This is a genomic window from Finegoldia sp. P2-F-LR, from assembly GCF_052932265.1.
The window spans coordinates 115,344-168,179 of the sequence record NZ_JBRFJF010000004.1; the positions used below are offsets into that span (position 1 = coordinate 115,344).

The 52,836-nt window shown below is 32.3% G+C and carries 51 protein-coding genes and 1 tRNA gene (1 of these 52 cut by a window edge); 47 read left to right on the forward strand and 5 right to left on the reverse strand.

Annotated features, from left to right (window positions below):
• The 8 genes from ACU68W_RS03715 to rimI all read left to right on the forward strand — a co-directional run.
• Nucleotides 1-690 carry the 3' portion of a hypothetical protein gene (locus ACU68W_RS03715; protein ID WP_446756138.1) on the forward strand. Its footprint begins 273 nt before the window's first position, so the window shows 690 of its 963 coding nt (coding positions 274-963); the start codon falls outside the window, past its left edge; the stop codon is at nucleotides 688-690.
• A gap of 2 nt (nucleotides 691-692) precedes the next feature.
• Nucleotides 693-1,274 carry a sulfurtransferase-like selenium metabolism protein YedF gene (yedF, locus tag ACU68W_RS03720; protein WP_094205400.1) on the forward strand — a complete coding sequence of 194 codons (582 nt, stop codon included), beginning with the start codon at nucleotides 693-695 and terminating at the stop codon, nucleotides 1,272-1,274.
• Nucleotides 1,274-1,528, forward strand: a complete 255-nt coding sequence (locus ACU68W_RS03725; RefSeq protein WP_002835422.1) for a DUF3343 domain-containing protein — start codon at nucleotides 1,274-1,276, stop codon at nucleotides 1,526-1,528. The genes yedF and ACU68W_RS03725 overlap by 1 nt, the downstream gene beginning before the upstream one ends.
• A gap of 3 nt (nucleotides 1,529-1,531) precedes the next feature.
• The gene (locus ACU68W_RS03730) at nucleotides 1,532-2,371 is read left to right on the forward strand and encodes a mechanosensitive ion channel family protein (RefSeq protein ID WP_446756139.1); all 840 of its coding nucleotides are present in this window, start codon (nucleotides 1,532-1,534) and stop codon (nucleotides 2,369-2,371) included.
• The gene (locus ACU68W_RS03735; RefSeq protein WP_373276985.1) at nucleotides 2,361-2,588 is read left to right on the forward strand and encodes a DUF951 domain-containing protein; all 228 of its coding nucleotides are present in this window, start codon (nucleotides 2,361-2,363) and stop codon (nucleotides 2,586-2,588) included. Before ACU68W_RS03730 ends, ACU68W_RS03735 begins: the two co-directional genes overlap by 11 nt.
• A 17-nt stretch (nucleotides 2,589-2,605) precedes the next feature.
• The gene (locus tag ACU68W_RS03740) at nucleotides 2,606-3,595 is read left to right on the forward strand and encodes a GtrA family protein (protein ID WP_446756140.1); all 990 of its coding nucleotides are present in this window, start codon (nucleotides 2,606-2,608) and stop codon (nucleotides 3,593-3,595) included.
• A 122-nt stretch (nucleotides 3,596-3,717) separates the two neighbouring features.
• Entirely contained in the window at nucleotides 3,718-4,191 is a 474-nt protein-coding gene (locus ACU68W_RS03745) for a hypothetical protein (protein ID WP_278735621.1), read from the forward strand.
• Between the two features lie 61 nt (nucleotides 4,192-4,252).
• Nucleotides 4,253-4,696, forward strand: a complete 444-nt coding sequence (gene rimI, locus ACU68W_RS03750; protein WP_306479305.1) for a ribosomal protein S18-alanine N-acetyltransferase — start codon at nucleotides 4,253-4,255, stop codon at nucleotides 4,694-4,696.
• Nucleotides 4,697-4,786: 90 nt separating this feature from the next.
• Here rimI and ACU68W_RS03755 read toward each other — a convergent pair whose 3' ends face one another.
• On the reverse strand, nucleotides 4,787-5,290 hold the full coding sequence (locus ACU68W_RS03755) for a GNAT family N-acetyltransferase (RefSeq protein ID WP_306479306.1): 504 nt from the start codon (nucleotides 5,288-5,290) through the stop codon (nucleotides 4,787-4,789).
• 137 nt (nucleotides 5,291-5,427) lie between these two features.
• Between ACU68W_RS03755 and ACU68W_RS03760 the strand changes: the two genes are divergently transcribed.
• From ACU68W_RS03760 to sufU, 19 genes are all read left to right on the forward strand, one after another.
• Nucleotides 5,428-6,609, forward strand: a complete 1,182-nt coding sequence (locus tag ACU68W_RS03760) for an arginine deiminase (RefSeq protein WP_278735618.1) — start codon at nucleotides 5,428-5,430, stop codon at nucleotides 6,607-6,609.
• Nucleotides 6,610-6,611: 2 nt separating this feature from the next.
• On the forward strand, nucleotides 6,612-7,601 hold the full coding sequence (gene argF / locus ACU68W_RS03765; protein WP_102164364.1) for an ornithine carbamoyltransferase: 990 nt from the start codon (nucleotides 6,612-6,614) through the stop codon (nucleotides 7,599-7,601).
• A gap of 180 nt (nucleotides 7,602-7,781) precedes the next feature.
• Nucleotides 7,782-9,008, forward strand: a complete 1,227-nt coding sequence (locus ACU68W_RS03770) for an O-antigen ligase family protein (RefSeq protein WP_094205409.1) — start codon at nucleotides 7,782-7,784, stop codon at nucleotides 9,006-9,008.
• A gap of 99 nt (nucleotides 9,009-9,107) precedes the next feature.
• Nucleotides 9,108-9,941 (forward strand): MBL fold metallo-hydrolase, encoded by an 834-nt coding sequence (locus ACU68W_RS03775; protein ID WP_094205410.1) that lies wholly within the window; start codon nucleotides 9,108-9,110, stop codon nucleotides 9,939-9,941.
• Nucleotides 9,916-10,743 (forward strand): tRNA 2-thiocytidine biosynthesis TtcA family protein, encoded by an 828-nt coding sequence (locus tag ACU68W_RS03780; protein ID WP_094205411.1) that lies wholly within the window; start codon nucleotides 9,916-9,918, stop codon nucleotides 10,741-10,743. The genes ACU68W_RS03775 and ACU68W_RS03780 overlap by 26 nt, the downstream gene beginning before the upstream one ends.
• A 22-nt stretch (nucleotides 10,744-10,765) precedes the next feature.
• Entirely contained in the window at nucleotides 10,766-11,959 is a 1,194-nt protein-coding gene (locus ACU68W_RS03785) for an FprA family A-type flavoprotein (protein WP_094205412.1), read from the forward strand.
• A gap of 182 nt (nucleotides 11,960-12,141) precedes the next feature.
• The gene (locus ACU68W_RS03790) at nucleotides 12,142-13,806 is read left to right on the forward strand and encodes a formate--tetrahydrofolate ligase (RefSeq protein ID WP_257993169.1); all 1,665 of its coding nucleotides are present in this window, start codon (nucleotides 12,142-12,144) and stop codon (nucleotides 13,804-13,806) included.
• A 156-nt stretch (nucleotides 13,807-13,962) separates the two neighbouring features.
• Nucleotides 13,963-15,063 carry a glycine cleavage system aminomethyltransferase GcvT gene (gcvT, locus tag ACU68W_RS03795; RefSeq protein WP_094205414.1) on the forward strand — a complete coding sequence of 367 codons (1,101 nt, stop codon included), beginning with the start codon at nucleotides 13,963-13,965 and terminating at the stop codon, nucleotides 15,061-15,063.
• 12 nt (nucleotides 15,064-15,075) lie between these two features.
• Entirely contained in the window at nucleotides 15,076-15,456 is a 381-nt protein-coding gene (gene gcvH, locus ACU68W_RS03800; protein ID WP_002835405.1) for a glycine cleavage system protein GcvH, read from the forward strand.
• On the forward strand, nucleotides 15,456-16,802 hold the full coding sequence (gcvPA, locus tag ACU68W_RS03805) for an aminomethyl-transferring glycine dehydrogenase subunit GcvPA (protein WP_102164366.1): 1,347 nt from the start codon (nucleotides 15,456-15,458) through the stop codon (nucleotides 16,800-16,802). The genes gcvH and gcvPA overlap by 1 nt, the downstream gene beginning before the upstream one ends.
• A 1-nt stretch (nucleotide 16,803) precedes the next feature.
• Nucleotides 16,804-18,258, forward strand: a complete 1,455-nt coding sequence (gene gcvPB, locus ACU68W_RS03810) for an aminomethyl-transferring glycine dehydrogenase subunit GcvPB (RefSeq protein WP_102164367.1) — start codon at nucleotides 16,804-16,806, stop codon at nucleotides 18,256-18,258.
• Nucleotides 18,258-19,667: a dihydrolipoyl dehydrogenase gene (gene lpdA, locus ACU68W_RS03815; RefSeq protein WP_446756141.1), complete on the forward strand. Its 1,410-nt coding sequence runs from the start codon at nucleotides 18,258-18,260 to the stop codon at nucleotides 19,665-19,667. The genes gcvPB and lpdA overlap by 1 nt, the downstream gene beginning before the upstream one ends.
• 167 nt (nucleotides 19,668-19,834) lie before the next feature.
• The gene (locus ACU68W_RS03820) at nucleotides 19,835-21,037 is read left to right on the forward strand and encodes a S1C family serine protease (RefSeq protein ID WP_102164368.1); all 1,203 of its coding nucleotides are present in this window, start codon (nucleotides 19,835-19,837) and stop codon (nucleotides 21,035-21,037) included.
• Between the two features lie 190 nt (nucleotides 21,038-21,227).
• Nucleotides 21,228-21,503, forward strand: a complete 276-nt coding sequence (locus tag ACU68W_RS03825) for a hypothetical protein (protein WP_102164369.1) — start codon at nucleotides 21,228-21,230, stop codon at nucleotides 21,501-21,503.
• A 116-nt stretch (nucleotides 21,504-21,619) separates the two neighbouring features.
• On the forward strand, nucleotides 21,620-22,369 hold the full coding sequence (sufC, locus tag ACU68W_RS03830) for a Fe-S cluster assembly ATPase SufC (RefSeq protein WP_094205420.1): 750 nt from the start codon (nucleotides 21,620-21,622) through the stop codon (nucleotides 22,367-22,369).
• On the forward strand, nucleotides 22,369-23,781 hold the full coding sequence (sufB, locus tag ACU68W_RS03835; protein ID WP_094205421.1) for a Fe-S cluster assembly protein SufB: 1,413 nt from the start codon (nucleotides 22,369-22,371) through the stop codon (nucleotides 23,779-23,781). The genes sufC and sufB overlap by 1 nt, the downstream gene beginning before the upstream one ends.
• A gap of 9 nt (nucleotides 23,782-23,790) precedes the next feature.
• Complete coding sequence (locus tag ACU68W_RS03840; protein ID WP_308611406.1) at nucleotides 23,791-24,840, forward strand: SufB/SufD family protein; 1,050 nt, start codon at nucleotides 23,791-23,793, stop codon at nucleotides 24,838-24,840.
• On the forward strand, nucleotides 24,830-26,080 hold the full coding sequence (locus ACU68W_RS03845; protein WP_308611407.1) for an aminotransferase class V-fold PLP-dependent enzyme: 1,251 nt from the start codon (nucleotides 24,830-24,832) through the stop codon (nucleotides 26,078-26,080). Before ACU68W_RS03840 ends, ACU68W_RS03845 begins: the two co-directional genes overlap by 11 nt.
• Nucleotides 26,067-26,522 (forward strand): Fe-S cluster assembly sulfur transfer protein SufU, encoded by a 456-nt coding sequence (gene sufU, locus ACU68W_RS03850; protein ID WP_012290426.1) that lies wholly within the window; start codon nucleotides 26,067-26,069, stop codon nucleotides 26,520-26,522. Before ACU68W_RS03845 ends, sufU begins: the two co-directional genes overlap by 14 nt.
• 119 nt (nucleotides 26,523-26,641) lie before the next feature.
• On the opposite strand, the gene ACU68W_RS03855 is transcribed toward sufU, so the two are convergent.
• Together ACU68W_RS03855 and ACU68W_RS03860 are read right to left on the reverse strand one after the other, a co-directional pair.
• The gene (locus ACU68W_RS03855) at nucleotides 26,642-27,877 is read right to left on the reverse strand and encodes a 2,3-bisphosphoglycerate-independent phosphoglycerate mutase (RefSeq protein ID WP_446756142.1); all 1,236 of its coding nucleotides are present in this window, start codon (nucleotides 27,875-27,877) and stop codon (nucleotides 26,642-26,644) included.
• Nucleotides 27,878-27,895: 18 nt separating this feature from the next.
• On the reverse strand, nucleotides 27,896-29,344 hold the full coding sequence (locus ACU68W_RS03860; protein ID WP_446756143.1) for an SLC13 family permease: 1,449 nt from the start codon (nucleotides 29,342-29,344) through the stop codon (nucleotides 27,896-27,898).
• 130 nt (nucleotides 29,345-29,474) lie between these two features.
• On the opposite strand from ACU68W_RS03860, the gene ACU68W_RS03865 reads away from it, so the two are divergent.
• The 3 genes from ACU68W_RS03865 to ACU68W_RS03875 all read left to right on the forward strand — a co-directional run bounded on the left by ACU68W_RS03865 (nucleotide 29,475) and on the right by ACU68W_RS03875 (nucleotide 32,251).
• Nucleotides 29,475-30,374, forward strand: a complete 900-nt coding sequence (locus tag ACU68W_RS03865) for a LysR substrate-binding domain-containing protein (RefSeq protein ID WP_446756144.1) — start codon at nucleotides 29,475-29,477, stop codon at nucleotides 30,372-30,374.
• 471 nt (nucleotides 30,375-30,845) lie between these two features.
• Nucleotides 30,846-31,928 carry a hypothetical protein gene (locus ACU68W_RS03870; RefSeq protein WP_094223294.1) on the forward strand — a complete coding sequence of 361 codons (1,083 nt, stop codon included), beginning with the start codon at nucleotides 30,846-30,848 and terminating at the stop codon, nucleotides 31,926-31,928.
• A gap of 107 nt (nucleotides 31,929-32,035) precedes the next feature.
• Nucleotides 32,036-32,251, forward strand: a complete 216-nt coding sequence (locus ACU68W_RS03875; protein ID WP_199797321.1) for a hypothetical protein — start codon at nucleotides 32,036-32,038, stop codon at nucleotides 32,249-32,251.
• Nucleotides 32,252-32,965: 714 nt separating this feature from the next.
• Here ACU68W_RS03875 and ACU68W_RS03880 read toward each other — a convergent pair.
• Nucleotides 32,966-33,466 (reverse strand): hypothetical protein, encoded by a 501-nt coding sequence (locus ACU68W_RS03880; RefSeq protein WP_227930573.1) that lies wholly within the window; start codon nucleotides 33,464-33,466, stop codon nucleotides 32,966-32,968.
• Nucleotides 33,467-33,555: 89 nt separating this feature from the next.
• On the reverse strand, nucleotides 33,556-34,677 hold the full coding sequence (locus ACU68W_RS03885; protein WP_094208399.1) for an FAD:protein FMN transferase: 1,122 nt from the start codon (nucleotides 34,675-34,677) through the stop codon (nucleotides 33,556-33,558).
• A 130-nt stretch (nucleotides 34,678-34,807) separates the two neighbouring features.
• On the opposite strand from ACU68W_RS03885, the gene glmU reads away from it, so the two are divergent.
• From glmU to ACU68W_RS03970, 17 genes are all read left to right on the forward strand, one after another.
• Complete coding sequence (gene glmU / locus ACU68W_RS03890) at nucleotides 34,808-36,172, forward strand: bifunctional UDP-N-acetylglucosamine diphosphorylase/glucosamine-1-phosphate N-acetyltransferase GlmU (RefSeq protein WP_094208400.1); 1,365 nt, start codon at nucleotides 34,808-34,810, stop codon at nucleotides 36,170-36,172.
• Nucleotides 36,173-36,187: 15 nt separating this feature from the next.
• On the forward strand, nucleotides 36,188-36,760 hold the full coding sequence (gene pth / locus ACU68W_RS03895; protein ID WP_094205428.1) for an aminoacyl-tRNA hydrolase: 573 nt from the start codon (nucleotides 36,188-36,190) through the stop codon (nucleotides 36,758-36,760).
• Nucleotides 36,757-40,263 carry a transcription-repair coupling factor gene (mfd, locus tag ACU68W_RS03900; protein WP_446756145.1) on the forward strand — a complete coding sequence of 1,169 codons (3,507 nt, stop codon included), beginning with the start codon at nucleotides 36,757-36,759 and terminating at the stop codon, nucleotides 40,261-40,263. Before pth ends, mfd begins: the two co-directional genes overlap by 4 nt.
• Nucleotides 40,264-40,274: 11 nt before the next feature.
• Nucleotides 40,275-41,240, forward strand: a complete 966-nt coding sequence (locus ACU68W_RS03905; RefSeq protein WP_094205430.1) for a peptidylprolyl isomerase — start codon at nucleotides 40,275-40,277, stop codon at nucleotides 41,238-41,240.
• Between the two features lie 114 nt (nucleotides 41,241-41,354).
• Entirely contained in the window at nucleotides 41,355-41,645 is a 291-nt protein-coding gene (locus ACU68W_RS03910; RefSeq protein WP_002835383.1) for an HU family DNA-binding protein, read from the forward strand.
• Nucleotides 41,646-41,712: 67 nt separating this feature from the next.
• Nucleotides 41,713-42,207: a hypothetical protein gene (locus tag ACU68W_RS03915; protein WP_311437287.1), complete on the forward strand. Its 495-nt coding sequence runs from the start codon at nucleotides 41,713-41,715 to the stop codon at nucleotides 42,205-42,207.
• Nucleotides 42,207-43,088: a YitT family protein gene (locus ACU68W_RS03920; RefSeq protein ID WP_446756146.1), complete on the forward strand. Its 882-nt coding sequence runs from the start codon at nucleotides 42,207-42,209 to the stop codon at nucleotides 43,086-43,088. Before ACU68W_RS03915 ends, ACU68W_RS03920 begins: the two co-directional genes overlap by 1 nt.
• 26 nt (nucleotides 43,089-43,114) lie before the next feature.
• Nucleotides 43,115-44,314, forward strand: a complete 1,200-nt coding sequence (locus ACU68W_RS03925) for a diphosphate--fructose-6-phosphate 1-phosphotransferase (RefSeq protein WP_446756151.1) — start codon at nucleotides 43,115-43,117, stop codon at nucleotides 44,312-44,314.
• A 101-nt stretch (nucleotides 44,315-44,415) separates the two neighbouring features.
• A tRNA-Lys gene (locus ACU68W_RS03930) sits at nucleotides 44,416-44,491 on the forward strand.
• 45 nt (nucleotides 44,492-44,536) lie between these two features.
• On the forward strand, nucleotides 44,537-45,340 hold the full coding sequence (locus ACU68W_RS03935) for a metallophosphoesterase (protein ID WP_446756147.1): 804 nt from the start codon (nucleotides 44,537-44,539) through the stop codon (nucleotides 45,338-45,340).
• A 101-nt stretch (nucleotides 45,341-45,441) separates the two neighbouring features.
• Complete coding sequence (locus ACU68W_RS03940; RefSeq protein WP_278735596.1) at nucleotides 45,442-45,726, forward strand: isoleucyl-tRNA synthetase; 285 nt, start codon at nucleotides 45,442-45,444, stop codon at nucleotides 45,724-45,726.
• Between the two features lie 10 nt (nucleotides 45,727-45,736).
• Nucleotides 45,737-48,181 (forward strand): hypothetical protein, encoded by a 2,445-nt coding sequence (locus ACU68W_RS03945; RefSeq protein ID WP_446756148.1) that lies wholly within the window; start codon nucleotides 45,737-45,739, stop codon nucleotides 48,179-48,181.
• Nucleotides 48,181-49,029 (forward strand): ABC transporter ATP-binding protein, encoded by an 849-nt coding sequence (locus ACU68W_RS03950; protein WP_102164375.1) that lies wholly within the window; start codon nucleotides 48,181-48,183, stop codon nucleotides 49,027-49,029. Before ACU68W_RS03945 ends, ACU68W_RS03950 begins: the two co-directional genes overlap by 1 nt.
• 131 nt (nucleotides 49,030-49,160) lie before the next feature.
• Nucleotides 49,161-49,574, forward strand: coding sequence for a 30S ribosomal protein S12 (gene rpsL / locus ACU68W_RS03955; RefSeq protein ID WP_002835374.1), 414 nt, complete (start codon nucleotides 49,161-49,163; stop codon nucleotides 49,572-49,574).
• Between the two features lie 109 nt (nucleotides 49,575-49,683).
• Nucleotides 49,684-50,154 carry a 30S ribosomal protein S7 gene (gene rpsG, locus ACU68W_RS03960; RefSeq protein ID WP_002835373.1) on the forward strand — a complete coding sequence of 157 codons (471 nt, stop codon included), beginning with the start codon at nucleotides 49,684-49,686 and terminating at the stop codon, nucleotides 50,152-50,154.
• A gap of 28 nt (nucleotides 50,155-50,182) precedes the next feature.
• Nucleotides 50,183-52,270: an elongation factor G gene (gene fusA / locus ACU68W_RS03965; protein ID WP_446756149.1), complete on the forward strand. Its 2,088-nt coding sequence runs from the start codon at nucleotides 50,183-50,185 to the stop codon at nucleotides 52,268-52,270.
• Nucleotides 52,271-52,283: 13 nt separating this feature from the next.
• A partial coding sequence (locus ACU68W_RS03970; RefSeq protein ID WP_446756150.1) for a GTP-binding protein occupies nucleotides 52,284-52,836 on the forward strand: 553 nt, incomplete at its 3' end.

Consider the following 52,836-nt stretch of genomic DNA (forward strand, 5'->3'; position numbering starts at 1 on the left):
TTGTTGCAATATAATACAAAAGGAAAAGTGAATTCGAAGCTATCTTTTAAATCTGATATTTCTTATATTTTTGCAAACAAAGACCATATTATTGTCGATACACAAAATGAATTTTCAATTGTTAATAATATGAAAATTTTGGAAAGCTTTGATATGAAAGACGAAGTATCTAGCTTGATAGCGTCGGATAAATCAAATTATGCTTTTAGCACGATAGGAAAGCGTGATGGAAGAATTTTTTCTAAGATTTACATGTACGATGACAAGGGACTCGTTTACAAAAATATATTCATAGATAAGCCGATTTTTAGAATGAAATATGTTGAGGGCAAATTAATCGTAGTGTTTGATGGATACATCAAAGTTTTTGACAAAGCTAAAATTACAAAATCGAAATCATTCGACGGTACAAAAGATGTTGGAGTTTCAGATAAAAATGTATATGTAATTACAAAAACTGGAGAACTTTTAATTTACGATAAGGATTTGAATTTAGTGAGCCAATCTAAAATAGATGATTCACTTAAAATATATTCTAATGACAAAAACTGCATATTATATAACCAAAATGGGTATTTTATGTTTGAGGATTCCAAACTAGTGGAATATAAAGCATCGGATCTTAAATCAATAACAGGAGAAGATGATTTTTATTTAGTATTTAATAACAGAATAGAAAGGATTAGGTAATTATGGAAATTGTAGATGCAAGAGGACAAGTTTGTCCAAGACCAATTATTATGACAAAAAATGTATTTGATGAATTAGAAGAAGGTACAGTTAAGACACAAGTTGACGACATGTACTGCGTTGAAAATTTACAAAAATACGCAAATGGTCAAGGTTTCGAATTCAGTTATGTAGAAACAGATTATGGCTTTGAAACTACTATTGTAAAAGAAAAGGGAGCAGAAAAGAAAGTTGAAGAAACTAACGGTAATTTAGTTTTAGCATTCTCAAGCGATAAAATGGGTGATGGAGATGAAAAATTAGGAAAATCACTTATTAAATCATACATTTATTCTGTAGCAGAAGCTGACGAAGTACCAAGTACACTTTTATTCTTCAACTACGGAATACATTTGACAACTGAAGGCTCAGAAGTTATCGACGATTTAAAGAGAATCGAAGAAAAGGGTGCAAAGATTATGACTTGTGGCGCTTGTTTGGATTTCTACGATAGAAAAGAAAAACTTTTGATAGGCGAAGTTACTAACATGTATGTAATTTACGATACTTTATCAAAAGCAGACAGAAATGTAATTATAAGATAATGGAAAAAATATTACTAACTTTTACATCAGTTAATTTTACAATGATGACAGAAAGTAAACTTGTGAGTATGGGATACGATATTAAAACTATCCCTACTCCAAGGGAAATTTCTGAAAGTTGTGGATTAGCTATTATGTTGGATCCTGATAAAAAAGATGAGATGATTGCATTGAAAAAAGAACTTCCAATCGCTAAGATATGGTCGTATCTTAAAGTAGATGGAGTAATTTTTGTAAATGAGGTAAAAGAATAATTCATGTTATTTAATATTGAAAAATTCAATCAAATATTTTATAATTCTGCTGGTCAACTAAATTTGTTGGCCAAGATTTTATTATCCCTGCTAATTATCGTGCTTACGCAAATCGTCGTAAGCATTTTAACTAAAAGCTTCGATAAATTATTGATGAAAAAGGGAAAATCTATTGAAGGCAGACAAATCACAGTTACTAAATTAATAAATAATACTGTTAAATATATTATTTATTTCTTCTGTGCAGTTCATGTCCTAGATTTATTCGGTGTCAAAACTGATAAAATATTGGCTACTGCAGGAATAGGTGGGGTTGCCATAGGTTTTGGTGCACAATTTATAATAAGAGATGTAATCAGTGGACTTGCATTGATTCTTGAAAATCAATTCAAAGTCACAGACCATGTGATTATAAACGGAATTGAAGGTAACGTTCAAGAATTGGGACTTAGAGTTACAAAAATTAGAGGATTTGACGGAGCTATTCATATGATTAGTAACGGTCAAATCAACACTGTGACTAATTTATCCAAAGAAAACCAAAGAATTGAAGTTAAAATGGAAGTTCCAATCAAGTACAGTTTGGATCAATACACTGAAATCATAGATGAAATTTCTAATGAATTGGTAGATGAGTATTCAGATATTGTAAAAAAACCAGAACTAATAGGCGTTACAAAAATGGACAAAAACTCCATGACTATTACGATTTGGGGTAGTTGTAAACCAGAATCTCAATACTTGTATCAAAGAGAAATTATCAAAAAGTTCATAGAAAAAGCCAAATCAAAATCAATGGATTTGAATTGTTATTTTGTAGCAGGTGATGAAAATGAAATATAAAGTAAATGATATTGTAACACTAAAAAAAGGTCACCCATGTGGTGAAAACAAATGGGAGATTTTAAGAACTGGAGCAGATATTAAATTAAAATGTTTGGGTTGCGATAAAATAGTGTGGCTTACAAGGTTAGAATTTAATAAAAGAATCAGAAAAATTCAAGATAAAAACGGCAAATTTGTATCCATAGTTCATTACGAACCAGAAGATGACGAATAAAAAACGATAGGAGAATTATGAATTACGTTGTAATACCAGCGTACAAACCAGATGAAAAACTAACAAAATTGGTGGAAAATTTAAACAAAAACCACCTCAATATAATTGTGGTTAAAGACGGTCCGTGCGAATATGATTTTTCAAAACTTAATAATATAGTTCTTCTTGAGCATCAAACAAATATGGGAAAAGGGGCTGCACTTAAAACTGCATTCAAATATTTGAATGCACAACAAGCGTCAGGGACTGTGGTTACAAGTGATGCGGATGGACAACATTTGGTTAAGGATATTCTGAAATTGATAGAATATTCTGAACAAAATCAGGATAAATTAATACTTGGAGTGAGAGATTTGAAAAGAGGAATACCTCTTAAATCTCTGCTTGGCAATACTATAACTAGAATGGTATTTTATTCTAGTTCATCAAAATACATCAAGGACACGCAAACAGGACTCAGAGCTTTTAATACGTCTAATCTTGATAAAATGATAAGAATCGAAGGCGAAAGATACGAATATGAAATGAATATGCTTTACGAATTCGATTCTGAAAGCATAATGCAAGTTCCTATCGAAACTATTTATATAGAAAATAATGAAACAAGTCATTTTAATGCACTAAAAGATTCAGTCAAAATCTACAAAAGCATACTGAAATTTTCTGCGTCAAGTTATTTGAGCTTTTTAGTGGATTATTTTACTTTTTTATTGTTGGTTTACAAATTAGACGTACAAAGTTTGGTGCTGTCCAATATAATAGCAAGGGCAGTGTCAAGCACGTTTAACTTTTATGTGAATAACAAATACGTATTCAAAAACAAGGATAAAATCCTAAAAAAATACATCAAATATGTGACACTCGTAGTGTTTATACTGGCCTTGAATACTGTTGTGTTGAAAATTTTGTCAGGCTTAGGAATTAAAGTTTTTGTGGCAAAAATCATAACTGAAGCTTTGATGTTCATAGTAAGCTACAACATTCAAAAAAGAATAATATTCAGATAGCACTTTTAATAGAAAAAATTATAGAATTTTTAATAGAAGTGCTTTTTTAGTGCAAATCTTTAAAATTTTGTAGATTTTTGTGCATTAGGTTTGTTGTATAATAATTTTGAAAGGAGTTTATTATGAAAAAAATTGGATATTTGTTATTTGCCATTATCATTTCATTATTAATGGTAAGTTGTGCGCAAAGTGACAAATCAAGAGTCTCTGATGAACTTAACTTAAAATTAGTTAAAGCAAATCAAATCATGAAATACGATGATCATGGAGCAATGGGAGATGGAACAAGATTTATAACATTTGAATTTGATAGTAACGATACATTGAATCAGATAAAATCGGATAGTAACTGGAAGAAATTTCCATTGGATAAAACAACGAAAACTTTAATGTATGGAGATGAAAAAACATCATCTTATGTGACGGATCATAATTCCAGATCGCTTTTTCCAGAAATTTCTGAAGGTTATTATATGTTAATCGACAGACAAGAAGATAAGAGTCAAAATATTTTAAAACGTTCATCTTTAAATTTTACACTTGCAGTTTATGATACAAAAACTAATACTTTGTTTTTTGCTGAAATTGATACTTAAAATTGAACATATAATAAAAAATAGCAAACCTACTTAGGGCTACTATAAGAGAGTGATAAAATTGATTGTACAAATAGGAATTGACAGGATTGATGAGATAGTGGAATTTGAAAATTTGTGTTTTTCATCTGAAGCTTGGTCAAGAGAACAAATAATTGATGTTTTAAATGACAAAAGAACGATTTACCTTTGTTATGAAGAAAGTGGAAAAATAATTGGATTAATATGCCTTTACAATTGGTGTTCTGAGAAAGATTTTCTTAAAATATTTAGCATTGCAACTCATCCTGAACACAGAAATCAAGGAATAGCACATGAATTGTTAAAAGAATCAATTAAAATAGCTTCAAGCAATGAGATCAAAAGAATAAAAGCTGAGACTAGAAAATCTAATTTTAAAATGCAAAAAGTTTTTGAAGATATGAACTTTAAAAAAACGGATATGGTTGAAAATTATTACGAAGAACCTGACGAAGATGCTTTAATTTATGAATGTCATTTATAAAGAATAAAAGATTTACATCTTTACGTGTAAATAAAATATAGCAAACCAACTTAAGGACAATCCTCACGCAAATGGTTTGCTATTTTTATTTTATTTCAATGGTTTTTCGAATGCTATTCTCTCGTCTGTTTTTCTTATATAAACTATCCCACATTTTTGAAATCCGTTTTTCTCAATAAATCTTAGCATGGATTTGTTGTCTTTGTGAGTGTCTACTCTAATTGAGTCGTAGTTTAGTTCTTTTAATTTATCTTCAAAGAAATCCAATAGATTTTTGGCGACATTTTGCGATTTGTAATCTGGGTTTACTGCGATTCTATGAATTACTCCGTATTTTCCATCAGATAGCCATTTTCCATCAATGTTTTTGTAATCCGCATCTCCATCCAAGATCAACACAGCCATTCCTATAACTTTTCCATCTATTTCTGCTACATATAATCTATTTTCTTTCAAATCGGCCAAGAACACATCTTCATTGGGATAATTTTCGTTCCATTGATTTATTTTGTTTTCTTTCATATATATTTTGGCATTTTCAACAATTTCCATTATTTCTGCTATATCATTTTCTTTTGCAATTCTTTTTATCATTTTTACCTCATTTTATATAAAATTTTAACATATTTCAAAAAGTATTTTAATATTAAAAAAATTTCGATATTTTTGTGTTAATTTTTATTGTAAATGTGTTATAATTTTATGTGGAAATCAGTTAAGGAGGCAACATATTGAAACCAAATATTTACTCTGAGATTGATAAGTTAAAATCTGTAATAGTTCACAGACCGGGAGAAGAATTAAACAATTTGACTCCTGGTTTTATGGAAGAGTTATTGTTTGACGAACTTCCTTACTTGGAAAATGCTATCAGAGAACATGATTTTTTCTGTGAAACTATGCGTAATGAAGGTATTGAAGTATTATACCTAGAAGATTTGGCTGCAGAATCTATTAAACAAGATGACGTTAGAAAACAATTTATCGAAGATTTTCTTGAAGAATCGGGAAATAAATCCGCAGATGAAATCAATTTACTAAGAGATTTACTTACAAATATCTCAGATGAGAAAGAATTGATACTTAAAACTATGGCAGGAGTTAGATTAGATGAAATCGGTATTAACGACGAAAGCGGAAGACTTTTAGCTGTTAATCCAATGCCTAACTTGTATTTCACAAGAGATCCATTTTCCTTTGTGGGAAATTGTGTAAGTATCAACAGAATGTGGTCAGAAACTAGAAATAGGGAAACGCTTTATGCAAAATACATTTTTGCTTATAATTCTAGATTCAACGATATTGAAAAGATCTACGATAGAACAGAAGACACTTCTATCGAAGGTGGAGATATTTTAATTTTGAACAGCGAATGTGTAGCTGTTGGTATTTCTCAAAGAACACAAAAAGAAAGTGTGGACAAATTCGCTAAGAATTTATTAGAAAAATCAGATTTTAAATTTGTTTTGTCTTTCAAAATTCCTAACAAAAGAGAATTTATGCACTTGGACACTGTGTTTACAATGATTGATAAGGGAATTTTTACGGTTCACCCACTAATCGAAGGACCTTTGTATGTTGAAAAATTGTATCTTGAAGATAATACTTTACAAAGAGAAGTTCAAAAAGGTTCATTAGAAGAAATTTTATCTACAAATTTACACGTTGATAATGTAAAAATTATAAGATGTGGTGGAACAAACCCAATCGATCAAATGCGTGAACAATGGAATGACGGTTCAAATACTTTGGCGATTGCACCAAATACTGTTATTGTTTACGACAGAAACAATGTTACAAACAGCTTGCTACAAGAAGCTGATGTAAATATAAGAACTATTAAATCAGGCGAATTATCTAGAGGACGTGGGGGTCCAAGATGTATGAGTATGCCGTTTGAAAGGGAGATGTAATTATGTTAAAAGGAAGAGATTTTTTAACTTTAAAAGATTTCACTAAAGAAGAAATCGAACATTTACTAAATGTAAGTGCTGCATTAAAAGAAAAGAAAAGAATGGGTATTGTAGGAGAAACTTTAAAAGGCAAAAACATTGTTTTGTTATTTGAAAAAACTTCTACTAGAACAAGATGTTCATTTGAAACTGCTTGTTATGATGAAGGTGGTAATGTAACATTCTTAGGTATGAATGATAGCCAATTTGGTAAGAAAGAATCTGTAAAAGACTCTGCTTTAGTATTATCAAGATTCTACGATGGTATCGAATTTAGAGGATTTGACCATGCAACTGTAGAAGAATTAGCAAAATATTCTTCAGTTCCAGTTTGGAATGGTTTAACTGATATTTATCATCCAACACAAATCTTAGCAGACTTTTTAACTGTAAAAGAAAACATCCACAAAAACTTAGACCAAGTTAAATTCGTTTATGTTGGTGATGGTAGAAACAACATGGCAAACTCTTTAATGATTGGAGCTGCCAAATTAGGTATGGAATTTGTAAATCTTGCACCAAAAGAATTACATCCATCAAACGAAATGATGAACTCTATCCAAGAAATTGCCAAAGAATCTGGTGCTAAAATCACAGTTACTGATGATTTCAATAGCCTAAAAGGTGCAGATGTAATCTACACTGACGTTTGGGTATCAATGGGTGAAGAAGATCAATTCGAAGAAAGAATCAACTTGCTTAAAGATTACCAAGTAGATATGAAGAAAATCGAAATGACTGAAAATCCTAACGTAATCTTCTTACACTGCTTACCATCTTTCCACAACTTAGAAACTAAAGTTGGTCGTGAAATCCACGAAAAATTTGGCTTGTCAGAAATGGAAGTAACTGATGAAGTATTCTACAGCAAATATTCAAAAGTATTTGATGAAGCTGAAAACAGAATGCACACTATCAAAGCAGTTATGGTAGAAACAATCGGCAATAAATAAATTTTAGATTTTTGAGAGATAGCTTTTGGTTATCTCTCATTTTTTATTGTAAATATTGCAAAATTCTCAAATTTTTGATAAAATATCTTGTCATCGTCAATAGTTACGATTTGTCAAAAAACGTATATTATAACGAATTTTTGATATTATATAAGTAATGATACGAATGAGAGGTGAAATATGAAAAGTTTTTACAATAGAATATTAGATTACACTACAGATCAAAAATTTATTCTGTTGACCGCTATTGCAATGTTTATGCCGTTTTATATCGGAATCGGCGTTTTGATAGTGGATATGTTTTATTTTGTATATCAAAATAAATTCAAGGAAATTTTTGACAAGACTAATCTGTCTGTGTTTGGATTGATCTTCGCTGTTTATTCGTTAGTAGTGAGCGTTGTATTCAACAATACTTATGGAATACTTGCGACAGTCGGAATGTTTGTGCTTTTCGTATTTGTGCTCTTTATCAGAAAAAATATGACAGAACAATTTATGGAAGACTGTATGATAATTATAATGTTGTTTGCATCGTTTTGCTTTTTGATAACATTGACTCAGTATTCGATAATTTTGAAGAACAATTCATTCAACTACGCTCAATTTATGAAATACATCAGTGAGAATAGAACTACTGTTGGAACATTCTTTTTTAATGCAAATTATTATGCTATGGTTTGTTCTTTGGTTGGGATAATCAGTGCGTACAAATATTTTTCGACAGAATCATTTGAAAGATTATTTTCTTTTGTGGTTGGGATTTTAAGCGTTTTAACTTTATTAATCACAGATTCAAGAGGAGCGATGTTTGCTAGTTTCATAGCGGTGTTTGCTCTTACAATTATGATGAAAAAAAGAAAATATACTATTGCGATTATTTCTTTATTTGCGCTTGCTTTTGTTGGAATTGTGGCGGCTGGAAGAATGGATTTGATTCCAAGAATTGATAAAATTGGTTTTGATATGGGACTTAGAAAATCTATTTGGATTAGTGCTATTGAAGCTTTCAAGAAGAATTTTGTAATAGGAGTTGGGCCACTAGGAATACACAATATTTACGCTACAATAAGAAATCGTGCAATTGTTCACTCGCACAATTTGTATTTGGATATTTTGGTTAATTTTGGATTGATAGGAGCAGGATTGTTGGTTCCAATTATCTGTCAATTGTTCAAAGAAATCAAAAGCCTTTATTCAAAAAAATACACCAAAATGATTGTTGCAATGATAATTATGGTTATGATTCACAGTATGGTGGATGTTACAATATTTTGGACACAAACTTCGTTCATATTTTTAACATTTGTGGTAGGAGTTGGTGAATTATCAACAGTTCCAGTTACAGAATTAAGTTTGTTCAAGAATAAGAAATCTTTTAAAACAAAAAATATTTACGAAAAATAAAACAAAAATTTCAAGATAGTTGGTAAAATTTGCCGACTATCTTTTTTACTTTAAAAAAAACTCAATATCAATTATAATAGTAAACAAGGAGGATTTTGAATGAGTTTTAAATTTTGTTCGCTATCAAGTGGATCAAGCGGAAATAGCGAATATATAGAGACAGAACACTCCAAAATATTAATCGATGCAGGTTTTAGTGGTAAAACTATTGAAAACCTACTTAAATATATAAACGTAGACCCAAGTAAATTAGATGCAATCTTTGTGACTCATGAACACTCAGACCACATTAAAGGAATTGGCGTGTTGAGTAGAAGATACGATTTGCCAATTATAGCAAATACTGAAACTTGGTATGCAATGGATAGCAAGATTGGAAAGATAAATGATAAAAATATTTATATCTTCGAAAATAATAGACATATTAATTTCAAAGATTTGGATATTTTACCGATTAAAACTAGTCACGATAGCGCAAATAGTTGTGGTTATGTGATTAGCAAGGACGACAAGAAAATTTCTTTAGTTACTGATACTGGAATTATCGAAGATAGCGTGTATGAAGAAATTAAAGATTCGAATCTTTTTTTTATTGAAGCAAATCATGATGTTGATATGCTAAAGTACGGGAGTTATCCTCCAGCATTAAAACAAAGAATATTGTCGGATCACGGACATTTGTCCAATGATTCGTGTGCGTACTTATTAGGAGATATTCTAAGAGGAAATCACGAAGTTATTCAATTAGCGCATTTGAGTAAGGAGAATAATACTCCAAGAAAAGCACTAAGTACTGTTGAAGATTATTTGAGGAGTTTGGGACTTGATGTTGGAGAAGCTGTGAGTTTAGAAGTAGCTGAAAGATATAGCCCTAGTAACATAGTAGATTTAGAAAAAATGGAGATATATGCAAAGAACTGTACAAGAAGTTGAAAGAGCAATTATAAAAAAATATAGAAAACACATTTGGTCGAAGTTTATAAAGGCCATAAAACAATATGATTTGATTCAAGATGGAGATAAAATAGCCGTGTGTATGAGTGGTGGCAAGGATAGTCTGCTTCTTGCGAAATTATTTCAAGAACTTCAAAAACATGGAATGAATAATTTTGATCTTGAATTTATAGCGATGAATCCAGGATATAGCGAAGAAAACACTAGACTTGAAAAAGAAAATTTTGAGAAACTTAACATTCCGTATCACATGTATGATACTGATGTATTTAGTGTTAGCGAGAAGATTTCATCGAACAATCCATGTTATATGTGTGCGAGAATGAGAAGAGGTGCGCTTTATTCCAAAGCAAAAGAGCTTGGTTGCAATAAAATGGCGTTGGGACATCACTTTGATGATGTAATTGAAACAATTTTATTGAATGTTTTGTGTTCTGGAAATTATAAAACTATGATGCCAAAGCTTCACTCTAATAACTTTGAAGGGATTGAACTTATCAGACCAATGTATTTAATTAGAGAAGAATCTGTAAAAAGTTGGTTGAATTACTCAGGGTTAAAAGCCTTAGATTGTGCTTGTTCTGTAACTAAGAAAACAGAAGGATCTATGAGAAAACAAATCAAACTATTGATTGAAGAATTGTCGGATAGAGGATTTACTAATGTAGAAAATTCAATATTTAAATCCAGTGAAAATGTTGATGTATCAAGAATTCTTGGGTATGAATATAATGGAGAAAAGTATAACTTTTTGGATACTTACGGTGAAAATGATTTATAATTGTTAATTTATAGGAGGAAATATGGGAACAGAACCAATTAAAATCCAAGAAAATTTATATTACTTGGGTGTAAATGACAGACAAACAGAATATTTTGAAAACATGTGGCCATTGCCTTATGGAGTAGCTTACAATTCTTACTTACTTACAGGCGAAAAAACTTGCTTGATGGACACTGTAAAAATTAGCAAAAGTGATGAATTTGTAGATAATGTTAAAGCGATTTTAAAAGATAGAAAATTAGATTATTTGGTAATTCATCACATAGAACCAGATCATTCAGGATCAATTCCACAAATTTTAGACCTTTATCCAGATATAAAAATCGTAGGAAACAAGAAAACAAGATCAATGTTGAATGATTATTATGAAATTGATTCTGACCATTTTATCGAAGTTGGAGAAGGTGACGAATTAGATTTAGGAGATAGAAAACTAACATTCTATTTAACAGCAATGGTTCACTGGCCAGAATCAATGGTTAGTTACGATGCTGAAAATAAAATTTTATTCTCCCAAGATATTTTCGGTGGATTTGGAACTAATGACGGAGCAATATTTGATGACGAATTAGATTATGATTTAAGAAGAACAGAATTCAGAAGATATTATACAAATATCGTTGGAAAATATTCTCAAATGGCTGTACGTGCTATTAACAAATTATCTTCTTTGGAAATTGAAACAATATGTCCTGTTCATGGTTGTATTTGGAGAAAACAACCTTCAAGAATTGTAGAAGATTACACTAAATGGGCAACTTATGAAGTAAATGAAGGAGTTGTAATAGTTTATGCATCAATGTATGGAAATACAGAATTGATGGCAGACCAATTAGCTAGATATTTAGCAGACGAAGGTGTTAGAAACATCGAAGTATTCGATGTAAGTAAAACTCATGAATCGTATATACTTTCAAATTGCTGGGAAAAGAAATCATTAGTATTAGGATCTTGCACATACAACAACACTGTATATCCAGTAATGAATAATTTATTGAACATTTTGAAAATGCAAAAATTAAAAAATCATGTGGTTTCTGTTTTTGGATCATTCGGATGGAGCGGTGGCGCTGTCAAAAATCTAAAACAATTTGTTGAAGAAGGAAAATTCGAAACAACAGAAACTGTTGTAGAAGCTAAAGGTCGTATGAAAGATGAAGACGATCAAGGTCTAAGACAAATGGCAAAAGAAATTGCAGCGAAAATTAAATAATAAACTTCAGAGCCAATCATTAATTTGATTGGTTCTATTTTTTTATTTGAAAAATGTGTTAAATTAATAATAATTATCAAAAAAATAAGAAAAAGCGTTTTTTAGTGTTATTATTGAATTAAGTTGGGTATAAATAGCTTAGTGGTTATTAGGATAATAGCTAATAAATAAATTTGGAGGTAATGATTATGGCTACAGATGTAGAAATTGCTCAAAAAGCGAAATTAGAAAAAATCAGCGTTATCGCTGAAAAAATGGGATTAACAGAAGAAGATTACGAACAATATGGTAGATATAAGGCAAAATTAGATTTAAATCTTTTTGAAAAAAATAAAGACAAAAAAGATGGTAAATTAATTTTGATGACAAGTATTAACCCAACTCCAACAGGAGAAGGTAAAACAACTATGAATGTTGGCTTGGCAATGGGACTTAATAAAATAGGCAAAAATGCTATTTCAGTTTTAAGAGAACCATCTTTAGGACCAAACTTTGGTATGAAAGGTGGAGCAGCTGGTGGTGGATATGCACAAGTAGTTCCAATGGATGAAATCAACATGCATTTCACAGGTGACTTCCACGCAATCACTACTGCAAACAACTTAATTTGCGCAATGATGGATAACCACATTCACCAAGGTAATGCGTTAAACATCGATCCAAAACAAATCTTAATTAAGAGATGTATGGATATGAACGAACGTGAATTAAGAGATATAATCATTGGTGTTGGAACTAAGGGTAACGGAGTTATGCGTCAAGATGGTTTCGAAATAACTGTCGCAAGTGAAATCATGGCTATTTTATGTCTTGCAAAAGATTTGAAAGACTTAAAAGAAAGAGTTGGAAATATTCTTATAGCTTTTGATAAAGAAGGTAAACCAGTTTACGCAAAAGACGTTAAAGCTGATGGTGCGGTAGCATTAATCATGAAAGAAGCTATCAAGCCAAACTTAGTTCAAACATTAGAACACACTCCAGCAATTATTCATGGTGGACCATTCGCCAACATTGCACACGGATGTAACTCTTTAATAGCTACAAAATTAGGATTGAAGCTTGGAGATTATGTTGTTACAGAAGCAGGTTTCGGTGCTGACTTAGGAGCAGAAAAATTCTTCGATATCAAATGTAGAAACGACTTACATCCAAACATGGTATGTATCGTAGCTACTATCAAAGCTTTAAAACATCACGGGGAAGCAGAAGATTACAAAGTTGAAAATGTAGAAGCTTTGGAAAAAGGATATGCTAACCTTAAACGTCACATTGAAAACATGAAGAAATACAAAGTTCCAGTAGTAGTGGCAATCAACAGATTTGCAAATGATACTGATGCTGAAATTAAGAAATTAACTGAATTGGTTGAAGCAGACGGAACAAGAGCTATTTTCTGTGATGTATGGGCAGAAGGTGGCGAAGGCGCAAAAGAATTAGCAGAATACGTTGTTGAAAATACAAAAGAAGAAAACGAATTTGAATTCTTATATGACCTTGAATTACCAATCAAAGAAAAAATTGAAAAAATTGCAAAAGAAATCTACAGAGCTGACGGCGTAGAATTTAGTGCAAAAGCTAAGAAGAAATTAAAACAAATCAAAGAATTAGGATTAGACAATTATCCAGTATGTATGGCTAAGACTCAATACTCATTCTCTGATAATAAAAAATTAATCGGAGCTCCAACTGGATTTACAATTACAGTAAGTGATTTCAAAATCTCAAGAGGTGCTGGATTTGTTGTTGCACTATTAGGTTCTGTAATGACAATGCCAGGTTTACCAAAAGTACCTTCAGCAGAAAAATGCGATGTTTTAGATGACGGTACAGTAGTAGGATTATTCTAGAAAAAATCAAAGCCTGAATTTGTGTAAATTTATTATGATTTATAAAAATTTTCTATAAATTCAGGCTTATTTATTATCAGAATTAATAAATTTTGTTACAAATACTAATAACTTTTATGGTACAATAGTTATGAAAAGGATTATAAGTAAAAGGAGATGCTTATGAGTACAAAAAAAACTCCTCTATATGAGGAACACAAAAAATTAGGTGGAAAAGTTGTTGACTTCGCTGGTTTTTATTTACCAGTTGATTATGAAGGATTACAACAAGAACACGAAGCAGTAAGAAACAACGTTGGTTTATTTGATGTAAGCCACATGGGTGAATTTACTGTAAAAGGCAAAGACGCTTTAAAATTCATCAACTATGTTTGCACTAATGATTACACTAAATGTGCAGATGGTCAAATCCAATATTCTTTATTATTACATGAAGATGGTGGAATGGTTGATGACTTATTAGTTTACAAAAACAACGATGAAGACTTTTTAATGGTTCCTAACGCAGCCAATACTGAAAAGGACTTCAAACATATCTCTAAATATGTAGATAAGTTCGATGTTGAACTTAAAAACATCAGCGACTCTGTTGCAGAAATCGCTATTCAAGGTCCTAAGGCTGAAGAATTATTACAAAGATTAGTTGAATTTGATCTTTCAAAAATTGAATACTATCATTTTGTAAAAGACATTAAATACAAAGAATATGATGTATTAATTTCTAGAACTGGTTATACTGGTGAAGATGGATTCGAAGTTTATGCAACTGCAGAAGCAATTGTAGACTTATGGAATGAATTATTAGAAAAAGGAAAAGACTTAGGTGTTAAACCATGTGGTCTTGGATGTAGAGATACATTGAGATTTGAAGCAGCAATGCCTTTATATGGAAATGAACTTGCAGATGAAGTATCTCCATTAGAAGTTGGCTTGAAGTTTGCAGTTAAAATGGACAAAGACGACTTCGTTGGTAAAGCTAAAACTCAAGAAAAAGTTGATGCAGGAATCGACAAAAAACTTATTGGTATCGAAATGCAAAGCAAACGTATTGCAAGACAAGGTGCTGAAGTTCAAAAAGATGGTAAAACTATCGGTAAAGTAACTACAGGATACCTTTCACCAACATTCGGCGTATGTTTAGCAAACGCATTTGTAGATAAATCAGCTGTAGCATTAGGTGATGAAGTTGATGTTATTATCAGAAACAAACCAACTAAAGCAACAGTTGTTAAAAGAAAATTTTTGGATAGAAAATAGGGGGAAAAGAAAATGGCAGAAGTAGCAAAAGATTTATTGTACACAAAAGATCATGAATGGATTAAAGTAGACGGAGACGTTTATGAAATTGGTCTTGCAGATTACGCACAAGACAGTTTAGGAGACATCGTATACGTTGAATTACCAGATGTTGATGATGAAATTGATGCAGAAGAATCTGTAGCAAGTGTTGAATCTGTAAAAGCAGCATCAGAAGTTTACACTCCATTTGCTTGTACAATTGTAGAAGCTAATGAAGAATTAGATGATGAACCAGGTAACATCAATAAAGCTCCATACGAAAGCTGGATTGCTAAGGTTAAATTCGAAGACTTCGATGAATCTAAATTAATGACTGCTGATGAATACGAAAAATTCTTAGGAGAATTATAATGTATCCATACATCTCAATTACTGATCAAGAAATAGAGGAAATGCTAAAAACAATTGGCATTTCCTCTACTGATGAACTATATTCAGATATTCCTGAAAATGTTCAATTCAAAGGAGAACTTAACATACCAAAAGCAAAAAGTGAAGTTGAAGTTAGAAGATATTTCGACGAAATTTTTGCAAAGAACACATCTACTGATGATAAGGTTTGTTTCTTAGGTGGTGGAGCTTATGATAGATACGTTCCTTCTGTTATTCCAGCAATGGCAAGCAGAAGTGAATTCTACACTTCATATACACCATACCAACCAGAAATAAGCCAAGGTACTCTTTCCTATATTTTTGAATATCAAACAATGATGGCAAACCTTACTGGTATGCCAATATCAAACGCTTCTTTATACGATGGCGGAACTGCTATCACAGAAGCAGCTTTGATGACTATCCAAAAGTCCAAAAAATCAAAAATTCTATGCGCTAATACAGTTAGCCCTTCAGCAAAAGAAATATTGTTGACATATTGTCACGATAGAAATGTTGAAGTAGAATTTATCCCAATGAAAGATTTGCTAACTGATATGGACGAATTGGAAAAAATGATGACTGACGAAATAGGTACAGTTATTGTTCAATCTCCAAACTATTACGGATATATCGAAGATGTTAATAAATATGAAGAGTTAACTCACTCAATCAAGAAAAACTACTTGATAATGTCAGCAGATCCAATGAGCTTAGGTTTGTTGAAGAAACCAGCTGAATATAATGTTGACGTTGTTGTAGGTGAAGCTCAACAATTCGGAGTAAACTTACAATATGGTGGACCTTATTTAGGTTATATGTGCTTTACTGATGAATTTGTTAGAAAATTCCCTGGCCGTGTTGTAGGACAAACTACTGATGAAGACGGTAAGAGATCATTCGTTTTAACACTTTCAGCAAGAGAACAACACATTAAACGTGATAGAGCAACTTCAAATATCTGTTCAAACCAAGGTGTTAACTTACTTGCAGCAAGTATTTATTTATCACTTTTAGGTAAAGCTGGTATTAAAGAAGTAGCTACTCAATCATTACAAAAAGCTCACTATCTATTTGAAGAATTGAAGAAAATAGACAAAGTTAAAGTTCTTAGTGAAAAACCATTCTTTGATGAATTCACTATCGGTTTTGACAAAGACACTGAAGAAGTTAAGAAAGCACTATTTGATAAAGGATTCTTAGCTGGAATTAGCATTAAAGAAGCTACAGATGGATGTGGCAATGGTTTAATTATTGCTGTAACAGAAAAGAGAACAAAAGAAGAAATGGACAATTTTGTAGCAGCAGTTAAGGAGGTATTATAATATGGCTTATAACAAGTTAATATTTGAATTATCACAACCAGGTAGAACTGGATATAAACTTCCTGAATTAGACGTAGAAGAAAAAGATAACTTAATTCCTGAAGAATTTTTATCAAATGAAGAATTAGATTTACCAGAAGTTAGTGAAGTTGACGTAGTTCGTCACTATACTAATCTTTCAACTCTAAACTTCGGCGTAGATACAGGTATGTATCCATTAGGATCTTGTACAATGAAGTACAACCCTAAAATAAATGAAGAAATCATAGCAAACCCAAAACTTGCTCGTCTTCACCCAAAACAAGATGACTATCAAGTTCAAGGTGCATTGGAAGCGATGTATACTTTACAAAAATCACTATGCGAAATTTCTGCAATGGATTATATGACATTACAACCAGCAGCAGGTGCTCATGGTGAAATCACTGCTATTACAATCTTCAAGAAATACCACGAAGTTAATGGTAATTCTGAAAAGAATGAAATCATAGTTCCAGACTCAGCTCACGGTACTAACCCAGCAACAGCTGCAATGGCAGGATACAAAGTAGTAGAAGTTAAATCAAACGAAAAAGGTGTAGTTGACGTTGAAGATTTAAGAAAAGTTGTAAACGAAAAAACTGCTGGTTTGATGTTAACTAACCCTAACACTTTAGGTTTATTTGAAACTAAAATCAAAGAAATCGCTGAAATAGTTCACGAAGCTGGCGGATTACTATACTATGATGGAGCAAATGCTAACGCTATTTTAGGACATGCTAGACCAGGGGACATGGGATTCGATGCAATCCACTTCAATGTTCACAAAACATTCTCTACACCACACGGTGGTGGAGGTCCAGGTGCAGGTCCTGTAGGTGTTAAGAAATTCTTAAGAGATTATTTACCAAAACCAATCGTTGAAAAAGACGGAGATAAATATTTCTTAGATTACAGCATGGAACATTCTATTGGTAGAATGAAAGACTTCCAAGGTCACTTCGGAATTTTAATGAGAGCATTGACTTATATCCTAACTATGGGTAGTGACGGATTGAAATGTGCATCTACTACAGCAGTATTAAATGCAAACTATCTACAAGCTCAATTAAAAGACGATTACAACTTACCACATGACTTCATCTGTAAACACGAATTCGTATTAGGCGGATTAAAGGATGATTGCGATGGTCAAGTTAAGACATTGGATGTAGCTAAGAGACTGTTAGATATGGGATTCCATCCACCAACAGTATACTTCCCATTAATCGTTCATGAAGCATTAATGGTAGAACCTACTGAAACTGAACCAAAACAAACTCTTGACGAATTCGTAGCTGCAATGAAACAAATTGCACAAGAAGCAAGAGAAAACAAAGATATATTATTAGAAGCTCCTATTACAACTGTTGTTAGAAGACCTGATGAAACAGAAGCTGCTAAGAAGTTAATATTGACTTACAAAAAAGGAGAATAATGACTAAAGATATCATTATTATCGGCGCTGGACCTGGTGGCTATGAAACAGCCATCAGGGCATGCCAGCTCGGTTTAAATGTAACTTTAATCGAAAAAGCTGAAGTAGGTGGTACATGCTTGAACAGAGGATGTATACCTACTAAAACTTTATGGAAAATTGCTGATTTGTACAAAGAAATTAAAGAATCAGAAACTTTTGGAATTGAAGTTAATGACCATAAATTATTAGCCGATAAAATTAAACAAAGGAAAACAGAAATTATCGAAAGACTTAGAAGTGGTGTTGAATACCTTTTCAAAACTTACGATAATTTAACTTTTATTAGAGGAGAAGCTAGCTTTAAGGATAATAAAACAGTTGTTGTGAAGACTTTGGAAGGAGAAACCAAAGAACTTACAGCTGATAAAATTATCATAGCTACTGGATCTAAAGACTATAAGCCAACAAATATTGAAGGTATTGACCATCCTAAAGTTTTGACATCAACTGGACTTTTGGAATTAGAAGAAATTCCAAAATCAATGGTTGTTATTGGAACTGGCGTAATAGGAATGGAATTTGCATCAATCTATTCACAATTTGGAACAGAAGTTACTGTAGTTGGTAACAAATTGTTGAAAACTGAAGATGGCGAAATCCAAAAACGTCTAAAATCTATTCTAAAAAGCGATACTTTGAAGTTTGTAACAGGAGTATATGCTAAGAAAATAGTTGAAGAAGACGGAAGACTTAAAATTATTAGTCAAAAAGTTGGCAAAGATAAATTCCAAGAAACTTATGCAGATTACGTTCTTGTAGCAAGTGGAAGAAGCAGCAATATAGATAATCTAGGAATTGAAAACACAGATATAAAAACTGAAAAGAATGCTATTGTTGTCGATGAAAATCTTCAAACAAATGTCGAAGGTATTTATTCCATTGGCGATTGTGTGTACAAGAACGCTCAATTAGCTCACGTTGCAAGTAATCAAGGTAAAAATCTTGTAAGAGAATTTTCAGGAAAAGAAAAAAATATCAATATGGATATAGTTCCAGCAGTTGTATTTACAGTTCCTGAAATTGCATCTGTAGGTTTAACTGAAGAAAAAGCAAAAGAACAAAACATCGATTATGTAACAAGCAAATTTATGTATCAAGCTAACGGTAAGGCATTGAGTTTGAATGCTACAGAAGGTTTTGTAAAGATAGTTGCTACAAAAGATTTATCTAAGATTTTAGGTTGCCACATAATTGGCCACGATGCATCCACATTAATTCACTTCGCAGCAATTGCGATGAACAATAACGTTGGAGTTGAAGGTTTATCAGCAATGATTTACGCTCACCCAACTATTAGTGAAGTGTTTATGGATTCTGTCGAACAATTAGAAGGTTTATCTATCAATACGCCAAACCCTAACAAATAAATTGAATCCTCGTATTTATTTTCGAGAGAAATTAATACGGGATTTTTTTAATGGTTACAGAAAGTCAAATATAAAGTTTGATTTTTCGTAAACTTTTACGCTGTTTTACTCACAGTTAAAACACATTTGCTTGATAAAGTATAAGTATCAAATATGGAGGTGTAGATATGGACAGAGACCCATACTCTGAATACAACGATTACATTAAAAAAAGAAGGGACGGCTTGAGCGAAAGAAAAGTCGAAAATATGATAAAAGAAGAAATAGCTAAGAACAAACCTAAAATTGGTTGGTTAAAAGCTCTCACAATATTTTTACTAATATATTCTTTGGTTATGAGCTATTTCGTAGCAAAAAATATGACCGGTATTACTGAGACTATTAACAAAAATGGTCAAGTTGAAAGTAGTACTATTTCTATAAAAAACAATAGTGTGTCTACCGAAAATGCCGTAGCCAAGAAATCTTTGGATTCTGTAGTTGGTATAACAACTGTAGGTGTTCAAGAAAATATGTTTTTTCAAGGCAGAGTTGTAGAAGGTGTTGGAAGCGGTGTTGTTGTTAGCAAAGATGGATATATTTTAACTAACGCACACGTTGTACAAGATGGTAAAGCAGAAAAAATCGAAGTCTTACTTACAAATGGCAAGAAATCATCTGCAAAATTATTGTGGTATGACACAACGTTGGATCTTGCGGTAATTAAAACTGATATGACTGGATTAAAACCAGTTGAAATGGGAGATAGCGACAAAGTTCAAATCGGAGACAAGGCGATTGCAATTGGTAATCCATTGGGATTGGATTTGCAATCAACATTGACTAGTGGATATATTTCAGGAAAAGACAGAACAATTACTTTGCAAAATGGCCTACAAATGGATGGTTTGATGCAAACAGACGCTGCTATAAACTCAGGAAATAGTGGTGGTGGACTTTTCGACCAAGAAGGAAAACTAATTGGTATAAATACTGCAAAAGCTTCTGCAGAAGGAATCGGATTTACTATTCCTATTAACGTAGCCAAAACTATAGTAGACAATATAGTTTCTGGAGGCTCTTTTGAAGGAGTTAAGTTGGGAATTAGTGGAGTTGATGTAAAGACGTTTCAACAAGCTACTGGTCAAAAATTATCCATAGACAAGGGAATTTATGTAGTGGAAGTTGTCAGAGGATCTTCTGCACAAAAAGCTGGAGTAACTAGAGGAGATATAATTACAAAAGTTAACGGTAAAGAAATCAATACGATGAGTTCTTTGAAGAAGGCATTGCTTGAAGTTAGACCAAAACAAAAAGGCAAAATAACTGTCTATAGAGATGGCAATACGAAAGATTTGGATATTGAGTTTAGTACTTTACAACAAAAATAAGGTATCACGTTTTTTCCTTCCTTAATTTGCGTGAGATTTGAAATATATAAATTTGAAAGCGGTAGTGAGAACTATCGCTTTTAAATTAGAAAAAACAAAAAAATTCCTAAAAATTTAAATTTTTAGCTGTAGCTATTTACACAATGAATTAATTAGTATAAAATATGGGAGTGTTGAGGAGGAGAAAGATTTGAAGCAAATTTATTCTGTAAAAATGATTTTGAAATACAAGACAGATGTGTCTATATATGAAGAAGATATTGTTCTTATAGAAATGGAAAGCATTGATGAATTAAAAGACAAATGTTTGGAATATGTAGATTTAATTCAAGATGATTTGAACGATCATGAATTCGTAGAATTACATGAGATTGTGAATTGGAATTTGACCAACGAAAAATTCGATAGTTCGATGAATTTCAAGGAAGTTTATTCGGAATTTATAGACGAAGACGAAATTGCGTAGTAAAATAGTAGGTTTTTGTTTAAAGGCTTAACTATTTTGCTTTTTTCGTGTATAATATAGTAGGACATAAGGATCTCTTATATATATATTTATTACATAACTGTAAGGAGGTTATTATGTCAAAAAATTTATTAACTATTAAAGACTTATCCGCAAGGGTAGGAGATAAAGAAATATTAAAAAACATAAATTTAAATATAAACTATGGTGAAGTTCACGTTATTATGGGACCAAATGGTTCTGGTAAATCAACTTTAGCCAATGTTATTTTGAACAATCCACAATATGAAACTACTTCAGGTGATATTTTACTTGATGGAGAAAGTATTATGGATTTATCAACAGATAAAAGAGCCAAAAAAGGTATTTTTATGTCTTTCCAAAATCCAATGGAAGTTTCAGGCATTAGTGTAGAAAACTTCATCAGATCTGCAAAAATAGCAACAACTGATGAAAATATAGGATTCTTAGAATTCAGAGAAGAACTGGAAGATAATATGGATATACTTGAGTTTGATCATGGATATTCTTCCAGATATTTGAATGTCGGTTTTTCCGGTGGTGAAAAAAAGAAGAACGAAATTCTACAAATGTTAATGCTACAACCAAAACTAGCAATCCTTGATGAAACAGATTCTGGTCTTGATGTTGATGCTGTTAGAACTGTATCAAAAGGTGTAAAGGAATTCTTACATGACAATAATTCAGTTATTGTAATCACACATCACAAGGAAATCTTAAAAGAAATTAAGCCAGATTTCGTTCATGTAATCATGGATGGCACTATTGTAAAAGAAGGTTCTAGCGAACTTTTAGATCAAATTGAAGAAAAAGGATTCAATTGGATTAGAGAAGAGGTGAAATAATGGCACCTAAAATGAAGACTCAAGTCGATGAAATGGATAGAGGTATCTATGACATCAAGAATAAATTTACTTTTAGAAGAAAAACTGAAGAGGGCTTGACTCCTGAAATCGTAAGACAGATTTCAGAAGAAAAAAATGAACCTCAATGGATGCTCGAAAAAAGATTGGAAGCTCTTGAAATATTTTACAATTCAGAAGATCCTGAATGGGGACCAGATTTAAGTGTAGTTGATATGAATAAGGTCACAACATACATTAGACCTGATGCAGATAGATCAAGTGACTGGAACGAAGTCCCTGATGAAATCAGAGATACTTTTGATAAGTTGGGTATTCAAGAAGCTGAAAAAGAAATGATGCTAAGTGGTGTTGGTGCACAATACGATAGTGAGGTTGTGTATCACAACATTCAACAATCTTTGGTAGACCAAGGGGTTATTTATACAGATTTTGATACGGCTCTTAGAGAACATGAAGATATTGTTAAACAATATTTTGCAAAATCAATCACACCAAGATTGCACAAATACGCAGCACTTCACTATGCAGTGTGGTCAGGTGGATCATTTGTATATGTTCCAAAAGGAGTAGATGTTAAAATCCCACTTCAAAGTTATTTCAGATTGAATGCTCCAGGAGCAGGTCAATTCGAACATACAATGATTATCGTAGAAGATGACAGTTATTGTCACTTCATTGAAGGTTGCTCAGCTCCAAAATATAACGCGTTAAATGTACACGCTGGTGCAGTTGAAATCTTCGTTGGAGAAAATGCTACTCTTAGATTTTCAACAATCGAAAACTGGTCACGAAATATGTACAACTTAAACTCAAAAAGAGCAATCATTGAAAAAAATGGTAAGGTTGAATGGGTTTCTGGTTCATTTGGATCAGCGGTATCCATGCTTTATCCATCAAGTGTCTTAAAGGGAGAAGGTGCAAGCAGTGAGTACACTGGTATTTCATTTGCAGGACGTGACCAAAACTTAGACACAGGTGCTGTTATGATTCACGCAGCCCCTCACACAACAAGCTATGTAAACAGCAAGTCTATCTCTAAATCAGGTGGAATCAGCGTTTACAGAGGTTTAGTAGACATAAAAGAAAATGCTTACGATTCAAAATCATCAGTAAGTTGTGAATCGTTAATGTTAGATAATGAAAGTAGATCAGATACAATTCCAGTTGTAAAAATAGGAAATAAACATGTCGATTTGGGACATGAAGCATCTATCGGTAGAATAGATGATCAAGTTATTTTCTATTTGATGACAAGAGGTATTCCAGAAGAAGAAGCAAAATCAATGGTAGTTCGTGGATTTGCGGAACCAATAGCTAAGGAATTACCTATGGAATATGCGGTTGAGATGAATAATTTAATTAATCTTGAATTAGAAGGAAGCATAGGATAGGAGTTGTATATGGAACAAATTAAAGGCAATAAACTGGGATTTAAAACTTTCAAATATTTGAAAGTTAACGATACAGAAATCAATCTTCCAGATATAGATATAAAAGAATACAGAATAGACTCAGATCCAGTAGAATCATTAGACAACAAAGATTTTGGTGTGTGCCAAGAAGCTTTGGATATGAACGAAAAATCGGGAAATCTATTCAAAAAATATAGAACAGAAGAAAATCAAGTAAAAGATTTCGGCGTTATCGATTTGGTAACTGACAGAGAATATGATATTTTGTTGGATACTCACAAAATTGTAGCCGAAAAGAACTCAAGCTTAAGAGTTGTACTTGATTATAGAGACAATGACGACAATAAGAAATTCAGAAGTTCAGTAATAGAAATCAATGCCAAGGAAAACAGCAATGTGGAAGTTTTTGTTATTCAAACAGAAAAAAACACCACAGCATTGGAATCAGTAATATTAAACTTAGATGAAGAAAGTAACGTCATCCTAAGCCAATACGAATTAGGAAGCAAGGACAATTATGTCAATACTAAAGCTAATTTGAATGGCAAACATTCTAACTTGGATATCAACAGTATTTACTTCACACATGGAAATAATTCATTGAATATGCTTTATGAAATCAATCATTTTGGCAAAGAATCCAAATCTTCATGTATCGTAAATGGTGCATTAAAAGAATCATCTTATAAAAACTTCAAGTCAACTCTTGATTTCAAAAAAGGATCCATGGGATCCACAGGAACTGAAGAAGAATACGCAGTATTGTTATCAGATGATGCAAAAAGCTTGTCAGTTCCAATACTTTTAGCAGGAGAAGACGATGTAATAGGAAATCACGCAGCAAGTGCAGGTAAGATAGATGCTGATATGCTATTTTATATAATGAATCGTGCTATATCCAGAGATGTAGCTGAAAGTATGATAGTTGAATCCAAATTTAGCGAATCATTAAGCAGATTAGATGACGAAAACTTGGAAAACAAACTACTTTCATTCATCAGAGAAAAAATGGCAAAGAGGGAATTGGATGTTAGATAAAAAACAAGTAGAAGATATAAGAAAGGACTTTTTGTATTTGGATAAAGAATACAAAAATCCGATAGTTTATTTGGACAATGCAGCTACCAGCCAAAAACCGATTCAAGTCATAGATAGCGTAAGTGAATTTTACAAATATGAAAATGCAAATCCTCACAGAGGAGCACACACATTGAGCGTTTTATCTACAGATGTTTACGAATCTGGAAGAGAAAAAATCGCCAAATTCATCAACGCAGCAGATTCTTCAGAAGTAGTATTCACAAGAAACACTACTGAATCTTTAAATTTATTAGCTTATTCGTACGGCCATGAATATTTAAAAGAAGACGATGAAATAGTCATATCAATAATGGAACACCACAGTAATTTAGTAACTTGGCAGGAAGTGTGCAAGAAAACACACGCAAAGCTAAAATACTTGTATATTGACAAAGAAAATATGCAATTGGATTTTGAAGAATTCAAGAAAACAATCACTGAGAAGACGAAAATTTTCTCAATAACACAAGCATCAAACGTAGTGGGAACTATGCCTGAAGTTGAAAAAATGATAAAATACGTCAAATCAGTTAACAAAGATTGTATATGCATCGTGGATTCTGCACAATATATTCCACACAATAAAGTTGACGTACAACAATTAGGTTGTGATTTCTTAGTATTTTCAGGTCACAAAATGCTTAGCATAATGGGAGTCGGAATACTTTATGGAAAGAAAGAATTATTGAACAACTTAAAGCCGTTCTTGTACGGTGGAGATATGATTGAATATGTGTTTGAAGATAAATCATCGTACTTGGATGCTCCAGGAAGGTTTGAAGCAGGAACACAAGATGTAGGATCTGTAAAATCATTAATAGCAGCGATAGATTACATCGAAAAAATCGGAATAGAAAATATTAGAGATTATGAAAAAGCATTAATGGATTATGCTTATGACAAAATCAAACAAAAATCCGACATTATCGATGTCTACACAACAAGTGACACTCACAGATCTCCAGTTTTAGATTTTAACTTCAAAGAAGCTCATCCACATGATGTTGCAAGTATTATGGATAGTTACGGAATTGCAATTAGAAGTGGACACCATTGTGCACAACCACTTCACAGATATTTGAAAACAAATTTCTCATGCAGAGCAAGCTTTGCATTCTATAATACATTTGAAGAAGTTGACTTTTTCATTGAACATCTTGAAGACGTAAGGAGATTGATGAGAATTGGAACTAGGTAGTTTATATACAGAATTAATATTGGAAAAAAGCAGGGATAAATCAAACAGACGTGAATTGGAACATCCAACTCATTGTGAGTTGGGACATAATCCAAGCTGTGGAGATGAAATCACATTGCAACTAAAAGTTCAAGATGATACAATCGAAGACATTGCATACACTGGAATGGGATGTGCTATATCACAAGCATCCACATCCATAATGTGCGATGTAATCAAAGGTAAATCTGTAAATGAAGCAATAGATTTGTGCAACAAATTCATCTCAATGATAAAAGGAGAAATCACTGACAGAAAAGAACTAAAAGTTCTGAAAGATGCAGTGTGCTTCCAAAGCATATCCACATTACCAGCAAGAGTAAAATGTGCCGTTCTTTCATGGTACACATTAAAAGATATGCTTGAAAACGACAAATCAGAAGGTTCATTTATTCCTGATTAATAGACAATAAAATAGATAATAAATTTTTAACTGGTGAAACATGTGTTTCATCAGTTTTTTTATTAAGCAATTAAAAAGCCCTTCCATCCTTAAATTGGATTTTGGGGCTAATATTTAAATTAGTTACCTTGTTTTTTGGTTTTTTCTAAAAAGTCGTATAGTGTATTGGATAAATCCTTACCTTTGAATCTACAAAGTCCACCGTAACTACACGAAATTTCATCAAATTTTGTAACTCTGTCTTGTCTAATTCCAGGACCTGCTATTAAAACTGGAACAGGATCACCACTGTGTTCCATTCTTTCGCATGGAGTAGAGTGGTCTGCTGTAACGGCTATTATTGTGTTTTCTAAATTAGCTTCTAATAAAAGACCAATAAACTTATCAAAAACCTCAACTGCCTGTGCTTTTTTCTCAGGATTTCCATCGTGACCAAAAAGGTCTGTTGCTTTTAAGTTTACTAAGACAAAGTCATGATCTTTCAGTGCATCAATCGCCATTTGTGCCTTTGCATTAACATCTGTATCAATATTTCCAGTCATTGTTGAAGCTGTTAATGCTGTGAAACCAGCCAATCGAGCGACTCCCAAGACTGTTCCTTCGGCAGCTACACAAGCTCCTTTAATATTTAGCTTTTCAGAAATTTTTTCCAAGTCAGGCATTATTCCAGCCCCTCTTGTAAGAATAAAGTTAGCAGGTAAAAGTCCTTTGGAAATTCTTTCTTCATTCACAGGATGTTTTGATAAAATTTCATTTGCTTTTAGTAAAAATTTGTTCAAAATTTCGGCTGTAAATATTGAATCAGGTTTTCCGTCCTTTGATTGACATTTTTTGTAACTAACATTATCTCCTGCAATTTTTGGGTCAGTGTCAGTAATATTTGCAGATAATCCTGGTCCTCTTAAAATCAAAACTGCTCTGTGCTCAGTTGCTTCTTTAAAGATAACTTTTATTCCATCGATTTCTATACCATTTAAAGATTCTGCTAATAGATTTGTGTTTTCTCTAATTCTTCCAGCTCTTCTGTCAACAACACAAAGATTATCATTCACAGTAGCGAAATTAGATCTAAAAGCAACATCACCAGCTTGTAATTCAATTTCTCTACCAAAAGCTTCAATTGGTCCACGACCTGGATAGTCTTCTAGTCCATATCCAAACAAAATCATATGACCGAGGTCTGTGCCAACGGGAATTACTGCACCAAGAACATCCATTATTCCTGTTGTTCCCATAGATGCTAATTTGTCTAAGTTTGGTGTAGATGCATATTCTAAGGGAGTCTTGCCTTCTAAAATTTTACATGGTCTGTCACCAACTCCATCGGCAACAGCTAATATAACTTTTTTATTCATATAATCTCCTTAACACAATTAAAATATTATTTGATAATAAGTAAAGTACAACAGTGAAATAACAACTGAGCCAATAAAGCAAGTTATTAGACCAAGTTTAAGTTCATCTTTCACATCAAAGTAACCAAGACTCAAGTATAATGCATTCACCTTTGAGTGAGGTGGTAGAGTCAACGTATAAGCTATACCGAACGAACAAGCCATTGCCAAAGGAACTGGATCAATGTTCAAAGATTGTGCTAAAGTTATAATTGTTGGAATCAAGATTGTTGCCCTAACTGTCTTCGTTGTAAAGATTAAGTGGCTGAAAATAGTTATAAATATAAGTATCACAGCAACAAGATTAGGATTTAAAGTGTTAAGACCGATTTTTTCAACAAAGTTTTGAATAACAAAACTTGCTCCGCCAGAATCATTAAATGCATTTCCGATTGCATAAGCTCCAGCTGAGAAAATCATTAAATTCCATTTTATGTTTGCTTGTTTCCAATCAATAACGCCGACTTTAGGAAGAAGGCATAAAAGCATACTTAACACTGCAGTTTGTTCAGTTGAGATACTAAAACCAAATAATTTTTCTTGATAGTCACCAGTTGCCCAAGAAAGTAGGGTAAAAGCAAATATGATAGCTGTTTTCTTTTCAGCAATAGTCATTGGTCCTAGTTCTTTTAATTGCTGCTTCAAAATTTCTTTAGTTGATTCTCCACCTATATTTAAGTCTTTAATGTGATACATTTTGTAGCCAATTAGAAAAGCTATAAAAGCTGTAATTAAAGCTTGCGGCATAGATCCTAAAAGCCAATCCATATATCCTAAGTTTGATCCAGTCATCTTGTTGATAAAACCAACAGCTAAAAGCTGACTAGAAGTCGCTGTAATAACCATGGAAGTTGCTAAGTGGTTGTTCATAACTCCTTGCAAAGTTATTAATCTACCAAAATTGCTTTCTCCAGGTACTTGTTTATAGATTTCTAATAAAATCATAATTATTGGAGTCAGCAATGCAGCTCTGGCACTTGTTGATGGAATGAAAAATGCTAGGATAAAATTAACTAACATAAGTACAATAAGTGTTCCTTTAGGAGTCTTACCAAATTTTGTAAGCATAGATAACGCAAGACGCTTGCCAAGATTTGTTTCATTAATGGCAGAAGTTAATACGAATGCAGCTACCATCAACCAGATAATATCATATCCCAAAGCTCCAAATGTAACTTTTTGTTTTTCGACTGCTCCTATCATAGGCAAAATCAAAATTCCAATTATTGAAGTTTGATAAATTGGAATAGGCTGAGCTACCCACATTATTAGAGCAAACACAAAAACTGCTAGAGATTTTTGTGCCTCTGGACTCATGCCATTAGGAGTAGGCATCAATAGTAGTACAAAAAATAATATTACAGCAACGATACCGCCGATTTTTGCACCAGTTGAAGTTTTTTTCTTACTTGGTGATTTCGTTTTCATAAGAATTACCAAGCTTTCTAAATTTGTTACGTTAATTATATTACACAAATATCTATAACACAATTCTATTTTATTTTAATATCAATAACTATATGTTATAATAGACTTAGAAAAAATCAGAGGTGAAAAAATGGATATTAGCAAATTAGAATCTTTTTTAGTTTTGGCAGAATGTAAAAGCTTTACTAAAACGGCTGATCTTAGATATTTGTCTCAACCAGCAATAAGCAAACATATAGATAGTCTAGAACAAGAGTTAGGTGTATATTTGTTTGATAGAAATGGAAAAACTGTAAGCCTGACAATTCAAGGAGAATATTTTATAAAATATGCAGAAGCTATAGTAAGAACATATCAAAAATCTCAAGAACTTATTAAGCAAATTGAAGACCTAAACCAGGGAACTCTCTATTTTGGTTCAACAAATTTTATTGGAATTTATTTGATGCCTAAGTTTATTAAAATTTTTCAAGACAAATATCCAAATGTTAATATTAATATGACAGTAGGTTCATCAAAAGATTTGTTTAAAAAGCTAGAAAAAAATGAAATTGAATTTGTATTTTTGTCTCATTATGTAAAAATTGACACAAACAAATATATTTCCAAGCCTTTTTTTACAGATGAAATGGTGTTGGTGGTAAGTACCAAAAACAAACTGGCAGAAAAATCTACATGTAGTCTCTCAGACATAAAAGATCAAGTATTTATTACAAAATCACAAACATCTTCTCTATATAAATTTTTAGAATCTTGCGTTATTGATGTAAAATTTAAAAAAGAACTTATAATAGATAATCAAGAAGCAATAAAAAAAGCAGTTGTAGAAAATGCGGGAGTTTCTATTATGTCGAAAAAATCAGCTCAATTAGAAGAGGAAGCAGGGCTAATAAAGTGCATAAAAATCGTAGATTGTGATTTCAAAAGACAAATAAATCTAGTTTATAATAAAAATTTACAGATAACTCCAGCGGGCCAGGCTTTTTTTGATATTTTGGATATCAATAACAAGTTTGAATTTGGAAAATAAAAAAGGGGCTGTTGCAAAAGTCCCAGTATAGAAAAAAGAGGCTGTTGCAAAAGTCCCATAATAGAAAAAGACGAGGAAACATAAAAATCCTCGTCTTTTTTGATACAATGTATTTATGAAAACCACTAAAAATACATCATCATTAGCTGACTATACACTAGTTAATGATACAATTCAACTAAGATTAAACTTTAATACAGAATGCTATCTTGACAGTCAAGATATTTCTACTCTTTCTTCATAATTTAAATGTTTTACTTTTTCTATAATTATGATATAATTTACTAAAGTCATTGTTTCCTCCTATGTTTTTTGTTTTGATAAATTTATTATACATGAGAGGACAGCGACTTTTTTATATAGGATGTTTCATTTAATATTACAACACGCCTATAGAGAACATTTATAATAAATGTTTGAAAAAAATATTTGCTTATATAATATTATGCAGATGAATTATTAGGAGGAATTATGAAAAATAGAGAAGAAGTATTACAAGAAAAGATTGAAAGAAGAAATAGTAGACATGAAATAGGTAACAACATTTCATGGTCAGCAATATTTGCTGGTGCAGTGACATTTATCGCTGTAATGTTCTTACTAAGTTTTATAGGATCATCAATCGGATTTGCAACTTTAGACTTTCAGTCATCAAATCCATTTAATGGATTATTTACAGGTGTTGGCATTTGGACAGTAGTTCAATTATTAGTATCTTTATTTGCAGCAGGTTTTGTTGGAGGACTAGCAGCTAAAAGAGTTGGTTTATTGCATGGTTTCTTATCATGGGCATTATCAATGGCTTTAGTAGTTGTAATGTTATTCACAGCTGTTACAGCAACAGTTAAAACTGCAGCAAATGCAGCAGGATCAGTAGCTGGAGAAGCAGGTAGTTTAGCTGGTAAAGCAGCAACTACAGTTTCAGAAAATATATCATCATTAAGTTCAACAGCTTTTGAAAAAGTAGCTCAAGAAGTTGAAGGTGTTGATTCAAAAGAATTACAAGCTAATGTTGAAAAATACTTAAAAGATTCAGAAAATGAAAAATTAAGACCAGGATACTTACAATCACAAGTTGATGTATCAGTAGAAGAAATCAAACAAGCAGCAAAAGATATAGCCTTAAATCCTGAAAATGCAGAAAAAATTGCTAAGGATACAGCAGACAAAATAGGTGCAAGAGCAGAAGATATTGCAAATTCAGTAAAACAAGAAGATATAAAAAAATCAGTATCAAAAAATTCAGACCTATCAGAAGCTGAAGTTGAAGAAATATCAAACAACATTTATGACGGTTTACAAAAAACATATGCACAAGCAGAAAAAACATTTAACCAAGCATCTGAACAAGTTTCAAAAACAGTGGCACAAGCTAAAGATACAGCTGAAAAAACAGCAGAACAAGCTAAAGAAACAGGAAATGATGTAGCAAGCACATCAAGCAAGGCTTCATTATTAATCTTTGTTGGATTGTTATTAAGTGCTATTGCAGCAATGTTTGGTGGTTCATTAGGTTCAAGAGTATCTAATGAAAGATTTATAGAAGAAAACTAATAAAAAAATAATAAAAAATATAATTTGTTTATATCACTTAGCCTAGGCTAAGTGATTTTTTTTGGAGTTTATTAAATAAATCACTAAATTGAATATATTTTTTTATAATGGTAAAATATACCAATACTAAAGCAAATAGAAGTAAAGAATGTAGACAAAAGAAAATAAACTTCGTACATGGTCAAGGCAAAAGAAAACATCAACTTCAACGAGACTATGAACAACTAAAAGATTGGAAAAGCAAACTAAAAAGTTATCCAAACAAACTAGATAAAATAGTAGCAGATGGGGATACTAAAGCGAAGAAAACTATGTATAGCTAGCAGAAAATAGGCTGACATCATACATAAAACCATCAAACTATGAACAATTCAAAACACGAAAATATAAAAAGAACAAGAATTCTGAAAAAGTTTAGTCTATGATGAAACCCAAGACAAATACATATCAAATGAAGGCAAAGAATTCATAAGATGCAATAATAGGTATGGGAAAAGAAAAAATGGATATGTAACAACTAAAAAAGTATACAGGTGTTTTATCTGGAATAAAGATGGTCAAAAAACTAAAGGAATCTACATAGCAGAAATCTTCAAAAAATATAGGAAAGAATCATTAGAAAACATAATATCCGACCAAGGAATAGAAGAAAGACTAAATAGGTCTCTTCAAGCTGAGGGGCTTTTTCCAAAATAAAGTAAGGACTAAATTACAATAGATTCCACCATAGAGGAAAAGCAAATATAATAAGTGAAATATGCCTACACTCTATTGCGTTAAACCTAAATAAACTGACATCAAAAATAGAAAATAAGAATCTAGAAATCATAAAATACAAAGCTGCTTAAGAAAAAAATATTCATTATAGCTAGCTTTATTAAGTGAGCCCATTTTTATAGAGAACAGGATAAATTTATCTAGAAAATATTTTAAAAACAAAAAACACAATGGCTAAACTTAAATACTTGATAAAAAAATGCTGTTGCAGAGTAGAATCATCTATTCTGCAACAGCCCCTTAATTTAATTATTGAATTTTTAGAAAGCTTTGAATCTTTCTACTTTATCTTTGTCGATTCCATGTTTTTCGTTGTAAGTCATTTTTGTTGTACTAATCATGAATGGAACGCCATCGATTTTACGAGCTTCTAAGAAGTTTACAACTTTTGTGTAATCTCCTGAATTTTTTCCACCTTTTTTCATTATTTTCATAATTGAGTATGGGTGTTCTGGTTCTTTGATTGTGATTAGTGAAGAATTTGGTTTATCGAATGCTTTTTGAACGATATCTTCGAATTCTTCTGTGTCGATACCAGGAATTAAATAGTATTCAGCATCTTCGTCCATGCTTTCTAATCCTTTAACTTGAATTGATTTGAATTGTTTCTTAGCAATGCCCATCATAATAGCTAATAATTGTCTGATTCCTGTTGATCTATGTCCTGAAATAATAATATTTTCGTGGTTTTCAATTGCTTTTTCGATGAATTCTGCTTGTTGTTCATCTAAAAACTCTGAATCCACAAATCTTTTTATCATTGGGTGCATAAAAATCCTCCTTATGTTTGATTTAATAACAATAATATTCTATCACATATTCAATAAAATATCATACTATTTTATTGATTCTATTGTTCTAGTTCCATAATGTCTTTTAAGCCGTCAGTGTATTTGATGTCGTTGTTTTCTAATACCCAAAATGCTTCAACCCCATCGATAGAGTCCACCAATTTTCTACCTTCTTCGTAATTCATAACGAAAACTGTTGTAGATAGAAAATCTGCAAGTCCAGAATCTTTTGTGACGATTGTTACTGATTTAAAATGATCTGCTGGATTTAGTGTATCTGGATCAATTATGTGATGGTATTTTTTGTTGTTGTAAACGTAAAATCTTTGATAATCACCACTTGTAACCATAGATGTTGTTTCCGGTATTTTCAAGATTGCGACGTATTGTTTGTCTGGCTCTTCATTCAAATTAGGATTTTGGATTGCGACTACCCAGCTGTCTTTTCCTTTAATAATTGGTTTTCCGATTGTTCTGACATTTCCACCTGCTGAAATAATTCCCGATTTTAGTCCACGTTTTTCTACTTCTTGGGCTATTTTTTCTGTGGCATATCCTTTTGCAGTGGCTCCCAAGTCTAGTCTTGAATCTTTATCTTTCAAGAAAACTGTGCTGTTTTGCTCATCCAAAACGATGTTGTCGATACTTGTGTGAAGATTCTTTTCTTTTAAAACATCTGCTGAAGGAATTTCAATTTTTTTCTTTTCAATAGCATTGTCTCTGTACTCTTTCCACAAATCAGTTACAGAACCAAATGCGATGTTTGTTTTCTTATTGTATTTGGAATAATCTTCTACTGACCATTTGATTAAATCAAACAAATCCTTGTCGACTTTTACAGGTTTAACTCCTGCGTTATCGTTGATTGTCTTCGCATTATCTACGCCATCAAAATTTTCGTAAGTGCTGTATAGTTTGTGAAGTCTATCAAATTCATCGTTGATAAACTTGGAATACTCATTGAATTCTTTTTCAGATTTTGTATACAAACTATATCTTATTACTGTGTCAAATTTGTCATAAAGTGTGGCTTCGTGTTTCTCAAAATCTTTAGACGAAGATTCAGCATTTTCATTTACTTGTGGTGCTGGATCTTTTGGAACTGGTTTATTTTCACCTTTTTCTTGAGAACAGCCAACTAACATTGTTAATGTTAAAAATACTAATATAAATTTTTTCATATAATCACCACATACATTATATCAAATTTTGGAAAATAATTTGACATCTTTGACTTATTTTAACATTATATGCTTCAAAAATTCCTGTTTTATAGTATAATGGTAGTGATAATTTTTTAGGAGATGAATAATGAAGAAAGCTATTATACTTTCTGCCGGAGAAGGCACTAGAATGAAATCTCACAACTCAAAAGTTTTACACAAACTTTTGAACAAGACTATGATTGATTATGTCATGGATGCTTGTGATTTTGTGGATCAGAAAATAGTAGTCGGCGGAAATAATTACGATATTTTAAGAGAAAACTTAGATGAAAGTATTCATCTAGTAAAACAAAATATAGGAGAACAATATCCATATGGAACAGGGTATGCCGTTAAATTATGTTTAGATGAAATAAATGACGGCGATAAAGTTATTATTTTAACGGGAGATACTCCATTAATAAAGCAAGAAACGTTGAAGAAGTTTTTTGATTTCCATAAACAACAAAATTCAGTTGCAACAGTTCTTACAAGTGAAATCGACGATCCATTTGGATATGGAAGAATTGTAAAGGACGAAAAGGGTAATTTGCTCAAAATCGTAGAACAAAAAGATTGTAATGAACAACAACTTTTGATTAAAGAATTCAACAGCGGCATGATGATTGTGAATGGCGATGTGTTGAAGATGTCGATTGAAAAAATCGGTACAGATAATTCAAAAGGCGAGATGTATTTGACAGATATTTTCGAAATCATCAGAAATGATGGCAAAATTATCAAAACTTTTAAACATTCTGATGTAAACGAAACTTATGGAATAAATACAAAAGCCCAATTGTATTTCTGTGAAGAAATTTTAAAACAAAGAGTTAATGAAAAATACATGGAAGAAGGCGTTGTTATTTCAAATGCAGATTCTGTAATCATAGAACCATCTGTAAAAATTGGAAGGGACACTGTGATTATTGGACCTTGCAGGATTTACGGAAACACAGAAATAGGCAGTGATTGTTTGATTAAGGGCGATTGTGAAATCGTGGATTCCAAAATTGATGACAATGTTGTTATTAAATCATCATACATTGAAAATTCTGTTGTAGGAAAGAACACAGACATTGGACCTTTTGCTCATTTGAGACCAAACAGTGTTTTAAAAGAAAATGTTCATATTGGAAACTTTGTTGAAATCAAAAACTCAACTGTTGGCAACAAAACAAAAGCAGGTCACTTGGCTTATGTTGGAGATAGTGATTTGAAGGAAAATATCAACATCGGTTGTGGAGTAATTTTCGTGAATTACGATGGCAAGAACAAGCACAGATCTGTGGTTGAAGACAATGTGTTTGTCGGTTCTAATTCAAATGTGATTGCTCCTGTGACTTTGAAAAAGGACAGCTTCATTGCTTGTGGTACTACAATTACTGAGGATGTTGAAGAAGGTGCACTTTCAATTGGAAGAAGCCGCCAAGAAAATAAAAAAGATTGGGTTTATAATAAAAAAAGATAGAAATGGAATGATTATATGTATTTAATCGCAGGACTGGGTAATCCAGGAAGTAAGTACGAATACACAAGACACAATGCCGGATTTATGGTTATAGATGATTTGGCAAAAAAATTGAATATTAAGGTGAACAAATTAAAATTCAAATCGTTGATTGGTGAGGGATTTATTGGAAACGAAAAAGTGATTTTGATGAAACCTTCAACGTATATGAATGATTCTGGAAAAGCTATATTGGATTGTTTTAATTATTATAATTTGTCAGCAGAAAATCTCATTGTTATTTGCGATGATATTGATATTCCCTTCGGAACTATTAGGATAAAAAAGAAAGGCTCCGCAGGAACTCACAATGGGTTAAAATCCATTATATATCTTATTCAATCTCAAGATTTTGCAAGAATAAAGGTATCTGTCGGTCAAAATGACAACAATTACGATTTGAAGGATTTTGTGTTGTCACAATTTAGCAAGAAGGAATTTGAAGTTTTAAAAAAAGAAATCGACATGTCAAGTGAAGCTTGTATCAAAATAGTTGAAGAAAATGTCGATTATGCGATGAACAACTTCAATGGGAAAAGCTTGATATGAACTTTCTAACTAAAATTTACGAAGATAACACAGAATTTCAGGGATATTTAAATTCTTTATCATCAGATAATTCGTCTATTTACATTCACGGTGTCATTAAGGAAGCTTTTGCAAGTTTCGTGTATGCAACATCCAAAAACATAGACAAACCTCTTGTCGTAGTTGTAGAAGACAATATGAGAGCAAGAAATTTGACAGAATATCTGAATGATATAGAAGATAATATTTGCGAATTTTTTCCAAGCAGAGAACTTAACTTGTACAACGCAAGATCACTGGACGATAATGCAGAAGATCAAAGAGTAAATGTGTTGTTCAAATTATTAAACAACGAAAAATTCATCATAGTTACTACATTTGATGCTTTAACGAAGAAAATCACAAAAAAATCCGTTGCAAAAAAATACGCATTTACAATCAAAGATACTGATTTGATAAATTTGGAAGAACTTCAAGAAAAGTTGAGGGTGTTGAAGTACGAAAGAGTAGACACCATAGAATCCAAGGGACAATTTGCCATAAGAGGTGGAATTGTAGATATTTTTCCAGTACACAGCAGATTTCCTGTGAGAATTGAATTGTTCGATGACGAGATAGATTCTATGAGGTTTTTTGAAGTATCAACTCAAAGGTCAATTGAAGATTGCAAGTTCGTCGACATCATTAGTTGCAGCGAATTAATTATTGAAGAATCAAAGAAAGAATCCATTATCAATTCCATTCAAAAAAACTTAGATAAAAGAGTTAATCATCCGATTTTTGGAGAAAATATAGACAATGTCAAGGACAAATTCGAAAAGTTGATGGAATACATCAGGAGTGATTTGGAATACGAAATAGACTTGGTATCATGTTTTCTTACAAAAAAAGATTATGATACTGTGTTTGATTATTTTTTAGATGACAGCATAATGCTGATTGAAGATTTGTCCAGATGTTATGATATTTACAAGGAAAAAGAAAAGAGATTTTTGGAAGATTTCGTGTATTTAGTTGAAAAAGGAGAAGTTTTATCCAAGCACGAACAATCACTTATTCCAATTTCCGATATTTTAAAATTGATAAAATCAAAAAAATCTGTCAACATTACAAGTTTGGTCAAAAGAACTAGACTTATCGAATCAAATGCAATGTATCAGCTTAAGACATTGGAAGCGCCAAACTTTAACAAGAATATCGATAGCTTGGTTGAAAATATCAAATCCAACAGTTTAAGGGGATTCAAGCAAATCGTGTTTGCGGCAAATGTCGAACGAAAAAATATGCTCAAGGATTTGTTCTTAACTAATGGAATTCCAACTCTTGAAGCTGAAGATTATAATGCAAATATCAAATCGTCGCAGGTTTTGATTACTCAGAAGAATTTGCCAAATGGTTTTGAAATAAAAGATCCTAAGTATTTGATAATTACTTATAAGGAAATTTTCGGACGCGAAAAACAAATTCGAAAACGTAAGAAGAAAAAAAGTACTGGTCAAGATATTGTCAATTATTCTGATTTGAATATCGATGATTACGTGGTACACGAAAATCACGGGATTGGTCAGTACAAAGGAATTGAAAAAATCGATGTAAATGGAATACAAAAAGATTACATTGTAATTCAATATAAAGCAAATGACAGGCTGATGATTCCAACGGATCAGATGAATTTGGTCCCAAAATACATCGGCGGTGGCAACATCAAAAAGCCTTCATTAAATAAATTAAGTGGAAATGATTGGGCAAAGGCAAAGCAAAAAGCTAAGAAATCAGTCGATGAAATGGCAGATGATTTGGTTGAATTATATTCAAAAAGAGCCAAGTTAAAAGGATATCAGTTTTCTCAAGATACTGAATGGCAAAGAGAGTTTGAAGATTCATTCCCTTATGAAGAAACAGATTCTCAAGTAAGATCCATTGAAGAAATTAAAACCGATATGGAATCTGACAGACCAATGGATAGGTTATTGTGTGGGGATGTTGGCTATGGAAAAACAGAAGTTGCAATCAGAGCTTGTTTCAAGGCGATTATGGACGGAAAACAAGTAGCATTTTTGGTTCCGACGACTATTTTGGCACAGCAACATTTTAATACAATCAAAGAAAGATTCAGAGATTATCCGATTAGAGTTGAAATGATGAGTAGATTCGTCTCTCCAGCACGTCAAAAACAAATAATGAAGGATGTGCAAAGAGGCCTTGTAGATTTATTGGTGGGGACTCATAGAATTTTGTCGAAGAATTTGAAATTCAAAGATTTGGGATTATTAGTAATTGATGAAGAGCAAAGATTTGGTGTGAGACACAAAGAAAAATTAAAATCTATGAGAGAAAACGTAGATGTGCTTACACTGTCAGCAACTCCAATTCCTAGAACTTTACAGATGGGTTTGACGGGAATTAGGGATATGAGTTTATTGGAAGAACCACCAGAAGACAGAACTCCGATATCAACTTATGTTACAGAGTACAATCCTAGTTTGATAAGAGATGCAATAATCAGAGAACTTGACCGCGGTGGACAGATATATTTTGTGTATAATAGAATAGAAGATATTGATCAGATGGAATTTAAATTGAAAGAATTGGTTCCTGAATTAAACATAGCGATAGCTCATGGTAGAATGAATGAAAAAGAGCTAGAAAATGTAATGCTCGACTTCCAGGATGGAATTTATGATTTACTATTGTGCACAACTATTATAGAAACAGGACTTGATATACAAAATGTCAACACAATGATAATTTATAATGCAGATAAGATGGGCTTGTCGCAATTGTATCAATTAAAGGGACGTATTGGACGATCTGATAGAACTTCGTTTGCTTATTTCACATATGAAGGGCAAAAATCATTGACCGAAATTTCCGAAAAACGACTTATGGCAATAAAAGACTTTACAGAATTTGGATCTGGTTTTAAAATCGCAATGAGGGATTTGGAACTCAGAGGAGCTGGAAATCTTTTGGGAAAAAGCCAACACGGTCACATCGCAAAAATCGGTTATGATTTGTATGTGAAGCTTTTGGAACAAGCTGTCAGAGAAGCCAAGGGAGAGACTATTTCTGAAAATAAGAATACAGTCACAATCGAAATCAAAGTCAACGGATACATTCCTGAAGATTACATTTCTGAGAATGAAACAAAGATTGATATCTACAAAAAAATCGCATCTATACAAGATGAAGATGATTATTCTGAAATAATTGATGAATTAATCGACAGGTTTGGAGATGTTCCTAAGCCTATCGTTAATATAATGGATGTATCTATAATTAAGGCGTTTTGTGCTAGATTATCCATTGAAAGTATAAAAGAAATAAAGGGAGAACTTTTCTTGCAATTTTCTTCTCCTGACAAAATTTCATTAGAAAAATTAAAATACTTGACAGAAAATTACAAGAAAGAAATGAGATTTGATTTGTCAGAAAAACCTAAAATCATTTTGGGATTTGAAGACAAAAATTTAAGAGATCCTATCGAAGTATTATCGATACTTTTGAAGGATAATGAGAAATAATTGGAGGAAAAATGAAGAAATTTTTAGCAATTGTATTAGCTGTGATGATGGTAATGGTAACAGGATGTTCTAAAAAACCAGACGGAGCAGTGGCAAAGATTGGCAAAGAATACATCTACCAAAAAGATGTGGACAAGGTAATGGAAGATTACAAACAATATTATGGACAAGATATTTTCAACCCTAACACTGAACAAGGTAAGGAAGCTTTGAAGCAAATCCAACCTAAAATCATTGATATGCTAATTAACGAAAAAATCGCAAACAAATTAATGAAGGATAAAAAAATTGAAGTGTCTGATAAGGAAATTCAAGCTGAAGTTGACAAGCTTCAAAAACAATTGGGTGGAGCAGACAAATTCAAAGAACAACTTAAAAAAGAAAATATGACAGAGCAAGCTTTGAAAGAACAAATCAAAAAACAATTGAAAAACAAAAAACTTTCTCAACAATTTGAAAAAGACTTCAAACCATCTGACAAAGAAATCAAAGACGAATTTGACAAAAATTTAGACACTTATACTCAATATAATGCAGATCATATTCTTTTCTCAGGTAAGGATGACAAGGGTAAAAACTTGGACGACGCTAAGCTTAAAGCAAAATCAGAATTAGCAAACAAAACTTACGAAGAAGTAAAAGATGGTAAGAACTTCAATGAAGTTGCCAAAGCAAAATCAGAAGATCCATCAGCTAAGCAAAATTCTGGTAAATTAGGTGATTTCTTATCATCTACAATGGTAAAAGAATTTTCTGATGCATTGAAGAAAATGAAACCAGGTGAAGTTTCAAAACCTGTTAAGACAGAATTTGGATATCACATCATCAAACTTAACAGTAAAGTTACTGAATTAGATAAGATGACTGATGCAAATAAACAAAATGTTAAGACAGCAATTTCCAACAAAATTATCCAAGAAAAAGTTCAAAAAGAATTTGAAAAACAAAAAAAGGATATGGGCGTAAAAATTTACTAATTTTTAATAAAAAAACGCTGTTTTTTCAGTCAAAACACTTGAAATAAAAAAAATATTACTGTATACTGTATTTAAAATAGGTTTTAACTATTTTGAAAATTTAAGGAGGAAAAGATGAATAAATCTGAATTATTAACTAGCATAGCTAAAAAAAGTGAGCTATCAAAAGTTGAAAGCGAAAGAGCTTTAAACGCATTCATTAAAACTGTTGAAGAAACATTAGCAAAAGGTGAAAAAGTACAATTAGTAGGATTTGGTACATTTGAATCAAGAGAAAGAAAAGCTCGTGAAGGAAGAAACCCAAGAAATCCTGAAGAAAAAATTCAAATTCCTGCATCAAATGCGCCTGTATTTAAAGCTGGTAAATCTTTAAAAGAAGCAGTTAACAAGAAAAAGAGTAAATAGTTTATAAATCAGGCCTATGGCCTGATTTTTTATTATTAAACTTTTAATTATCAAAGAAAGATTGATTATGATTTACGATTTTTATATTAACAAAGACATAAAGGATAGATTTAGAATTTTATCGGATGATAAGCTTATTTATTCTGGATACAAGGAAGGAAATAGTACCTCGTTTTTTGATGCATTCATTGGATCAAGCTTTGACAAGGGGTCAAACTTTGTGTTTTACGATCAAAACGAAGATGTCGTGATGAAGGTTGAGCGTATTTTTTATGATAATAACAAAAAATACGTAATAAATTCCAAGGATGTCAATTTTACATTAGAGTCTGACATGTCTAACACTATTAAATACGACAACGACAAAGTAATTGATATTTCTGATTTTAAACATATCAATGTACTAGATTTTGGCAATATAGAATTAAACAAGAAAGGTTTCAGCATCTACGAAAAGTTTACATTGGATGTAAAGGATGAAAACTACACATTCGTTGTCATTGCTGTGGCTTTGTTTATATGGGATGTATATATTAAAGAAAGATTAGGATTTATAAAATAATGAGTAAAACGGATTTTTTTGTAAAAAATTTTGGTAATAGACATGAAGCTAAGAAGAAAATCATTTCTATTTTCTTGGCTAACCTATTGGCTGCCGTTGCAATTAACTTTTTCTTCAGTCAAAAGAACTTTCTAAGTGGTGGCTCTACTGGTATTGGATTGTTGGTTCAATATATGACTGGAATTCCTACAGGAGTTACAGTGTTCTTGCTTAATATTCCAATTATGATTATTGGATACAAGTATTTAACTAGACAATTTGTAAATTACGCAGCGATTTCTACCATTGTGTTGTCAGTGTATTTGACATTGTTTCACTATCTTCCAAATCCATTTATCTTAAAAGATGATATGCTTGTAGCTGTGGTTGGTGGAGCGATAAATGGTACGTCGATGGGTACGCTTTTTAGATTTGGTACATGCAGTGGTGGTTTGGATATCATAGCTGCTATTATGAAAAACGAAAAAGATATTTCAATAGGAAATGTACTCATGGCTTGTAATGCAGTAATCATAGCTATAGGTAGTGCGTTGTATGGTATTGATAAGGGATTTTATACTATTATTTCGATGTTTGTAGCTTACAGAGTTTTGGATAAAATCGAATTGGGAATAGGTGAAACTAAACAAGTTTTCGTTATTACTTCCAAAAACGAGGAAGTTGCAAATATTATTATGCAAGATATGAACCGTGGTGTTACTTTCCTACACGGAGAAGGTGCTTATTTGAATAACGACCAAGATATAATATTCTGCGTTTTAAAGAGAGCACAAGTTGCTTATTTGAAGAAGAAATTGAAAAAGATTGACCCTCGTGCATTTATTACGGTAAATGACGCATACGAAGTATTGGGTAAAGGATTTGAAAGAGAAGAATATTAAGGAGTGGTATTATCAAAAACTTATTAATAGCACAATCAGGTGGACCGACATGTGCCATCAATGCAACATTGGCTGGTTGTTATAAAAAAGCAATTGAGCTAGGATTTGACAATGTGTACGGAGCTTTATACGGTGTTCAAGGATTGTTAGATTCCAAAATCATAGACATGAAAGCACAAATCAAAACAGATGAAGATTTGAACAGATTAAAAATCACTCCAGCAAGTGCATTGGGATCTTGCAGATACAAAGTAGATAGCGAAGAAAAACTTGCAAAAATCGTGGAAATTTTGAAATCATTTAACATCAATTATTTTATCTACATTGGTGGCAATGATTCAATGGATACAGTGTATCAATTATCCAGATACATCGAAAAAATTGGAGAAGACATTCATGTAATGGGCTCTCCGAAAACAATCGACAATGATTTGTTTGGAACAGATCATACTCCGGGGTTTGGTTCTGCAGCGAAGTTTGTAGCAAATTCTGTCTATGAAATAGCTAAAGATGTCGAAATCTACGATTACAGAACTATAACTATCGTTGAAATTATGGGACGATACGCCGGCTGGCTTACAGCAGCAGGTGCAATTTCTAAGAAACTTTGCAATCTTGGAGCAGATCTTGTGTATATAAGTGAAGACACATTTGAATTTGATAACCTAGTCAAAGAAATCAATGAGAACTTCAAAAGAACGGATAACATTTTGATTTTGGTAAGTGAAGGTATTAAAGATTCTTCCAATAACTTCATATCCATAACATCTGGCAAGAAAGACAAGTTCGGCCATGCACAATTGCAAGGACCATCTCACATAATCAGAGATAAATTAAAAGAAATTTACGATATGCCAATTAGAAGTATTGAACTGAACATACTTCAACGATGTGATATGTCATTCGCATCCAAGACAGACATTGAAGAATCATTTGAAGTTGGAGAATTTTCTGTAGAATGTGTAGAAAATCATTCAGGTAAAATGGTTGGAATCAAAAGAATTTCCAACAAACCTTACAAGACAGAATTCGAACTTGTCGATATAGAAAAAGTTGCCAACAAAACCAAAATGATAATTCCAAAATACACAGACAGCCATTTTCAAATCGACGACGAATTTATGGACTACATTCTTCCTTTAATCGAAGGAGAAATCGACGTAGAATACAAAAATGGAATAGCACAATACTTTGCATTCGACAAAGAAGATATTGTGAAATTGTAAAATCAAGAGCAGAGTTGGTAATAATTCTGCTCTTTTTTTAAAAAATTGTAAAAAACACTTTACAAAGTTTTCTTATTGTGCTATCATAGAAAGGTAGTCGTGGTTCATTAGCTCAGATGGTAGAGCACCTGACTTTTAATCAGGGTGTCCCGGGTTCGAGTCCCGGATGAGCCACCAATAGCCGAGCTTTTGTAGCTCGGTTTTTTTAATTTGAGGTGAAAAATGTATTTAATTATATCCGCATTGATATTATCATTTTTATTAATATCAATATCGTACAAAATCAACATAGTACAATACGAAATAAAATCTAAAAAAATTAACCGTGATATGGACATATTATTCTTATCGGATCTTCATTCGTGCGATTATGGAATAAATCAAAAGAAATTAATGGATAAAATAAAATCCGTCGATTGTGATGTCATTTTGTTGGGTGGAGACATTGTAGATGACAAATTAAAACCCAAAAAAGCATTTGAATTGCTGGAACAATTGCAACAACTAGGCAAAAAGATATACTATGTTCATGGAAATCACGAAAAAAGAATAGAAAACCTGGTAGAAATAGATGAGACAATCAAAAATTATAATGTGCAAATTCTCAATAATGAAGAAGTGTTCTTATCAAACAACATTAAACTTATCGGAGTGGACGATTCATCTGGAGAAATATTGGAAAACTATGAAAACAAATTAGATAATTTAGATGAAAAATTAAATTCAGAAAATTTTAATATATGTTTGATTCACAAACCAGATTATTATTTCAAGAAAAATCTGAAAAATTTTGATTTGATGATATCGGGTCACACTCACGGTGGACAATGGAGACTTCCTTTTATATTAAATGGAGTTATATCTCCGGGACAAGGTTTGTTTCCAAAATACGCAGGAGGAATGTACAACGACGATTATACACTTATAGTGTCACGTGGACTTGCCAAGGAAAAGACGGTCGTTCCAAGGATATTTAATCGACCAGAAATTAATTTAATAAAATTAACAAAAATCAACAATAGTTAAGAAAAGTATACAATGCTTGGGAAGCTATTGTTTTTTTTTTTAGTGTACTAAAATATAATTAAAGGTAAATAAAATATTACTTGACAACGAAAGGAGACAATATGAAATACTCAATGAAAAAGCTAATTGCAACAATCGCAGTAGTATTTGTTGTAATAGCTGGACTTAATGCTAGTCTTGTAAATAAATCAGAAACGATTTCGAGTTCAGGAATAGAAGTCGATGACGATTTTAAGTACATTTCGCTATCACATGAAAATGTAGGCGGAGAAATAGAGTATGAAAAATCTGGCTACAAGGGAGTACTGAAAAAATCAATACGTCCAGACTATGAAGAAGAGGGTAGATTGCATTACAGATACTCTGGGAATTTAAAGAAACAATAAGGAGACAAAAATGTTTACTTACAAACTAAAAAAATTATACAGATACAAGATGATTCCATTTTTGATTCTATTTTCTATAATTATGGGTGTGGTTTCTTTTTTTCTACATTTTAAGACAACCAACCATGCATTTGATTTTCTTACTTCAAGTCATATGTCCATTTCTAATGGCATTAGTTGGGATGAGGTCGTCATAAAAAAAACTAATTGGAAGAAAATAACACCGGAAGAACCAGATAAGGAGAGCTACGAAAACCACAAGCAATACCTGATTGAAGGGAAAAATATACTACAAAACTTGATGAAAGCTCATGGTATTGACGAAAACTACAAGTATAACAAGTCTAGTTATAATGAAAAGGATATCATAAAGTACACTAATGAATTGGATGCTCTGAATAATAAGTACAATACAGACGAGAACATAGATAATCCTAAGGAGCTCAGGAGAGCTGTACTGAATGGAGAAGGCTACATGAATTTCTTGAAAGAGAGAAACTCAGTTGAAGATAGATTGATTGACGAGAATGACAATCACAGTTTCAGCAAAGTGATATTTGATGAAGCTGGTGTGATTTTTGGAGCTGTGCCAATAATTCTACTAGGTTTTGTGATGATTTTCACAATGAGAGAAGATGATATAACCAGCGTAACATCGAATTCCAAAACAAAGGATGTGGCAAATAATTTTGGTATTATTATGTGTATGATATTGATGTATATTTTCATTTCCTTACTTACATTATTAGTGGCATCCTTACTAACTGGAAATGGCGTTGGCGATTTAACATATCACTACGATTCAACATTTGTTATTAGGACTGTTCAGGACAGGGGTGATTCGATACACGAATACTCATACGTTATGAGAACGCCTTTGTCCACATTTTTAAAGAGTGTATTTCCTTTTGCGTTAATAACTATGTCGTTTGGATTTGCGTTTTCTTTTGTTGATAAACTTATACAAAACACCAAAGTAAAATATTTTACTTTGGTTTTAATAATGAGTATGCTATTGGTTGATTTTAATTTCTTCAATCATGCATACAATCCTCTAAGCTTGTTTAAGTCGTTTTCGTTAAAACCTGTGATGTCTACAGTGGTTATGCTTTTGATAACAGCTATAGGCACGATTTTTTTGAACAGAAGAAAAGAATTCACATCACATGATACATACAAAGACCGAAATGTATTCAACTTAAAAGGTTCCATGAAAAACTGTGTAGTATCATTTAATGGGTTTTTGATATTATTTGTCGTGTGTGCTATTTTGGTTGGAAATATCTGTTTACAAAACAATTGGCACAATTTTAATTCAACTCAAATTAAAAACTATAACGATCTTAATTCTAACTTAGAATATTTGGTTTATAGGGATATTGATGAGATTAAGGCAAAATACGGCAATAGCAAAAGGGCAAAGGAAATGATAGATTCTCATTCAGGTGCTTTGGGATTTTACGAAAATGAGAACAAATACTTCGAAGCTTACGAAAATAGATACAAGACTCCCCAAAAGTTCAATAATGTGAATAAGGAAAGGGTAACTGAATTTAATGGTTTTGATTTTCAAGGAACAGGTAGTGAAACAACAGGAATGGTGGATGTATTCAACGATTTTGCACTTGAAGGAGCATTCTTCAAACAAAAATACATGATAACCAATAACATTAGGCCAACTGACAAATATTATATTCCGGAATTAGGAATTGATTATAATCCTTTTGATGTGGATAGTTTCAATGGAACTTTGCCTAAAATCAATTACTACATTACTCATGGAATATCAGAGAGAACTAATGCTTTTGCGATGTTACACGATTACTTCTATCTTAAATTAAATGTAGTGTTGATTGTGTTTGCACTATTGTTGTTCACATCTACTATTATAAAATCCAATAAGCATCTTGAACTTAAATCGGTACTTCCTGTAAGCAGAACAAAATCGTACAAATCTAAGATTATAGAAAGCGTAATATACGCGATTGGTATAAACATCGTTGCAGCATTGATATTATTCTTAGCTGGTGGTATTATGGGTGGATTTGGAGACAGTGATTTTCCGATTATTAACTATATTGTGGACGGTGGAATTATTTACTCAAATGTTGGTCCATTTCTGGTGTATATACTAGAATCTTTTACAATAACTGTGTTGTTTACGATATTTATCAGTATGTTTGTAAATTCTATGTATACTGCTACTAACAAGCTATTTACGATATTAATATCCATAATTGCGTTTATTGTTCCATTCACTGCATTAAAGTACATGGGAGTAATCGGATCATTTATTCCATTTAACTATGTGGATTCGGGATTTGTATCTACGGGATTTTTGTCGGCGTTGATAAGACATAATTCTTATACTATGGTGATGGCTGTTGTAGTTCTTGTGATTAGCTCAATATTGTTTTATGTATTGGGCAGAGTTTCATTTGGCAGGAGGAAATAATGTTAGAAGTAGTAAATATTGAAAAAAGTTACGGAAAGAAAAAGATACTTCACGATATATCTTTTAGTATTGAAAAAGGACAAATCAAAGCTTTGGTAGGACCGAATGGCTCTGGTAAGACTACTTTGATGAATACTATGACCAATCTTCTCAAAAGAGATGGCGGACAAGTTTTGGTAGACGGCAAAGAGTTTAAGGATGAGAAGATTTTTAATCATATTTCTTTTTTCAAAGATGAGAAAATCTTGGATGAAAACTTGTACGGCATGGATTATTTAAACTATATCAAAAATGTCTATAAAAGAACCAAGGATGATGTGGATAGGGTTATCAAAGAAATAGGAATTGAAAGTTTTGTAAAAAGCAAGACTGGTTCGTATTCATTAGGTATGAAAAAGAAGTTGATGCTTGCGATGGATTTCTTGCCACAAAGAGATATTATATTGCTTGATGAACCACTTTCTGGTCTTGATCCAACTAGTGTTATAAAGATGATGGCTCTTATAAAGAAGAAAGCAAAAGATGGACAGGGAATTTTAATATCCAGTCACTCTTTAAATGATATCGATGAAATCACCAATAATATTTTGTTTTTAAAAGACGGGAAAATTTTGGAAGAAGTTTTGGAAAATGAAAAATTTATTGAGATTATTTCAAGCGATAACGAAAAATTATCATCAGTTTTGAAATCCAAGGGTTTTAATATGGATAAAAATATGATAAGCTTAAACAACAATAGTATTAATGATATTTTGTCTATTATTATAGAAAATAATATTGAGATTTTGGATATCAAAAGACGTTCGAAAACTTCTCAAGAACGATACAAAGAAATTTTCGGAATTTAAAATAAAAATATGCAAAAAACTAAGAATTTGTTTGACATATCATAATGTTAATGATAGAATATACAAGGATAAATAAGAATATCTTGTATATTCTTTTTTTATGCATAAAATAATTTCAGGAGGTGGAAAATTTGCCAACAATTAATCAATTAGTAAGACAAGGAAGAAAATCTAAAACTTACAAGTCTGATTCACCAGCTTTGAGTCGTAACTTCAACAGCATCAAAAAAAGCTATACAGAAGCTAACTCACCTCAAAAAAGAGGCGTATGTACTTCAGTAAGAACTATGACTCCTAAAAAGCCTAACTCAGCACTTCGTAAGGTAGCCAGAGTTCGTTTAACTAATGGTATGGAAGTTTTATCTTACATTCCAGGTATCGGACACAACCTACAAGAACACAGTGTTGTATTAATCAGAGGTGGTAGAGTAAAGGACTTACCAGGGGTAAGATACCACATTGTCAGAGGTGCTTTGGATACTGCAGCTGTTCAAAACAGAATGCAAGGTCGTTCAAAGTACGGTGCTAAGAAACCAAAGAAATAAAACAAAAACAAAAGGTATTAGTGTGAATAAAAGATTTTAATATACATTTATAGCACAGCGATGTAATTCGAGTACCTGAGAAATACTAAATAGTAAGGAGGGAAGCGAAGTGCCAAGAAAAGGACATGTTCAAAAAAGAGAGGTAATGCCAGATCCAGTTTACGATGATAAGACAGTTACTAAGCTTATCAACAACATTATGTTAGACGGAAAAAAAGGTACTGCCCAAAAAATTGTTTATGGTGCTTTTGATATTATCAAAGAAACTACAGGAGAAGACGCTCTTGAAGTATTCTACAAAGCAATGAACAATATAATGCCTATCTTAGAAGTTAAGACTAGAAGAATAGGTGGAGCTAACTACCAAGTTCCTATCGAAGTTAGACCAGAAAGAAGACAAACTTTAGGTTTGAGATGGTTAACAACTTATACAAGAGCTCGTGGTGAAAAAACTATGGTTGAAAAGTTAGCTAAAGAAATCATGGATGCAGCTAATAACACTGGTGCATCAGTTAAGAAGAGAGAAGACGTACACAAGATGGCTGAAGCTAATAAGGCTTTTGCACATTATAGATACTAATCTATCGGAAAGTAAGTAAGGAGAAAAAATGGCTAGACAAGTTTCATTAAAAGATACAAGAAACATTGGTATAATGGCCCATATTGATGCCGGTAAAACTACAGTTACTGAACGTATTTTATACTATTCAGGTAAAATCCATAAAATTGGGGACACTCACGACGGTGCCGCTCAAATGGACTGGATGGTTCAAGAACAAGAAAGAGGTATTACAATTACTTCTGCAGCAACAACTTGTTTCTGGAAAGGTAACAGAATCAATATCATTGATACACCGGGTCACGTTGACTTCACAGTTGAAGTAGAAAGATCTCTTAGAGTTCTTGACGGTTCAGTTGCTTTATTCGATGCGAAAAGCGGTGTAGAACCACAATCAGAAACTGTTTGGAGACAAGCTGATAAATATGGCGTACCAAGAATTTGCTTCATCAACAAAATGGATGCAACAGGCGCTGACTATTTCATGTCTGTTGATACTATTAGAGAAAGATTGAGAGCAAATGCTGTACCTATCGAAATTCCTATCGGAGCTGAAGATAAATTCGAAGGTGTAGTTGATCTTATTACAATGAAAGCTAATATCTACAAAAACGAACTAGGAACAGAATTCACTGTTGAAGATATTCCAAGTGACTTAGTAGAAGTAGCTGAAAAATATAGAGCAGAATTATTAGAAAACATAGCAGAACACGATGAAGAGTTAATGGAAAAATACCTTGAAGGTGAAGAATTAACTGAAGAAGAAATCAAAAGAGCTATCAGAACTGCAACAATTGCTAACGCAATGAACCCAGTACTTTGTGGTTCTGCATATAAGAACAAAGGTGTTCAACCATTATTGGACGCAATAGTTGATTATATGCCAGCACCAACTGATGTACCAGATATCGAAGGTGTGGATCCTCAAACTGATGAGCCAACTACAAGAAAATCATCAGATGAAGAACCATTCGCAGCATTAGCATTCAAAATCGCAACAGACCCATACGTTGGTAAACTTGCATTCACAAGAATTTACTCAGGAACTGTTGAATCAGGAAGCTATGTTTACAACTCAACAAAAGGTAAGAGAGAAAGAATTGGTCGTATCTTACTGATGCACGCTAACAAGCGTGAAGAAATTGATAAAGCATACGCTGGAGACATCGTAGCTATTATTGGATTAAAAGATACAACAACAGGGGACACTTTATGTGATATGGATAGCGAAGTTATCCTTGAAAATATGGAATTCCCAGATCCAGTAATTTCTGTAGCAATTGAACCTAAAACAAAAGCAAGTCAAGAAAAAATGGGTATTGCTCTTGCAAAACTTGCAGAAGAAGACCCAACATTTAGAACATATACGGACGAAGAAACTGGCGATACTATAATCTCTGGTATGGGTGAACTTCACCTTGAAATTACCGTTGATAGACTTTTACGTGAATTCAAAGTAGAAGCTAATATTGGTAACCCACAAGTTGCTTACAGAGAATCAATCACTCAAGCAGCTGAAGCTCAAGGAAAATATGTTAAACAATCAGGTGGTCGTGGACAATACGGTGATTGTACTCTTAGAGTTGAACCGATTGACAACCCTGAAGAAGCAAATGGTATCGAATTTGTTAACGCAATTGTCGGTGGTGCTATTCCAAAAGAATACATTCCATCAGTTCAAGCAGGTGCTGAAGAAGCAGCCCAAACTGGTATCTTAGGTGGATATCCAATGCTTGACATGAAGATTACTCTTTTAGATGGTTCTTACCACGATGTCGACTCATCAGAAATGGCATACAAAATTGCCGGTTCTATGGGCTTCAGAGCAGCAGTTGCTAAAGCAAAACCAATCTTATTAGAACCAGCTATGAAAGTTGAAATCACAACTCCAGATGAATATTTGGGAGATGTAATGGGAGACGTTTCATCAAGAAGAGGTAAGATTGACGGTATGAATCCTAAAAATGGTGTACACGTATTAGATGCGTTTATTCCATTGGCAGAAATGTTTGGATATGCAACAGACTTAAGATCAAAAACTCAAGGTCGTGCAACATATTCAATGCAATTCGATCATTATGAACAAGTTCCTAACTCAATATCAGAAGAAGTTATAGGAAAAAAGAATAATAAATAGGAGGCTTATATAAATGAGTAAAGCTAAATTTGAAAGAACAAAACCACATGTTAACATTGGTACAATAGGTCACGTTGACCACGGTAAAACAACATTAACAGCAGCAATCACACTTGTATTAAACAAGAGAATGGGATCAGGAGAATTCATAGACTACGCTAACATCGACAAAGCACCAGAAGAAAGAGAAAGAGGAATCACAATCAACACTTCTCACGTAGAATATGAAACAGAAAAAAGACACTACGCACACGTAGACTGTCCAGGTCACGCTGACTACGTTAAAAACATGATCACAGGAGCAGCACAAATGGACGGAGCAATCCTAGTAGTAAGTGCAGCAGACGGTCCAATGCCACAAACAAGAGAACACATCTTGTTAGCAAGACAAGTAGGCGTACCAAAAATCGCAGTATTCTTAAACAAAGAAGACCAAGTTGACGATCCAGAACTAATCGAATTAGTTGAAATGGAAGTACGTGAATTATTAAACGAATACGAATACGAAGGAGACGACACACCAATCGTAGTAGGATCAGCATTAAAAGCATTAGAAGATCCAGACG

Excerpts from the sequence above, each read along its gene's own strand:
- yedF (WP_094205400.1), top strand. The coding sequence starts at position 693 with ATGGAAATTGTAGATGCAAGAGGACAAGTTTGTCCAAGACCAATTATT.
- ACU68W_RS03725 (WP_002835422.1), top strand. The coding sequence starts at position 1,274 with ATGGAAAAAATATTACTAACTTTTACATCAGTTAATTTTACAATGATG.
- ACU68W_RS03730 (WP_446756139.1), top strand. The coding sequence starts at position 1,532 with ATGTTATTTAATATTGAAAAATTCAATCAAATATTTTATAATTCTGCT.
- ACU68W_RS03735 (WP_373276985.1), top strand. The coding sequence starts at position 2,361 with ATGAAATATAAAGTAAATGATATTGTAACACTAAAAAAAGGTCACCCA.
- ACU68W_RS03740 (WP_446756140.1), top strand. The coding sequence starts at position 2,606 with ATGAATTACGTTGTAATACCAGCGTACAAACCAGATGAAAAACTAACA.
- ACU68W_RS03745 (WP_278735621.1), top strand. The coding sequence starts at position 3,718 with ATGAAAAAAATTGGATATTTGTTATTTGCCATTATCATTTCATTATTA.
- ACU68W_RS03755 (WP_306479306.1), bottom strand. The coding sequence starts at position 5,290 with ATGATAAAAAGAATTGCAAAAGAAAATGATATAGCAGAAATAATGGAA.
- argF (WP_102164364.1), top strand. The coding sequence starts at position 6,612 with ATGTTAAAAGGAAGAGATTTTTTAACTTTAAAAGATTTCACTAAAGAA.
- ACU68W_RS03770 (WP_094205409.1), top strand. The coding sequence starts at position 7,782 with ATGAAAAGTTTTTACAATAGAATATTAGATTACACTACAGATCAAAAA.
- ACU68W_RS03775 (WP_094205410.1), top strand. The coding sequence starts at position 9,108 with ATGAGTTTTAAATTTTGTTCGCTATCAAGTGGATCAAGCGGAAATAGC.
- ACU68W_RS03780 (WP_094205411.1), top strand. The coding sequence starts at position 9,916 with ATGCAAAGAACTGTACAAGAAGTTGAAAGAGCAATTATAAAAAAATAT.
- ACU68W_RS03785 (WP_094205412.1), top strand. The coding sequence starts at position 10,766 with ATGGGAACAGAACCAATTAAAATCCAAGAAAATTTATATTACTTGGGT.
- ACU68W_RS03790 (WP_257993169.1), top strand. The coding sequence starts at position 12,142 with ATGATTATGGCTACAGATGTAGAAATTGCTCAAAAAGCGAAATTAGAA.
- gcvT (WP_094205414.1), top strand. The coding sequence starts at position 13,963 with ATGCTTATGAGTACAAAAAAAACTCCTCTATATGAGGAACACAAAAAA.
- gcvH (WP_002835405.1), top strand. The coding sequence starts at position 15,076 with ATGGCAGAAGTAGCAAAAGATTTATTGTACACAAAAGATCATGAATGG.
- gcvPA (WP_102164366.1), top strand. The coding sequence starts at position 15,456 with ATGTATCCATACATCTCAATTACTGATCAAGAAATAGAGGAAATGCTA.
- gcvPB (WP_102164367.1), top strand. The coding sequence starts at position 16,804 with ATGGCTTATAACAAGTTAATATTTGAATTATCACAACCAGGTAGAACT.
- lpdA (WP_446756141.1), top strand. The coding sequence starts at position 18,258 with ATGACTAAAGATATCATTATTATCGGCGCTGGACCTGGTGGCTATGAA.
- ACU68W_RS03820 (WP_102164368.1), top strand. The coding sequence starts at position 19,835 with ATGGACAGAGACCCATACTCTGAATACAACGATTACATTAAAAAAAGA.
- sufC (WP_094205420.1), top strand. The coding sequence starts at position 21,620 with ATGTCAAAAAATTTATTAACTATTAAAGACTTATCCGCAAGGGTAGGA.
- sufB (WP_094205421.1), top strand. The coding sequence starts at position 22,369 with ATGGCACCTAAAATGAAGACTCAAGTCGATGAAATGGATAGAGGTATC.
- ACU68W_RS03840 (WP_308611406.1), top strand. The coding sequence starts at position 23,791 with ATGGAACAAATTAAAGGCAATAAACTGGGATTTAAAACTTTCAAATAT.
- ACU68W_RS03845 (WP_308611407.1), top strand. The coding sequence starts at position 24,830 with ATGTTAGATAAAAAACAAGTAGAAGATATAAGAAAGGACTTTTTGTAT.
- ACU68W_RS03855 (WP_446756142.1), bottom strand. The coding sequence starts at position 27,877 with ATGAATAAAAAAGTTATATTAGCTGTTGCCGATGGAGTTGGTGACAGA.
- ACU68W_RS03860 (WP_446756143.1), bottom strand. The coding sequence starts at position 29,344 with ATGAAAACGAAATCACCAAGTAAGAAAAAAACTTCAACTGGTGCAAAA.
- ACU68W_RS03865 (WP_446756144.1), top strand. The coding sequence starts at position 29,475 with ATGGATATTAGCAAATTAGAATCTTTTTTAGTTTTGGCAGAATGTAAA.
- ACU68W_RS03870 (WP_094223294.1), top strand. The coding sequence starts at position 30,846 with ATGAAAAATAGAGAAGAAGTATTACAAGAAAAGATTGAAAGAAGAAAT.
- ACU68W_RS03875 (WP_199797321.1), top strand. The coding sequence starts at position 32,036 with ATGGTAAAATATACCAATACTAAAGCAAATAGAAGTAAAGAATGTAGA.
- ACU68W_RS03880 (WP_227930573.1), bottom strand. The coding sequence starts at position 33,466 with ATGATAAAAAGATTTGTGGATTCAGAGTTTTTAGATGAACAACAAGCA.
- ACU68W_RS03885 (WP_094208399.1), bottom strand. The coding sequence starts at position 34,677 with ATGAAAAAATTTATATTAGTATTTTTAACATTAACAATGTTAGTTGGC.
- glmU (WP_094208400.1), top strand. The coding sequence starts at position 34,808 with ATGAAGAAAGCTATTATACTTTCTGCCGGAGAAGGCACTAGAATGAAA.
- pth (WP_094205428.1), top strand. The coding sequence starts at position 36,188 with ATGTATTTAATCGCAGGACTGGGTAATCCAGGAAGTAAGTACGAATAC.
- mfd (WP_446756145.1), top strand. The coding sequence starts at position 36,757 with ATGAACTTTCTAACTAAAATTTACGAAGATAACACAGAATTTCAGGGA.
- ACU68W_RS03905 (WP_094205430.1), top strand. The coding sequence starts at position 40,275 with ATGAAGAAATTTTTAGCAATTGTATTAGCTGTGATGATGGTAATGGTA.
- ACU68W_RS03910 (WP_002835383.1), top strand. The coding sequence starts at position 41,355 with ATGAATAAATCTGAATTATTAACTAGCATAGCTAAAAAAAGTGAGCTA.
- ACU68W_RS03915 (WP_311437287.1), top strand. The coding sequence starts at position 41,713 with ATGATTTACGATTTTTATATTAACAAAGACATAAAGGATAGATTTAGA.
- ACU68W_RS03920 (WP_446756146.1), top strand. The coding sequence starts at position 42,207 with ATGAGTAAAACGGATTTTTTTGTAAAAAATTTTGGTAATAGACATGAA.
- ACU68W_RS03935 (WP_446756147.1), top strand. The coding sequence starts at position 44,537 with ATGTATTTAATTATATCCGCATTGATATTATCATTTTTATTAATATCA.
- ACU68W_RS03940 (WP_278735596.1), top strand. The coding sequence starts at position 45,442 with ATGAAATACTCAATGAAAAAGCTAATTGCAACAATCGCAGTAGTATTT.
- ACU68W_RS03945 (WP_446756148.1), top strand. The coding sequence starts at position 45,737 with ATGTTTACTTACAAACTAAAAAAATTATACAGATACAAGATGATTCCA.
- ACU68W_RS03950 (WP_102164375.1), top strand. The coding sequence starts at position 48,181 with ATGTTAGAAGTAGTAAATATTGAAAAAAGTTACGGAAAGAAAAAGATA.
- fusA (WP_446756149.1), top strand. The coding sequence starts at position 50,183 with ATGGCTAGACAAGTTTCATTAAAAGATACAAGAAACATTGGTATAATG.